Origin of the sequence: Pseudarthrobacter phenanthrenivorans Sphe3 (assembly GCF_000189535.1) — a bacterium.
In the GTDB taxonomy this organism is placed as follows: domain Bacteria; phylum Actinomycetota; class Actinomycetes; order Actinomycetales; family Micrococcaceae; genus Arthrobacter; species Arthrobacter phenanthrenivorans.
Genome location: NC_015146.1, coordinates 113,532 through 169,467 on the forward strand (window position 1 = coordinate 113,532; position 55,936 = coordinate 169,467).

A 55,936-nucleotide genomic window follows, 5' to 3' on the forward strand; every position below is an offset into this window, starting at 1 on the left:
GCCGGCGCCATCACCTGGGGCATCGGCGAGGTTCCCACGCTCCTGATCGCGATTGGAGTCGCGATCATGTGGTCCCGCTCCGATGCACGCGACATGCGCCGCATCGACCGGGCCGCCGACAGGAACCACGACGCCGAGCTGGACGAATACAATGCGATGCTCGCCAAATTGGGCGCCAGAACCAACCGCGCCCCAGGCAAACCCGGCCATGACTGAATCCACCGCAGCCCCGCTGCAATCCATGCGGCCGCACGTTAATACAGAACTAGCTGAATCCATTGATTTCTGTATCATTGGGCGTATGCGTATCCTTTCCCCGATCGAAGTCCTGGCCCGCTTCGGCAGGGCTCTTGGTGATCCGACCCGGGCCGCGATCCTGATGGAGTTGCGGACCGGCCCCGCGTTCCCGTCTGATCTCGCCGAGCAGATCGGGGTGAGCCGGCAGATCCTGTCCAATCACCTGGCCTGCCTTCGGGACTGCGGGCTCGTCGCAGCCGAACCGGACGGGCGGCGCGTCCGCTACGAGCTCTCCGACGGCAGGCTCAGGCACGCCCTCGATGATCTGCTCTCCACCATCCTCACCGTTGACGCCGTCTGCACCTGCCCTGACCCCGAATGCGAACAAGCAGCCGATGCCCCCGCCCCAGATGCACAAGCGGCTCCGGCAGCCCCTGCCGTGCCGGGTCCGATAGGAGTCCAGGCATGAGCGGGCACAGCCACGACCACGCCGGAAGCGGAGCCGGCCAGCGCGGAAAGCTGATTATCGTCTTCGCGATCACCTTCGCGGTGATGGTGGCGGAAATCGTCGGCGCGTTGCTCACCGGGAGCCTGGCGCTGCTGGCGGACGCCGGGCACATGTTCACTGACTCGGCAGGGTTGCTGATCGCGTTGATCGCCGCGTCGCTGGCGCTGAAACCGGCGACGCTGAAACGCACCTGGGGCTACAAACGCGCCGAAATCATCGCCGCGGCGTTCCAGGCTGCCCTGCTGCTGGGCGTCGGCGGCTTTGTCATCGTCGAAGGTATCCGCAGGTTCTTCGAACCCCCGGAAATCGCCGGGTCAACCATGCTCTGGTTCGGTGTCATCGGCCTGGCGGGCAATGCCGTCGGCCTGATCGTCCTCGCCTCCGGCCGGAACCATAATTTCAACATGAAAGCGGCCTTCCTGGAGGTCCTTAACGACGCCCTGGGCTCCGTTGCCGTCATCGTCGCCGCGATCGTCATTGCACTCACGGGCTGGGTCCAGGCTGACGCCGTCGTGTCGCTGCTCATCGGCGTGCTGATCATCCCCCGCACCCTGAAGCTGCTCCGGGACACCGTGAACGTCCTGATGGAAAACGCCCCCGCCGGGCTGGACCTGGGCGACGTACGCGACCACATCCTGGCCCTGCCCCACGTCATCGACGTCCACGACCTGCACGCGTCCCTCGTCGGCTCGGGCACCCCTGTGCTCTCGGCCCACGTCACCGTCGAAGACGGCTGCATGACCGATGGGCACGCGGCGACGATCCTGGCTGACCTGCAGCGCTGCGTCGCCGAACACTTCGACGTCAGCGTCGAACACTCCACCTTCCAGATCGAACCAGCCTCCCACCGCGACCAGGAAAGCATCCACCACTGATGTCACAGACAAAAACCACACCCGCCAAGACCACAACGGGCGCGGCCAGGAAGGCCCGCCTTGTCATCTGGATCCTGCTGGGCGCCATCGTGGCCGCCGGCGCGATCTGGTACGCCGTGTTCACCCTGAACAAGCCGGAGCCCGCGGCGGTGCAGCCCGCGGCCGAGGTGGAGCTGGTCCTCGAGAACAGCCACCGCGTGACCTCCCCGAGCACCGAAAAGGCCCAGTTGGTCGAGTTCCTCGACTTTGAATGCGAGGCCTGCCGGGCGGCGGAACCGGTCGTCGCGGAACTCAAGGCCGAATTCGGTGACGAGGTCACCTTCATCCACCGCTACTTCCCCCTCCCGGGGCACAAAAACTCCGGCCAGGCCGCGCTGGCTGTGGAAGCGGCCGCGCAGCAGGGCAAGTACGAACAGATGTACGCCAAAATGTTTGAAACCCAGCCCCAGTGGGGCGAAAAGCAGGAGTTCCAGAACGCCCTTTTCAGGACATTCGCCGAGGAACTCGGCCTGGACATGGAACAGTACGATGTCACCGTCGCTGCCGAAGAAACCAAGGAACGGATCCGCAAGGACATCGCCGACGGCAAAGCACTCGGCGTGACCGGGACCCCGACGTTCTTCCTCAACGGCGAAAAACTTACCCTGAATTCCGTGGAGGAATTCCGCCAGAAACTCGCTGACGCCACAAAGTAGAACCAAGACCTCGCCCAGGCGGACACCTTGGCGACAGTCTCTGCCGGAAGGAGCGGTGCGCCCGTGACACCTCAGCGTGCACCGTTCCGGTTGCTGCGCACGGCCGGCGTGGCGGCGTCGGTCACTTCCCTGGCCGCTGGAGCGCACCTGTTCGGCGGGGGCCGGCTTCCCCCGGCCCCTGTACTGGCAGCCTGCACCGCCCTGGTCGTCCTGGCCGTCGTGATTTTCACCCGCTGGAAGCTGCGGGCGCCCGTCCTGGGCATGGTCCTTACCGGCGGGCAGGTGCTGCTGCACTCACTGTTCTCTGCGCTCTCCGGTGCAGCAGCGGAAGCGTCATCGGTGCCCACTGCCCTGTCCGCGGGTCATCGGCACTCCGGATCGGGTGCCTTGGCTGCCACACCTGCGGCCTCGGAGATCCACCTGCACCTGCCCTGGGAAATCGGTCCTGCGATGCTCACCGCCCACCTTGCCGCGACACTGGCCACTGCCCTCATGCTGGCCAAGGGCGAAGCGGCCCTGTGGGCGCTGGCAGCCTGGCTCCGGCCGATCCTGTTCCCCGTCCCCGCCACCTTCGTTCACCCCGCGGCCGCGCCGGTCCTGAACCGGCGGCAAGCCCCTATACGGTGTCGACCCGTAGGGCGCGCACATCCGCGCCGCGGGCCGCCGGGCACCGCCTGACCCACGCTTCACCGCCTCGTAACCACCACGGCCTCGCGCACCGGCGCGCGCTTAATGGAACGCCGGCACCACATTCTTACGAAGGAAAACCACCATGAAACTCCGCCCCACTTACCGGTTCCGGCTCAGGTTGGCAGCTGTCGCAGCGCTGCTGGTTCCTGCCGCATTGACCGCTTCCCCCGCCCTGGCCCACGATGCCCTTTCATCAACGGCGCCGGCCCGGGATGCAGTAGTGACAACAGCGCCCGATGCTGTCTCGCTGACTCTGAATCAGCCACCCACTGAATCCGGGTCCTTGAATTTGAGTGTCATCACCGTCACCGACGGTGCCGGGACCACCGTGTCCGACGGCACCGTAACGGTCGACGGGCCAACATTGTCGACCAAGACCGCCCCCGGAGCACCCGGCACCTACACGGTTCTGTGGCGGGCCGTCTCCTCCGACGGGCACCCCATCGAAGGTAAGTACTCCTTCACCGTCCAGGCACCGGCCGCGGCAGCACCAGTAGCGTCAGCGGCCCCCTCAACGGAAGCTGCCCCGTCGGCCGCCCCTACCGCGACCTCAGTTGCGAATGCGATGCCGACCGCCCCGCGGCCCAACGATGACAACGCGCCGCTGGCAGTGGGTATCGCGTTCGGGGCGCTGGCTGCAGCTCTGGGCATCACCATGTGGGTGCGGCGCAGAAAAGCCAACCGCGGAGCCTGACATCTCTTCACCCCTTCCGGCGTTCATTGAACACCGGAAGGGGTGACGTGCTCCGATCGGTCCTCGTTGGTTCAGGGCCGGGGTTCAATTGTCCTGTCGCTGGCAGCACGCCGGCCGGCGAGCATCCTGAGCACGATCGCTGTTACGGCTGCGATTGCCATGGCCGCGAAGCACACCGCTCCGGCGTTGTAGAGGATCTGGGCGAACCCGGGCAGCGGCGCCGACACGTCAGCGGCGATCATGATCGAGGCATAGTAGGCGGCCGTCGCGGCCAGCCATAGCCCACCAGCTACCACGATTGCCACTGACCAGCGTGAGAACCAGCGCTTCCCAGCCTGATAAGAAACAGCAACAGCGAGCAGGACCACCCCGGCAACGGCCAGCAGTTGGGCAGGCAGCAGAAACGGGCCGGCGATAAGGCCGACCGGGAGGCAGAGCCCACCAATCATCAGCAGCCGGCGGGCAGCCAGAGGCATGCCCCCGGACTGCGCCGGGGTGGGGTTTGCCGCGGTCCGCGGGGCCTCGGGCGTGGTGTTTTCCGATGTCATCGCTTTTCCCTTGATCATTCGTCGTGCATCTGGCCCGTTGCGGCCGCAAGAGCAGATCGTCAGGCGCGTGCTTCCCGGGCCCCTGACGACAGTACAGGACCAGGTGGATCGACAAGTCCAGACTATCCTGCCCGGACGGCCGCTCCGGCGCCGGTCGTTAGTATCAGAACCATGCCTTTTTCGGATCTGACTTCCTCTGCCCAGGACTATCTGAAGCTGATCTGGACCGGCACCGAGCGGTCCGACGTTCCGGTGACGATCGGCTGGCTGGCCAAAGGCCTGGGCGTCAGTGCCTCCACCGCTTCTGAAGGAGTCCGCAAACTGGCCGACGCGGGCCTTGTCACCCACGCCCGGTACGGACATGTGGAACTGACAGCTGCCGGCCGGGAGCACGCCGTGGTCATGGTACGAAGGCACCGGCTCCTTGAGACGTTCCTGGTTCAAATATTGGGCTACAGCTGGGATGAGGTCCACGACGAGGCAGACGTCCTGGAACATGCCGTCTCCGAAACCATGATCACCAGGCTCGACCAGCTCCTGGGCCATCCGGCACGCGACCCGCATGGAGACCCGATCCCCCCAACGGAACCTGCGGCAGAGCCGGGTGCTGAAATCCCACTCTCCGCGGCACCAGTTGGGCCGGCGCTGACCCTTGTCCGTGTCTCTGATGCCGACCCTGCCCTGCTCAAATACTGCGCCGGTCTGGGACTACTGCCCGGAACGGACCTAACGGTCCTCGAACCCCGGCCCTTCGCAGCAGGAACGACTATCCGTTTAGCCGGGCACGATGCGGGCATCGAGATCGGCCCGGAGGCAGCGGAGGCGGTCTGGGTAACAACACGCAGCTAACCCAGCCCGGGAACCGGGTTGTTAGGACTGCCCGGTGAAGGTTAGAAAAATGAGGACGCAGTTAAGCCCGACGATCAGCGTCGCACTGGTCCACCCGGCGATCTTCAACGGGGTGGAGTCAGTATGGATACCCATCACCTCGCGCTTGCCCGTCAACCTGATCAGCGGAATCAACGCGAAAGGTATCCCGAAGCTGAGCAGGACCTGGCTCAGCACGAGCGCCAGGGTCGGTTCAATGCCCGCCCCCAGAATCACCAGGGCGGGAATCAACGTAATTACCCGGCGGGTGAGCAGCGGCACCCGCACCTTCAGCAACCCGCCCATGATGGTCGCCCCCGCGTAGCAGCCCACGGAGGTCGAAGCGAGCCCTGAAGCAAGCAGCCCGATCGCGAAGACGACACCGATCACCGGTCCCAAAGCCGCGGTAACAGCCGAGTGGGCCCCGGCAATGGTGTCGGTGCCTTCCACACCCCGCAGGCTCGACGCTGCCAGCAACAGCATCGCGATGTTCACCACGCCCGCCAGCATCAAAGCTCCTGCCACATCGAAACGGGTGGCCCGGATAAGCCTGATGCGCACCATCGGGTCAGGAGAGAATCCGTGCCGATCACGGGCCAGGGCCGAATGCAGGTAAATCGCGTGGGGCATGACCGTGGCGCCGAGCATGCTGGCCGCGAGCAGGACGGTGTCCGTCCCTTCGAACCGCGGCACCAGCCCGCCCAGTGCGCTTCCGGCATCAGGTGGGTTCACAAATAGGCCGGAGACGAATCCCACGGCGATGACCCCGAGCAGGGTCAGGATCGCCAACTCGAAGGATTTTTGGCTGCGGTGTGACTGCAGTGCCAGCAACAGCATGGACGCCACACCGATGATGATCCCGCCGGTCAGCAACGGAATCCCGAACAACAGGTTCAACGCCACGGCGCCGCCAATAACCTCTGCCATGTCCGTCGCCCCCGCGACAATCTCCGCCTGAGCCCAATACGCCCGGCGCCGCTTGGTCCCCAGTCGCTTGCCTAGGATTTCCGGCAGGCTCAGGCCGGTTGCCAGCCCCAGCTTGGCTGACTGGTACTGCACGAGGACCGCCATGGCGTTCGCGGCGACTAACACCCACACCAGCAAATATCCGAAGCTTGCCCCGGCGGTCAGGTTGGCAGCGACGTTGCCCGGATCGACATACGCAATGGCGGCTACAAACGCCGGCCCCAGCAATAGCAACCGCGACCATACCCGAGGGGTTACTGGGCGATCGGTAAGAGTGGGGACTGCCATGATGTAATCCTCGTCATTGGGGGACTGACTGATACGACGAGGATAATCGAATTTAGGGGTACCGAAAAGTAGTTTTTAGGCAGCCCTACGCTGTGTCCTTGTTCAGTTGGCCGGCGGGGTCACGAAGGCGCAGACAAGATGTTGTCCCAGGCCGGCGCCAGGGCTGCGGCGGCCCGGACCAGATGTTCCGGGCAGTTCCAGTCGATGCGGTTTTTGAGGTCAATGCCGTTCCCGGACCGGTGGGCCCCGTTCTTCGAACCCACCATGAGACTCAACGATGTCTACGCCTACCCCACCAAGCACTTCGACTTCCACGCCCGCCAACTCAGACTTTGACGTCAAGCTAGGGCACACCCCAACCTGACGTCAGCCAGAGCCGGAAAGGACGTCAGAGTAGGGTCCAAAGGAGCTTACTGCACGCCCTTGGCGCGTGGTTCTTAGATCTCAGCCTGACGAAGTCCAAGCGCAGTAGGTAGGTCCTGTCATTTGCAGAAGTCGTCTGCATGGGCTGTCAGGAGTCCTCCGCACCCTCTCCAGGGACCACCCCGTCATAATGTCCATGCAGAAGGACCGGGGGTCCTGTCAGTCCAGGGCGTAACCGTTCGGCATTCTTTAAGGCCTCTGCCAGTCCTCGGCGACTTGCTGCCAGGTCGTATTTGGGCCCGTCTGCCTTATCCAAGAGTTCCAGAATTCAGGATCGGACGAACGTGGACGATCGCCTTCGGCCAGTTCCCGCATTTCCACCAGAACCGGCAACTCGGTAGCCCACCCCAGAAGAATCGCCTGCCGCGACGGCAGGCTCGGTAGCTCCTGAAATATGCCACCCAGGCTATCGGGGACCATCCGCTGGACTAGATCTTGATCGCGGTCATTTACCAAGCGATGCAGCAGAAACGTGTTGCATTGCGCCAGCACCGTGGTCGAGAGTTCGGAAGGTCGTTGAGAAGAAACAACAAGGCCAAGCCCGAACTTGCGACCTTCGCGGGCAATCTTCTCAAAAGTTGCCCGGCACAGGGCGGCGGCAGAAAGTTCTCCGGACTCCTCGGATGTGGGTCTACGGATGAAGTTATGGGCCTCTTCGAGGACCATGGCGACTGGTAGCGTGTCCTGATCGAGCCGTCGAAGACGCTGCAAGGCCTCGAATGTGAGGCGGGCGAATGCTGCGATGCTGAGCGTCAATACGTCGGATGGCACCAACGACAAATCGATGATTGTGATTTGTCCTTTGGGCGAGTTCACGAGGCCAATGTGCTCTTCAAGCCACTTGGCCAGATCCCTATCACCCTCTGGAGCGATGATGGGTTTGAGTCGGCGGTCTCCCACGATCTCGTGGATTCGAAGTGTCAGGCCGGACATATACTTCGCGTTGTCCGCCATGTCGGTAGTAGTCAGCAGTGCGTTGAGCTGGCCGGGCATGTCCTCCAGCCGGAACGGGACCGGAGAGTCGATGTTGATGTCGTACTGGATCGGGTCGGATTCCAGGTCTGAGACGATGGCGTCAATTCTCGGCAAGAATTCGGTGAGCGACTGCACGGAGAACGCCGAGTAGTAGGTGCGGCCGCTGCTTACGGATTCGTGTGATTGATGTAGCGTCCTAGCGGCCTGGACTATTGGAAGGATTCTTCCGTCCTCCGCTTGATGAGGCTGCAGGTCCTCCGCCATTGCCTTAAGAAGCTGGCCGCAGTTCTGTTTTCCAGGGAAATCCGCGACCCCGGCCGGACCGTTTTCAATCATTGTCCACAGGAGCTGCCGATAGGCTCGGAGCTTTGAGAATAGGGAGCGGTGGGACGAATTGGCGGCCGCTGCCCCGGACCTCAGATGTCTTAGAACCTGGTGGAGCGCCGGCCGTTGAGTGGCTGATGCGGCACCGGTGAACGTTGCCCATTCTCTGGAGTTCCACATCCAGCTTGGCAGATTGAAATGGCTGGCGGTTGCACCTGCCTGGGCACCGGTGCCGTCGTCAGGTCCAAGATTGTCTGGCGATACTTGAAACAATCGAACATGATCGTTGTCTTTAAAGGCCGGGGCGTATTCGCCGTTCGGGTCTAGGACGATGAAGTGAGTGTTCGGTGATTCACCGTCGTTCATGGATGATCTGGCTGCTTCGTGTGACCATCGGATGAGTCCGGCGACGGAACACGACTTTCCGCTGCCTGTGTTGCCGAGGACAGCCAGGTGTCGACCAAATAGGCGATCAGGATCGACCAACACCTTCGTCGAGTCTGCTAACGGCGCTGTGCCAATGTGAACTCTGCCATGACCGGCCGTTCCAACCACCGCTCGAAGCTCGGCGCTGGTCGGTAGTGCGACCTCGCAGCCAACAGGCGGGAATGCAGAAACCCCGCGGTTGAGCCGCAAAATATCTCGCCCGGAGGTGAACTGGAGCGTCCCGATAGGGCTGGCTGTAAGCCTGCGAACGGGATAGGGGAGATCGATGATGCTTTGATCTGGGTTTCGACGCAGGGGCACGATGGCAGGGTCCATCCAAATAGCCGTGACCGTTGCGACCAGCATTCCCGATCCAATAGGGATGACTACATAGCCGTTAATCCTCGGAAAGCGCTGAATGCTCGGCCCGAATGCCGTCGCCTGCGGCGCCTCGGTCTCGAGGAGTACTTTGATCTCGCTGGCACGAACTGATTCCACTCGGCCGATGACACGGGCCGCAGCTTCAGAGACGGGTGTGTTCATGAGTCTCCGCTGGCATCTCGTGAAGAATCAGCTAAAGAAGGTTTTGCCGCATCTACGGTGGAACGATAGTTCCCTTGCCTGCGTACTAGCGGTTCTGATGAAAGCCTCGGAAGCCAGCTTCCGATGGCATCAATCGTTGCGTATTGCGATCCTACGAACGCTGAAATTTGCGTATTGGTGCTGAACTCCCCGAGACAATTGTCGATGGATTGAGATGCGTCAAAACTGCAGACAACCACGTGTGTCGAGGGAATGGTCAACATGTCCTGGATGATGCGGTTGACATGTGAATCACCGAAGCCATATCCGAACGTAAATAGCACTGAGTGCGGCCGACATACAGCCGAGGCGAAATCTCGAAAGAGTTCGGCGTACGGGTACAGCTGAGTTTCGATGTCCTTGGTGCTTCGCGGATAAATCAGGACGTTCTGCGACCATGGGCTTGGAGAGGTGCCAAGCTTCGCCCCGAATGGAACCATCGTTTTATGGACTCCCTGGGACTCGGACCATTTCCAATCTAATGAGCCGTGGAGTTTGCCCAAATGCAGCACGCCTTCGAGATAACGTGGTTCACCGCGGGCACCTGGCGGGTTGTAGTGCATGTCGACGTCGAGCCGGGAAGCGCGGAACTTGGGCTCAAGTCCACCAACAAACCGGTCAAGCGGCCGCAGGCCTAGTTGATCACATAGATGTTCAAGGAGCCTGTCGTAATTCGTGGTGAACAGGTTAAGACGCTCGCGGCCGCCGGGGCGCGCCGCGAAAGCGAGGAGAAACCGGGCAGCTGAATTGAGCGCCGTTTGATACTTCTCCGTACCGACTGCACCACGGAGGGCACGCTCGAAATCTAGGACTGATCTCAAGAGCAGCTCAAACTCTGCTTCGACACTGGCCTTCAGGACGCTGGTCTCGTTTTGGTTCGGTTGGATGATGGCGAGTCCGTCAAGGACCGTCTGGGCGCTGCGCAGCTTGTCTTCAATGTTTGGCTTGTCGCCGCGACCCATGCGGGCAGACGTCGCAGCCGCGTCCTCAAGTATTTGTTGGGTGAAATTTCCGAACTCAGACTCTCCAACCATGGACGGTGCTTCAAGTCCCGCATTGAATGCCACCCCTGTGGTTAGGCCATTGCCCGTTAATAGCGACAGATGCTCGCCGTCAAGCAACGCTGCCAGCCAAGATTTGATGCGTTCCGAACTTTGATCACTTGAAGGTTCGTCGACGACTTCCCCTCCGAGCCATACCCCCATGCCGTTTCCCATTCGGCCAGACTAACGGATTGGACCGACACGACTTGACCCCGTGCTCAGACGCCTCACGCCGCAGCCACCGGCCGCACGAACGCCTGTCTGATGGTCCCGAACGCCTATAGTCCGTAACGCCGGCCGCGGTTCGTGCAGGCGACATCAGCCAAAATGACGGTTGGTGCAGGCCACTTCGAACAAAACGACCGTTTGTGCAGACGACTTCTGAAAATCACTGGTCCGCCGTTTCCAGCCCTTCGAGCGTGCCTTTTTCGCGTGCCGCGAAAGGCAACTCGTGTACGTGTCTCAAAGGACTAAGACTGTTCATAAACCTGCGTCAGCTCGTACATCCGGCACCATATCGTGCTGGTTTTGTCTAGAGTTTCCTCAAGTACCTGCTGAAGCTCAGGAGCTAGGTATCCGAATGCTTCGTCCATAGCATCAGCGGTCTCAAGGACAGGGACCATGGAGAATTGCGTCTGATATTCGGGGTCCCAGACCACCCCTGCAGCATCACCGCTAAGGAACTGTTCATGGAAGCGTTCGAGCATGCTCTCAATCTCGTCCTCCCACCCCTGGGTAAATCCTCCGGACCACCGAACGCTGGAGTCTTCACGAGACACCCAAGGCACGCCGAGCGAAACCTCTTCAAGAAAGGCTGGCGCCCCATCACTGTCCGCGACGATCATGGCGACATCAGCAAAGTCAAACTCCAGATTGCCAAGAACCCGCCACTCGCGCTCCCAGCGCCAATCGTTTGGATTCCTGCCCTGGAGACTTCCGACACGCTCGACAAAAGGTGTTAGCTTCCAAATCGGCGAATGTTTGTTGTCGCGGGCTTCCGCCATCGCAGTAGCGAGAGCATCCCACTGAGGGGATGGATCGCTGACGTACCAAACAGGTTGTGCATTGAACTTCGCGCGGAGGCGTTCCTTATCGAAGACAATCCCCCAAGGACGTTTAGAGGTCATGCGGGATAGCTCTTGAAGCGGGATCTCCGTTAGACATACGGACCGGTGCCTATTGCGCACCTCGCTAAAATTCCGCCCAGCTCCGTAGGGCACCCGCGCTTCGATTATGCAGGTCTTGAGAATGGAGACTAGGTCTTCTTCAGAACGAGTGAGGTGAACCAGCCAGCGAGATAGATCAGATGCGTTGCCGTGCTGAGTCGTACCCTGCCAGCCAGGCTTCACTTGGCTCATCGTTCCGTCCCGAGAGTGAGGTAGGGCGGGTGGGCAACAAGGTTTCGCATAGCAGAATCTTAGGGTGTAGTCGGACCCTTCCCGTGCCGGTTCTAGTCCTTTCCCACTAGCGCAAGGGCAGGAATGCAGGTCACCTGAGTCGGGCAATTAGTTCGGCTGTCCGCAGCCGGGGACAATCCTGATGGGTTATCCACCGCTACTGCTGCTGAGGGAGCTTTCCCGATGGCTCCCGATGCGCAGCCGTGGATAACCCGGATTGACCCCAACTATGGACAGCCCGCGGGGTCACTTTGAGCGTTGGCTAACGGAATCCGGTTTAGAACAGCCCCGGGGGCGGTTCCTCACAGGGCAGGGGTACGAGCTTGGAGCGGTGGCCGTCGTCCGGGCTGCAGCCCCTGAATGGCCCATCAGTAGAGAGCAGGACCGACATGTGGTGGTCTGCGTGGTCCCGCCACCACACGCTCATTCCTGTGGTGCCATCCAGGCGCAGGAACTCCCATGCCCGCCAGAGCGCTTCGAGGCGGCTGATCGCTTCGGCGTGTTTCCACCACTGGGGGCACCAGGTCACCCCGCCCTGGACGTTGAGCTGTCGGCGGTAGCTGGCGGCCAGCTTGCCGCTGACGAATTCAGCTACATTCGGATAGAACAGTTCAGGGGCGTCCGAGTCCTCCTCGGCCCGTTCCATGGGGGCGGCGGTGTCCTCCAGTTCATCGTCCCACTCCCCCAGGCTCTCACTCATTGGAGGCGCCAGCGGCGATCCACCGGCTCCCGGCCGCGGCCGCTGGCTTGTTCGCGGGGTCATGTGCGGCGATGGAGGCCCGCACCGCATCGGCCTGCGGTCCGCTCATCCACGGCACCGTTTCCAGCAATGCCGCAGGGGCGCCGGAGGCGAACATGATGGCCCGACCGCGAGGGAACGCGGCCAGGTCCGACACATCCAAAGTGCGTTCCTTGCGGTCGTCGTCGTGGCTGTAAGAGGTGCCCTGTTTGGAGCGGCTTCTGGTCATGTTGGAGTACCGGTATTCCCCCACAAGCTGTGCGAGCTCGTTCAGGAATTCGGCTTCGGCAACACCGCCGCCGTAGACCTTGATGTTGGAGGCGGACCAGAGCTTGCGCATCCCGTCACGGCCCCACACTTCAACACCCTGTGACCAGGACTGGAGGATGGTCATCAGCACGACGCCCCGGGAGCCGTAGTGGCTGTAGAGGTTTGGGAGTTCGCGCCAGCGGCAGACGTTGGCTGCTTCGTCCAGGACACCGACCATGGGTGTGGCGAGGCGACCGCCGGGTGAGTGGACGGCGAGTTCTTCGGCGGCCTCGACCGTGGCCACGGTCAGTGCCGTGACGAGCGGGCCGGCGGTGCCCTTGCCTTCCTTGGACAGGCTGTACAGGGTCCCTTTGGAGCGGACGAATGCTGCCGGATCGAACTGCGGCCGCTCGTCCTTCTCACCCTGCGGGGTCACCCAGCGGGCCACTTGTCGGTTCGTGAGGCAGGAGGCCATCTGCAGCGCCGTGCCGTACACGCCGCCGCGCTGTTTCTCGGGTGCGTTGATGACGCCACCCACGGCGTTGGAGGTCTGGGTGAAGCCGTGCGCCTTGAGGATGTCCACCGCTTCATCGTCAGCAGGCCGGGTCAGCCAGGTGTGGACCTGCGTGATCGGCCGGCCGTCGAGGGCTGCGGCGAGCAGGAGACCGGCGAGGAGATCCTGGCCGGCTGGATCGAAGTAGGCGTCCGTTTTGGCGTCCGGGCCGCGGGAGCCTGCGGCGAAGTGGTCTGCCAGGCGTGCCGCTTTCACTTCATCGGTGACGTAGGACAGGGGGTTCCACCACCAGGAAGGTTCCTCGAGGGCGACGGACTGCGGGTCAAAGACCCAGACAGGCCCCTCAGCGGCACGGACGTCGCGTGTTCCGTCAACGATGTCCCGCTTGTTCGAGGTCACCAGCGCAGCTCCCGGGGCGGCGAGGATCGCAGGGATTGCCCGGGATGTGGTCTTGCCTGTGCGGGGTCCCCAGATGTCGATGTGCATGTCTTCCCAGGAGCCGTAGACCATTTGTCCGCCGAGGACGGTCTTGCCGACCGGGACGCCGGGTGAGCCTTTCACGCCAAGGCGTTCGGCCGTGGCTGTGGCACCTCGCAGGCTCAGGGCGCGCAGGTCCCGGCCTTTGGCCATGTGCTGGGCGGCAGCGTCCACACGGGAACGCTTGGACCGTTTCCGCAGCACCGCACGGACCACCAGAACGGCCACGACGATGATGAGGACGCCGAAGCCGATCAGTACCCCTGTCGCGGCCGCGGGCCACATGACCTTCTGCGATAGCAGGCTGAAGACCAGTTCAAACGGGTTCGCCGGCAGCTTCTGGCCATCACCGGACAGGATTGACCCCAGGTGCACGGCGCCGGCCACCGAACCGACACCGAGCACCACGACGGTGATGAACACCCACAGCAGGATAGTTTCGGTATCCATCCGGGAGCGCTTGCCGCTGCTTGGTGCACCCATCAGTTCTCCCCCTCGCCGTTCCCGCTGTTTATCGTCCAACGCTTGTTTGTATCGTGCAGTTTCTCCTCAACGCTCGTTAGCTTGAGCGCGACCGGGATCCCTGGGCGGCCGCCGACTTTGAAGAGGAACTTGCCCAGGCCCGGACGTCCCCGTTTGCGGGATCCCCCGACGTCCGTCCACGACCCAGGGTCAGCCCAAGAGATGAGGCGGGCCTGCTCGGCCCGGGAGAGGGTGACGGCTTTGTTGAGTTTTTCCATTTCGGCTCCGGGGAGCGCGCCGCAGACGACCATGCCGGAGCGTTCAACGAAGCCGCGCGCTTTCATCCGTTCCGATTCCGTGGGCAGGGCTTCGAGGTCACTCATAGTGTGCGTGATCATGGCCTGCCCGACACCCTCGGTCCGGTTCAGCCGGGTCAGCGAGTCAACCCGGTCCACCATGCCTTCACCGGAGCGCAGGGCCCGCCACAGTTCGTCCATGACGACGAAGTAGTTCCGGCGCGGTTCCAGGCCAGCGTCTGCCAGGGTGTGGGCGACCTGGACGGTGGCGAAGCCGGTTGACCAGCAGGCCAGCAGACAGGCCGCCTGGATGTCCCGCTGTGTGTCGGAGATCCCCGAGAGGTCGAAGACCACGGGTTTGGTCAGGTCCATCGGCTGGTCGGTGGGCTGGGAGAACATGTCCGAGAAGCGGCCCGAGCCGTCGAGGGAGTACAGCGACTGGCGCAGCTGGTCGGTCGCGTCGAGGTAGCGGCTCATGTCGCCGCGGTCCAGGGCGATGGCACGCAGCTCGTCGGGGGCGTCTTTGATGACCTCGATCAGATCCCCGATCAGGGGAACGCGGTCCAGGCGCTCGTCCAGGATGTGCAGGGCCCGGTCAATCAGGGATTCCTCGTGCGCGCTGGGCTTGGCGTTTCGCACGATGGTGATCAGCGCTGTGATCATGTTCAGGCGCCGGTTGTGCGAGTCGGCCATCAGCTGTTCGGCCAGCTTCTCCGCCTTCACCGCTGCCGCGAGAAGCGGCGCGGCCGCGGCCTGGTCGGCAGCTGGATTGTTCAGGGTCCGATTCGCTTTGGCCCGGTGTTCCTCGGCAGAGGCGAGCAGCCTGACGGCGGCTCCCGTGGCTTCACCGGGGTCCAGGACGTTCAAGTGGCCGCGTCCAGGACCCAGACTGATGACCTGCCCGCCGAGGGCTTCGATCAGGTCAACGTAGTCCGGCTTCAGGTCACCGAGGATCAAAGGGTTGATGCCCCGGCCTGCCAGGCCCAGGACGATGTGCCGGACCAGGGTGGACTTGCCGTAGTGCGGCAGGCCGAGGACGAACATGGAGGGGTTGTTGATCATGCCGTGCATGAACCAGCTGATCGGATCGGCCCCGAAGGGGGCTCCGGTGTCGGTGTGAACGCCGATCGGCACTCCCAGGATCGGGGTCCCACTGCCGCCCACGAACGGCCAGAGACCGCAGACCTGGACCGAGGTTCCGCGCCATTCGTCGGCTGCGGTGACGTAGACGGCTTCGCCTTGTCCGCTGCCGCGCCAGCCCCGCAGGCCGGGGCGGCGGGCGACCGCGGCGGCGAGCTTCGTGGCTGGGGCCTGTGTGCGCTGGTGCTTGGTCTTGCTGCCGAACATCACATGGCCTCGCGGATCTCTTCGGGAACCTTCAAGTGCTTGGGCAAAACCAGACCGAGCGGCAGGGACGCGGCAAAGGCAGAATCCTGTGAGCCGTAGGCACGGCGCAACAGCAGACGGGCCGACGGGCCGAGGTTGCCCTCGACGACGGCGACGGCGTCCTCAAGGTCCCGGGAGGACAGCACCGTGGCTGTGACCACCATGCCGAAGTTGACGAGGCCGGCCCCCTTGGCTTCCTCCGCTGCGGTGGCCTGCGCCGCACGGGCATCGACCAGGGCGCGGGCTGTGGGTCGGTTGGTCGAGGAGGCCCGGGTCAGGGCGCTGGTTTGGTCTGACTCGACGATGGCGGCCGCGCGGCCGGCTTCGATCGGCCGGTACAGCAAGGTGACGCGCTTGCGGTCGATCTCCCCGTGCGGTGCGACCAGGCGGCCCAGCGCTGATGCCAGGATGTGTCCGCGGGGTGCGCCCGTCATTGTCCAGGACACTGAGTGCCCGGAATCATGGCGGTAGCCGTCCCAGTTGGATTGGTGGGCGGACGGTCCGACGTCGCTCCAGTCCAGGTCAACGGGTGTGCCTTGGTAGTGGGCTTCGTCGATGAGCCGGGCGGCTGCAGGGTCGTACGCGACTCGGACGACCTCACACAGTTCCTGGGCGTTCAACGGGGCGCACGCCCCGGCGCCGGTGGATTCCAGGCGCTCGGTCAGGCTGGGAAGCCGTGACGCGAGATCCCTTGCGATTTCTTCTGGGGTGCGTCGTTTGCCGCCTGCCCGGGCAGCGGCGCTGAACGTGAGCGCGACCCATGCGCGGATCGTGGCCGATCCCTGCGGGTAGGTGTTCAAGGCCTCCCGGAGCATGGCCTTGGCGATGGCAGGGGCGTCGTCGTGGATGTTCGATTCAACTTCCCGGCGCAGCCGTGCCCCGGAATCGGGTGCGGTTTCGACCGTGACGGATGCAGCCACGACAGCTGGCTCATTGGACAATGAGGCCAGCCAGCCGCCCCAGTTAGCCACCCAGGCATCAATCTGTTCAGGATCGACCAAGGACGCACCGTCGGGCTGGGTGCCGAAGACAACGGTGTAGTGCGCGGTGGCGGGAAGGTGGATCAGTGCGAACGGGCGGCCGTAGGAGTCGGTGAACTCGTACAGCTTGGAGCCGGCAGAGATTCCTGGCAGCTGGAACTCGCCCCAAGGGGTCAGTCCCAACGGACCGGAGCGGTAGATGTTGGCCTTCTTGCGCCGTGCTGAGCGGAACGCCAGCCGGGCGAATATCCGCTCCCCTACAGACTTGTTGTGCTTGTCGGTCACCGAGACGACGGCAAGGGCCACCCCGAGGACGAGCAGGGCAATGAGCCCGGCGAACCAGCCGCCGACAAAGAGACAGATCACCGTGATGATGAGGCCAACAAACAAGCCGGCTGTTGCCAGCCCACCAAGGGTGCCGATGCCCGCCTTACGCGGACGCCGCCAGTTGCCGTAGGTCGGTTCCCTATATGTGTTCTCGATCGCTGCCATCTCAGGCACCTTCCGTGGATTCTTCGCTCATGTCTTTGATGGCCCCGGAAGCGGCCTGACCTGCTTCAACGCCCTTCTGTGCGGCCAGTACGGCGACACCGCCCGCGCCCGCGGCCACAGCGCCACCGCTGGCGGCTGCTCCGCTGCCTGCAGCAGCACTGCCGGTACCGGTAGATGCTGCCGCGCCAGTGGCTCCGGCGCTCCGGGTACCTGTCTTCCCCGCTGTGCCGGACGTTCCTGCCGTTCCCTGGCTGCCAGTGCCCGAGGGGCCCTGCGATCCAGCGCTCTGGCTCGAGGTGCTACTGGTTGTCGTCGAGCTGGTGGATGATCCGCCGCCGCGTCCGGCGCTGCCCATGCTGATTGCGCCGGACGCCAGTGCGCCGACCGTCCCTGCGGCCAGACCGCCACCGCCGCCAGCGACAGCACCAACCATCGGCGTGACGAACCGCATGAGGGCTGGCATGGCGAACAAGGCAATGATCATCAGAGCCAGTCCGGTGACCGTTGCCAGGAGCGCGGAGCCGAAGTCCTTGCCATCACCAACGTTTCCGAAGATCTTGCTGCCGCTGAGCTGGAAGGCCGTCGCGTAGACGATGGCGGCCGCGGGCTTATAGAGAATGAAAGCGATCAACCAAGCTGTGCACTTCTGGAACCAACCCCTGCCGGCCTCGGTGTTGCTGAAAGCTGCAGCCGTAGGGAAGATCCCTGTCAGGATGACGAGAAGGCCGCCACGAATGATCATGAGCACTATCTGCATTACGGAGGCCAGAATCGCGATGAGCCCCAGGAGGATGATCATGATCGACCCGATCGGGCTGGTGGCCGAAAGCGCCAACAGTGCCGTGATGTTTTCGTTGAACGAGGTCCCGTTCGTGGAATTAGTGATGATCCAGGCTGAGAACTGATCGGCCGCGACTGTCAGCAGTCCCACTGCTGCCACACCGGCGCCGGAGACGCCGATTAGGGTCGCCAGCGAACGCACCAGATCCCGCAAGGGTGCACCCCTGCGCTCAATCGTCATCTTGGCTGCACCCACGAGGACAGACATCACAGCCAGGGAAGCCGTCCAGAAGTAGAGACTGTTCTGCAGGAACAACACCGGGTCACTCGCGGTGGACCCTCCCGGGGCTGCGGTTAGAGCGGGAGTTCCCACGTTCAGCCAAAATGTCCCGAGTGTTTGGACTGTTTGTCCAACGGCATCGGCAATAGCTTTTGCCATGTTCTTGACGGCATCATTGGCGACGTCCTCTAAGGCCGCGCCTGCATGGCAGCCGATGCTGAAGGCGTCCCATCCTTCGCAGGCCATCAGACACCAGACCAGGGAATGTACCCGGACAAGTCACTTATCTGTCCTCCGCCCGTGCTGCCGGTTGCGGGAACAACAACCTTCCAGTCGCCGCTGTGCCACTGGAGCGGAACAGGAACGGAAACCAGCGCACCGTTGCTGCCCTTTGCAGCAATGACGATCACGGCTCGATCGGGGTCATACGAGCGGATTTGGAAGCCGGCGATCTGCGCTGTCACAGCTGATGTCGCTTGCGGCTCAGGCTGATTCAGCAGTGCATCGCGTTCGGGTCCAGGGACTGCTAGCTCCTCATAAACCAGCCGAGCCTTCCCCGTGGCGGACAGTACGGCGACGTTCGACGCGGCGTACAGGGCTCCCATGGGTGAGTGTGCGAAGCAGGAGCGGAGGCCGTTGGCGTCGGTCTTGCCGGGGCCGAACTGCGTGGGTGATGTTGGTGCGGCGATCTTGCCGACCAACTCCCATTTGGTGTCGGTGGGTGTGGTGGCTGGTTTGGCCTGGTCACCGGATGGCAGGCCGCATACGCTGGCCGCCGACGTCGCGGTAGATCGGCCGCTGCTGGTGCTCGTGCTGGTGGTGCTCGGTTCAGGGGATGCCGTTCCGCCGCCTCTGGGAACCAGGGCCAGGATTATCCCGAGCGCGACAATGATCGCCACGACAACGGCCGAGATGATGAACTTAGGTTTGGTCAGCGGATTCTGGTCTTCGTTCACTGTCGGTTCAGTCATGGCTCGGTCCTTAGACCAGGGCGCCTACGACGCCGCCTGCGGAGGCTGCCAGGATGCAGCCGCCGAGGACCCATGCCAGGCGGCCGGCATGCTCGCCGCCCTCGCCGCGTCGGTTGTTGATCATCATCGTTCCGGCTGTGATCAGGATGCCCGCCACGGCCAGGCCGAAGACGATCCATGCGACCCATTTGAGGATCGTCAGCAGGCCTTCGGAACCGGGAGGGGCTTCACCTGTGCCCGGGTTCGGTATCTCGGTGATGGCAAAGCTTGACCATTCCATGGCCTTGGAGAACAACATGAGTTTCTTCTTTCTACGTGGCCGGGAGTCCGGCGGTGGCCGTTATTGCGATGTGCACCTGTTCAAGGGTGGTGCGGGCTTCTTTGGGAAGTTCCTCGATGGCGATCTCGTGGCCGTAGCGCCATCCGTCTACCCACGGGAAATGCCACATGTGGGGCACTCCCCCGCCGACGACGCGGGCGAAGTTGCGGATCTCTTTGGGGAGCCGTCCGGGAGCGTCAGCCATGACCATGAGGCCTGCGACGTGGATCCCGGGAAGAGATCCCGAGGCCCATTCCGTTGCTGCCAACCGTGCTGCGCGAAGGCCTGGGATATTGGACCGGGCAACCAGGACGATCACGGATCCGGCTGCCGTCAAAGGCCAGTGATGTTCGGCGGCCTTGGAGCTCTTGTCGAGGCGTGCAAGCGAGGTTTCGCCGGCGCCGCCATGGACGCCGAGCCACCAAAAGCTCGGTTCCCTCCCCGCAACGTTCCTTCGGGGAAGCCGGTCCGCCTGGTCCGGCTGCGGCACACTCAGCTGTGGCCTCGTCGCCCCCGTAGGGATGAAAGGCGGCTCTTCCGGGATAGCTGGAACGGGTTCGTCGATAGTTTCTGCGCCGAGCGTCACCCAGCGATTCTTTGAGACCGGCATTTCACATCCCCTACTAATGTCCGCAAAGATCGTATCGGTACCATCCGACACGAAAGGCCAAAAGTGACCCCCAACAACAGCTTTAGTACCTTTCAGTCACTTCCAGTACATCACAGTACCAATTTGTGGTCTACGATGGCTCTATGCGGTGGGACGGACTGAGCGTGGACCCCAAGTACCTGGAAGCACTCTTCGCCAAGTACCCGGAGCGTCTTACGCCTCAGGACCTCGAAGAGATCTTCGGGTTGTCCCGAAACACCGTCTACCGCTGGCTCCAAACCGGAGTGATTCCTGCCTACCAAGTCGAGAAGACATGGTTGATCGCCAGAGATCAAGTCAAGGACTGGGTCTGGGAGAACCGGAACACACTCAGGAAGGGCCAGACACCGGAAGTGAACGACGAGGACCAGCCCTAGGGCGAACCAGCCGAGCAGATGTGAGGGGGACACATGCAGTCACGAACGACTGCGCCTGCGTTGGTCGCCGGTGCCGTCTTCGCACCCGTCGGCTTGGTGTTGTCCATGGTCCTGTTCGGCGGGGGCTCCCAGGCCGCGGCCGACGTCTGCTCACCTGCCGGGTCCAGCGTCAGCGTTGACGCAGACCAGCTGCCGAAGGTCGCTGTCGCCGGCTACGAGGGCGAGCAGCTGAAGAACGCGGCCCTGATCATCAACGCAGGCAAAGCCCTTGGCCTGTCTGCCCGTGGGCAGACGATCGGTGTCATGACTGCCATGGGCGAATCCGGGCTCCGCGTCCTGGACTACGGCGACGGCCCGGGACCTGACTCCCGGGGCCTGTTCCAGCAGCGCGACAACGGCGCCTGGGGAACATACCCGGACCGGATGAACCCGACGACGTCAGCCACGAACTTCTTCACCGCCCTGCAGATGGTCGGCGGGTGGGAACAGCTTGAACCCACCACGGCCGCCCACCGGGTCCAGCGCAACGCCGACCCGTTCCACTACCAGTCCTACTGGGCGGCCGCCGTCGAGGTCGTCGCTGCGCTGGGCGACGTGCCGGTCACCGATGCCGGCGGGGAAAGCTCCTGCGGGATCCCCGGCCAATCCGGCAAGGACGATGACCTGCCGTGGCGCACGGCCAAGATCTACGAGCCGTCCCCGCTGGGCATGTACAACCGCGAATGCGTCGATTTCGCGCTCTGGCGCGTCAACCAGCAGCTCGGCAGCACCAGCGCCCCCTACAAGGTCCACAACGGCACCTTCCGGCCGGACGGTGCAGTGCTCGGCTCGGCCCTTTCCTGGAAAGACGGCTGGGACGCCAAAGGCTGGCCCACCGGTGGAACCCCACGTGTTGGCGCGGTCGTCTGGTACTCCCCCGGCACCGGCGGTGCCGACGGCACCTACGGCCACGTCGCCGTCGTCAAAGCCGTCAACGGTGACGGCAGCTTCCTCGAAGAGGGCTACAACGGCAACCCCGCCCCCAACGACCACACCTACTACACCCGCACCGTAGAGAACGTCGCTCCCAGCGCCTTTCTCTATTTGCCCGGCAGCGACTCACCGGAGGAACCATGAAACGCGCCCTGACAGCCCTTACGGCTCTGCTCGTCTGCACGGCCTGCGCGCCGGTCTCCACCTCGACACCCGCCGAACCGTTGCCGACGACGTCCACCACCAGCACGGCAACCCTCAGCGCGGGCGGCAAGCCCCAGGCTCCCGGCGGCACAGCGCCGGCCACCCTCGGCATCGCTTGGGACGAGGCAAGCAAGACCGCCGCGCTCGAGACCGCGGCCAAGGCCATGACGCTCTACGCCCGTCCCACGGTCACGGACAAGGAATGGATCCAGGAACTCGGGCAGCTCCTGACCGCCCAGGCCACCGCCGATTACCAGTATGTTGACCCGGCCAACATTCCGGTCACCAGGATCACCGGACCGGGCCAACTCAACATCGACGAGAAGAACGGATTCGGCTGCCATGTCGTGTTTCCCACCGACGCCGGCGACTACAACGTGCAACTGCTCCGCACCGGGGCCGGCAAGCCCTGGCAGGTCAACCGCATCACTCCCCCGAACGGCACAAAGTAAGGACAGATGATGGAAACCCAAGCGCTCGACTTCCCCAAGATCAACGCCGTTCTCCGCACCAACGGAACCGGCGAAGTCACCATCAACGGGACCTCCCACGCGATCGAGGCCGCCGACGAAGCCGCCGTCCTCACCGACGCCCTGCGCATCATCACCGAAACCGCTGCCCAGCTCGGCCGACCCGTCCGCGTCAGCACCACCGACCCGGACGGGCAGGGCCTCATTATCGTCTCCCCCGAAGGCGTCGTCAGCGAAGCCGCTCCGGCCAAGCGCACCTCCAAGCGGGAGCAGGACCCTGAGTCTGCTCCGGCCGCCGCTTCGCCCGAACCGGCCAAAACCACGGTCGCGCCTGCTCCGGCTTCCGAGGCCCGGCAGTCCGAGGAATCTCCCGTGGATCCAGCCGGCTCTGCGCCGGTGACCTTCGGTGCAGCTGTTACAGCCGCGCCCGCCCAAGGACCAGCACCGGCTTCTACAGCCTCCGCTGAGGAGCCTGCCACCCGGCGCAGCCTCAAAGACACCTCGTCCCTCATCAGCGCGCCCGTGCTCCAGCCGGCAACCCGGGGCTGGCGCGGCGCTCTCAGCCGCCTCGGCTTCCGCATGGACCCCTCGGCCGAGGAACTGGCCGAACGCGAAGACATCCGCGTCGTAAGCCAGCACTGGCCAGGGCCCCGCACCGTCGCGGTCGTCAACCGCAAGGGCGGAGCGAACAAGACACCCACCGTCGTCATGCTCAGCGCGATCCTGGCCCGCTACAGCGGCGCTGCGACCGTCGCCTGGGACAACAACGAATCCCAGGGCACGCTGGGCTGGCGCACCGAAAAGGGCGGTCATAACAACAGCGTCCTTGATCTCATCGACTCCTCCCAGGCGCTGCTCTCCCCCAGCGCCCAGGCAGCCGAGATCGCCCAATTTGTCCACCATCAGACCTCGGACAAGTTCGACGTCCTGCGCTCGGACGAGAACGAGGAGGGCGACCACGAAGTGACCGCCGAAGAGGTGGACATCGCCCACCAGGTACTCACCCGCTACTACCGGCTCATCGTCATGGACTCCGGTAACACCGCCCGCGCCGCCAACTGGCGACGAATGATCCACCACACCAACCAGCTCGTGGTCCCAGTGACAGCCATCGAAGACCGCGCCGAAGCCGCCCGCCTGACCCTCCAAACCCTCGAATCCCGTGGTGGCCACGATGCCGAGCTGGCACGCAACGCCGTCGTCATCGTGTCCGAATCCACCGATGCCAAGCGAAGCATGAGCGGCGACGCGCTCAAGCGCGCCAAAGACGAGGCCCGCAGGATCGCCGACGGCTTCACCCCGCATGTACGGGCCGTGCTCCGCATCCCCTACGACCCCGCCCTCGTCAACGGACCCATCCGCTACGACGCCCTCCAACCCGCCACCCAACGCGCCTGGCTTGCCGCAGCCGCTGCAGTGGCCAAAGGTTTCTAGGCGACAGAACGCATATGCTCCCCACGCAAAGAAATGCCAAAGCAACACGCCACGAAGGCGAAGCGCGCCCGTTTCCTGACCACATCCTCAAGCGCACGAGGGCCCGCAAAGTGTTATCCACTGCTATTCAGCGCATCTCGGCGAGTGAACCAGAACGCGGCATTACGACACTGGTGACCAGTCGGTTGCAGCGGCCAGTTTCTGTTTCAACACGCCGGGAACTGTTTCTGTTTCAATACCGAGGTGGGGTAGTCCCCGGTGGTAGTTTCAGTTTCAGAGGAGCTGGAAGGTCCAGCATTTCACTCCTTCAGGGCCGCCAGGTCTTCCGGCCCGACCACTCTAATGAAGTAGAAGCAGCCCCGGCTGCTGTAGTTCAAAGGACAGGGATGATGGCTCCAACTACTCGTACGGGCAGACGCTCCAAAGGCGACCGCAAATTCGTCGGATTCCGCATCGCTACTCCGAAAGCCGATGCAATGGAAGAGATTGCCAAAGCGGAGGGGTATCAGTACGTAAGTGACTGGCTGTCCGATGTGGTTGAAGAACGCCTGGCCAAAACTAGACTTCACGCAATCGTTCAGCAGGAGGAGTTGCCACTTGGCCGCTTAGCTTCTTAAAAGTTGACGGCCCCCACGAGGAGGGCCGTCGAAGCTTCTGATTCACGTACTGGGATGCTTGCCGGCGAACAGTACGCGAATCGTTTGGAAGTCCTTCACAGGGCTTCATTTGTGTAGCAAAACCGATCTGCCAGGATCGGTCTCTTTTCATTGCCTGTCACAGCAACTCTCCCCGAAAGGATTGTTCTCATCGTACATGGACTCCCATGTGCGTCGCCAGCCATACCTGTTTCTGGCGTGTCGCGCAACCTCTCATCGTCATGTTCTCCCGCAGAAGCTTGGGCCGCCCTTGCACCTGCTCTCGCAGGTCAGCCACGGGTCCGCCTTTCCAAGGACGCTGGTAAGTCGTATCCGCAAAAACACGAACGGAACCTCACCGAGGCACTTCCGTCTGTTCCCGCGGCAGTCCGGATCTTCGGCAAGGACGGCACCTGCGCTGCTATCTTCCTGGACTTCGACTCCTCGGTAGCCGGGCAGGACTGGGTTCACGCAGATGTTCGTGCCGTTCAGACCTGGTTGCACTCGGTCGAGGCCCGCTGGATCGAGGACTACTCCCCCAACGGTGGCCGCCACATCTACGTCCCGCTGGCGCAGCGGGTCACATTTTCCGAAGCGCGTGATCTTGTTGAGGCGCTAGGCACCCGGTACCGGACCCTAGACAAGACCCCGCACCAGAATCTGCTCCACGGCTGCATGCGAACCCCCGGCTCACCCCACAAACGGGGCGGCCACCAGGAGCTGGCAATGAGCCTGTCCATGGCCTACGACATCGTACGCCGCCCCAACAGTGCCGCGGTCTGGGCCGCGATGACCAAAGACCTGGCCGCAGAGATCAAGGCCGTCCGGGCACTCCGCCAGGAGGCAACCTTTACTCCGGAAACCGCCGCGGCACCAGTTGTGGACCAGCCTGTTGGCCGCATGTCCCGCGCCATGCAGGTGCTTGCCCAGACCGGCATATACGACACAAAGCGCTACGCAACCGATTCAGACGCCCGCCAAGCAGTCATCGTCGGAGCCGCTGCCGCCGGCCTCGATCTGGTGGACGTTGAACGCCGGCTGCTCCAGGGAACCTGGCCCGGACTGGCCTCCTTCTACGCCCGCTACGCCGCCCGGCACAGGCTCCCGTCCCTGCGACGGGACTGGATGAATGCCCTCGCCTACCTCAGCAAAAACCCGGCCAGTAGGAACGGAAAGAACAATGTCCGCAGATCCCCCACAAGCCAGCCAAATACACAGGCGGGGCCACTAAAGGGTTTAGATCCAACTACTAACCCTGATGCAGAGCATCAGTACATCCGGTCCTGGCGCAGTGCTCTCAGGATCAGGGAGGTCAGCTACCAGCAATCCAGGAGTGGGATGGCCAGGAGGATGGTCTTGCGGGCTTTGGGGGAGGCAGCCCACAAGACAGGGTCCCGTTTCATTGAATTCGGTGTCCGATCCATTGCTGTGGCCACTGGCCTCGACCACACCACTGTTAGCCTGCACTTGCGGGAGCTGCGTGTTGAGAAGGACCCACTTGTGACCTTGGTTGAAGAAGCGCGCGGCACCAAGGGAGATTTGTACATGCTTACTGTCCCCGAGGAGCTCAAGACCGCGGCCGAGGAAGCTAGCTGGCAGAAAGGGAAGATTCACGGCCTCCGGCCAGTCTTCCGGGAATTGGGTCTGCCGGCAGCATTCGTTTATGAAGCACTGGAACACTCTCCCGCGCTGTCTACGACCGAGATTGTTGGCGTTACTAGACTGTCCCGCTCTGCCGTTCACGAAGCGCTCGAGATTCTCGCAGCTTGGAACTTGATCAGCCGCGATGCTGGCCGTGCCTGGTCAATCGTAGCGGCCACATCCCTCAAACAGCTGGCTGAGCGGTTTGGCATACTGGAAGCCGTGGTTGTCCAGGTTCAGCGGTACCGGACGGATCGCATTATTTGGCGTGAGTGGCTGGCTAAGAACGTTACTACCGTTGCTGAACTCCTCTCACCTGACGATGACTACCCATGGGAAATGTTCGAAGGGCCGCCCGACGACTGGTCACTCTCGGACATAGCGTTCCGTCGCACCGGCTGAACTGGCAATAAGGCCAGCAGCGATCCGCGGGCATGCGCCTAGGGGCGAGTTTTGATAGTTGGTATGGAGCACCCCCTAACGCTGGGGTGATACGGGGATTGAGCCCGCGGCGCGCCTCCCAAGGTGCGCATAGTTACTGCGGAATTATTGATGTAGAAGAAGGCCCGGTATGACCATCGGCTTTCGAAGCTCAAACCCAGTGGTACCCGTCTGACCCCAGAGTGGTACCACACCGACACCACACTAGGACGGTATCCCAAGTGATAATTTTGGTCGCGCATCAGAAAGGCGGGGTTGGAAAGTCCACCATCGCCGTGAATATAGCCGTAGAGTTCACGTCCAAAGGCAAGAGCGTCATCATCGTCGAGGCTGACCCGACCGTGAAGACGTCCAGCACCTGGGCCAAGGACCGCGAAGACAGCGGGTACTCCCCCATCACCACCGTTCGCCAGACCGGCAACCTTCGCGCGACGCTGCTTGATTTGGCCGACAAATATGACGCTGTAATTGTTGACGCACCCGGTAAGGATTCCTCGGAGATGCGGACAGCGATGACAGCTGCCGATCTCATGCTCGTGCCGATCCCTCCGAGTCAGCCCGACCTCGACACAACCGAGAGTCTGGTTGTCACTATCAATCAGGCCCGGGACTTCAATCCTGAGCTGAAGGCACTTGCCGTCCTCAACCGGGTCCCAACCAACGTGTTCTCTGACTCCGATTCCGAGGCACGCACTTACCTTGCTGATTTCCCCGAGCTGCGCGTAGCCCGCACCAAGCTGCACGAACGGAAGGTCTATCAGACCAGCGTCTCGGAAGGGCTAGGTGTGGTCGAGATGAAGGACTCCAAAGCCAAACGTGAGATTCAGCTTCTAACAGAGGAGGTTCTGGCATGGTGAGGCAGCGGGGGCGCACTGATCCGCAGACCGAGAAGCAGATAGAGGCCTTTGCTGCCCAGGCAGAACAACCTCTTGCTCCTGTAACGGCACTCCCCCAGCCGGCTGAACCGTCGGCATATGAGGTTGAGAAATCCAGCACGTCGAAGACGCCGGTGCCGAAGGCGACTGATTCGCCCTCCCCCAGGGCCCGCATCCTTGCTCCAGCTATGGAAGCCTGGAAACAGCGGAACCGCGAGCCGAAGACCGGCGGTATCAACTTCCGTGCCAGCACCTCCCAGCTGGAGTTGCTGCGCACTGCAGCCCTCGTCGAGGAGATGAGCCAGCAAAAGATTTTGGAGCGCCTCGTTTGGCCCATCCTCGAGGAAAAGTACGGTTCGAGCCTTTCCGAATAGGCCTCTCCCCCACTCCCCTACGTGTCTCTGCGGGCGGTTTCCTCTGGTGAGGTGCCGCCCGCAGTTTTATCTAGGTTCTGCCACTGGCGCTCTAGTGCCAGGCCGCCCCTTTTGGGTACTAGTACGGTACTCGGCGTGGTGCAGGTGATCTTCCGAAAGGTTGTTGTGGCACGTATTAGGGGCCGCATGTAGCGCTTCAGCGGCTCAGGTTGGTGCGGTACTGGTCTGGTACTGGTGTGGTGCCGGTGCGGTTGTGGTGTGGCGTCGGCTCAGGCTGGTGCGGTACCGGTGCAGTACCGGCGTGGTACTGGTCTGGTGCTGTCCTAGCTGTGGTGTGGTGCCGGTGCGGTTGTGGTGTGGTGTCGGCTCAGGCTGGTGTGGTGCTGGCGCTGGTGCGGTACCGGTATGGTACTGGTGTGGTGCCGTGCTCAGTTCGGGTGGTGCTGGGGCGGTTGTGGTGTGGTGTCGGCTCAGGCTGGTGCGGTACCCGTATGGTACTGGTGTGGTGCCATGCTTAGTTCGGGTGGTGCTGGGGCGATTGTGGTGGTGTCGGCTCAGGCTGGTGCGGTACCGGTGTGTTGTGTGTCCTAAGGTGGGGCGGTGCCAGCTCGGTTCTGGTGCGGTGCTTTCGGCTGTGGGTTCCGAGGGGAAGCGATAACCGCCGGTACGAGGTTCATTTGCCTTTACTTGTCGCGGCTTAGTACCGGTGTGGTACTGGTGTGGTGCTGTCGCGTGCTGTGCGGTGTACCGCGAGGTCGCACGCCATTGAAGTTGGTGTGGTTCAGGTTCGATGTTGGCTAGGTCAATGTGGACCCGCTGCGGGGATATACGTAGAGGTGAATTGGGGGAGAGGCAAACTGTGTGATTCTTCATTTGCTCCGCTCGATTCAGCACAGGTCAATAACGACCGTTTCTGACATACGCTCGGCAGGTCTCCGAAAAGAGTTGTGGACTTGTCCGTTAGGTGGCGGCGTTCTGTTTTCGCTCTGTGTCGCTAGTTCCCGATGACGAGGACGCTTGCTGCTGCGTCCACGACGTCATCGGTGATGGTTTCGAGTTGGTTGATCCTGAGTACGCGGGGTTCGCGATGTCCGCAGGGTGCCCTAAACGGACGCGGATGAAGGCTGAGGTCGGATCAGCAGGTCACCGGCCGCTGATGAATTCTCCGACTTTTGTTTCGCCCTCTTTGTCATACACCGGGATGGGCTTCCCCCGGTGCGAGTCGATCCAGGCCATAGCCTCTTCAGGACTGCTGAATGTTTTCCCCTCTACATTGCCGCTGGCTTCCTTGAGATCGTTTTTGTAGACGTAGCCGGACTGTCCTGTGGTGGCTGCGACGGCGATGAGGTCTGGTTCGCCGCGTTCATTGATCACGCCATAGGTTTCGCCTTTTGCGTTACGTGCCCACTCGATGATTTCCTCGTGGACGTACTTCGCGGTGAGTTTCCATCGTGTGTCCGGTTCCGTGACGATGGTGAAGCGTTCCATTCCAGCGGCATATTTCACGGTATATATGGCGTCGCTAGCTTCGCCGCCGATGTCTTTCTGGGTGCAATTGCTGGAGGCGCCGTCCGGGTACGTGAAATTGCCCGTGCTCAGGCATATGAGTTCCACGCGTACTCCGGTTGCTCCTTCCGGCGCTGTTCCGAGGTCGATGGTCGCTTGGCCAGTGTATGTTCCCTCAACGGTTGATCCCAGCGGGGTTACTTTTTCGCCCCCTGGTAGGACGAGGATCCCTGCTGCAGCGGCACCAACGCCGCCAAGGACGGCCACGCCGGCTACTATCCCGGCGCCCCACAGCCGAGCACCACTTCGGGATTTGCCGGGGGCGGCCTGTTGCACGCGAGTGACCAGCTCTGCCTCTAAAGCATCACTGAACCGTTCATCGAAGTGCAGTCCATTCATGACTGATTTCCTTCCATCGCGGGAACGTAAGAGTGCTCGACGGAGAGTTTCATCCGTTGACGGGCCCTGTGCATGCGCGTTTTTGCTGCCGAGGGCGTGATAGCCAACAACTTGGCAGCCGAGGCGAGGGTGTAACCCTCGAACACCACGAGGCTGACGAGTTGCCGGTCCGTGAGGTTGAGTGATCGCAGGGCCTCAGACAGTTCCTTATTCAAGGCATCCTGGGGACTTCCGGCGAAGAATTCCTCCATCACATCCGGCGCGTCCTCCGACCGCGGAAGCGATTGAACGAGTTTTTGGTGTCGCCGGAGGGCTCGGCTGTTGTTCCGGGCCACGTTGACGGTGGTGACCAACAACCAAGGAAGTATCGACCCGTCGACCAGTCGGACTTTGTTTCTTAAACGCCATAGCTCAAGGAATGCCGTAGCCGTAACGTCCTCGGCAGTGTGGTGGCCTACGGAAATGCGGTACGCGTGACGAAAGACTCGGTCTCGGTGCCGACGGTACAGCGCGGAGAACGCGGCGCTATCGCCGGCAAGACTACGCGCCCATAGCTCTTCGTCCGCAGAATTAACTGTCCCCATGCACTGTATTGTCCGGGAACACCCAAAAAGGTTTCACCAAACCGAAAAACATCCCGAAAGTCTTTGTCCGCAAGTCGTCCCGTTAGCCGGTCCTCTCCGGCGGGCCGGAGGGGAAACCGCTGGCTCAGGAGACCCGTGTCATTCCGACTCTGGATGCTTCCCGTATGGCTCCCCCGGGAAACTGCCCGATGAGGTGCGGCAAACGGACGCCGGCCGCAGCTCTTAGCTGCCTAGTGTCTTGAAAATCAAAAGCTTTTCAAGACATTGGTATGGACCTGAGGAGGGTTAGCAGCTGGCTGAGAAGCCGGGCTCGCCTATGTCTCGGAAACGCGTCTCACTATAAATCGTCTCAGCGGTGGCCCGTGACGGACTTTCTGAGCCAGAATGGCCTAATGAGGCAGTTGGGTTATACGCGGGTGAGTACGTCGAGCCAGGATGCCCAGCTGCAGCTCGACGCACTCGTCTCCGCCGGCGTGCAGAAGCGCGACGTTTTCGCCGACGTGACCTCCGGAAGTAGGACGGCGATCGAGCGGCCCGGGATGAAGAGGCTCCTCGAGTACGCAGAGGAGGGCGACACCGTCGTGGTGTGGCGGGTCGATCGGCTGGGCCGGTCATTGATCGACGTGCTAAACACCGTGAACCTGCTGAGAGAACGCGGCGTCCAGGTCCGATCCATCTCAGACGGTATTGACCCAGCGACCTCGACGGGCCGGCTGATGCTTAACATGCTCGCCACGTTGGCCGAGTATGAGCGCGAGCTGATCGTCGAGCGAGTCAATGCCGGCATCGCCGCTGCCAGGCAGAACGGAACACGCTTTGGCCGGCCGCTGACGGATCCGCTTGTCATTGCGGACAAGCTGGCGATCGCGCAGGATGCCCGGGAGAAGGGACGCACCGCCGAGGACGCGGCCCGCCTCGTGGGCTGGAGCCGTGCGACTCTTTACCGCCACCAGCAAGCCTTCGCCGCGCGCGAGGGCATCACGATGTAGGTGTTCCTGACCGGCGAAGAGCGCTGGAGAGTCCTTCGACTTCACGTCGAGGACCAGATTCCCCTTGCCGCCCTCGCCCGTGAAACCGGGATCAGCACCCGTACTCTTCAACGTTGGCTTCGGCTCTACCGGGCTGGTGGTGCGGGTGCTCTCGACCTGGGACCGCGCGCCGATGCCGGCACGCGGCGCTTAGACCCAGGAATGGTTAGGTTTATCGAGGGACTTGCACTGACGAAGCCCCGCCCGAGCATGGCAACGCTGCACAGACTCGCCGTGGCCGAAGCGGGCAGAAGAGGTGCGCTGGCGCCGAGCTACTCCGTTGTCCGCGGGATAGTCCAAGCACTCGACCCTGCCCTGGTGACCCTGGCTCTTGAAGGTCCCGCATCCTATCGGGACCGGCATGAACTTGTCCTTCGCCGCCGCGCCGACCGGCCCAACCAGATATGGCAAGCGGACCACACCCAACTCGACATCCTCATTAGCGGCGCCACCGGTAAACCCGACCGGCCATGGCTGACGACAGTGATCGACGATTACTCCCGGGCGCTCTGTGGCTACACCATCTTCACCGGTGCACCATCAGCACTGAACACGGCCCTGGCACTCCGGCAGGCCATCTGGCGCAAGAGCGACCCCAGCTGGGCAATGTGCGGGCTGCCCGACATCCTGCACGTGGACCACGGCTCCGACTTCACCAGCCACCACCTCGAACGCACCGCCATCGAGCTGCACGTCCGCATCATCCACTCGACCATCGGCCGTCCCCAGGGCAGAGGAAAGATCGAACGGTTCTTCGGAACCATAAACACCGAGGTTCTTCCTACCCTCCCCGGGCATCTGGGAGCGGGCAACAGGAAACCACAACCCACACTCGATCTCCCGGGACTGGATCGCGCCATCGGAAGCTTCGTCGCCGCCTACAACGACCGGCCCCACAGCGAACTTGGTGTCTCACCACGCGATGCTTGGGTCGCGGACGGTTGGCTTCCCCGGATGCCCGAATCCCTGGAGGACCTCGACGGACTCCTCCTGACAGTTCCAAAGAACCGAACCGTGCAACGCGACGGCATCCACTTTCAAGGCCAGCGCTACCTCTCGCCCACTCTGGCGCCCTTCGTGGGGCAAACCGTCACCATCCGATACGACCCGCGGGACGTATCCGAGATCCGCGTCTATGACCACGACACCTTCGTCTGCGTCGCCATTGACGAAGATCACCCCAACCTTCGTTTGAGCCTGCGTGACATCGAGGCCGCACGCAGAGCGCGCCGGAGAGAACTGCGCCGCACCATCAACGACCGCATTCCATCAGTCACCAGCCGTGACGAACCGCGCATCACTGAACCAGTACGGCGAAGGCGCCGACTGCGCACCTACGAAGAGGACTAATGATGAACCCCACATTCATCGTCACCAAGGAACACCGACGCTTCAACGAGTTCGCCAACGCAGTCCGAAAAGAACGAACAATAGGAATCTGCCACGGGGACGCCGGGGTGGGTAAAACACTCTCCGCGCGCCGCTACGCAAACTGGGATGACCTTGAGCCGTACATCACCGAGTGGGGACCACGCGGCGATCAGGACGAAAAGCACTACAGCCTGGCCAACCGCTCCCGCACCGTCTTCTACACCCCGGACGTACTCTGCCGTCCCAAAACACTCATGGAAGACATACACCGATACCAGGTGAGAATCGGCTCGTGCATCGACGAACACCTACACAAACTCGATGCCGCACCACGCTCAATGAACAGAGTCACCACGCTCGTGGAGCTGCTCATCATCGACGAAGCCGAACGCCTCAACGCGACAGCCCTTGAACTCCTCTGTGACAACCACGACCGAACCCACCTGCCGATGATCCTCATCGGCATGCCCGGCATAGACCAACGATTCCGGCACTACCCCCAGCTATACAGCCGCCTCGGCTTCTCCCACCGATACCGCGCCCTCGGCAGAGACGAGCTCCTCTTCGTTCTGGACCGACACTGGAAACGCCTCGGCCGCACCCTCGACCCGGACGACTTCACCGACGCCCAGGCAATCGCCGCAGTAGAACGCATCACCCGCGGCAACTTCCGGCTCCTCGAACGGCTATTCCCACAGATCACACGCGTCCTAAAAATCAACCAACTCGAAACCATCACCGACGACGTCGTAGAAGCAGCAGCAAGCATCCTCGTCATCGGCAACTAGCGACAAAGAGCGAACACAAAAAGCCGCCACCTAACGCCAACATCCACAAAAGAAGTCGGGACTGTCTGAATAACGGTGTGTGGAGTCCGGCCTGATCCGAAAGGAGACGGCCGTGTCAGAGTCCACGTCCGAGATGGCAGGGGTGATGATCGATCCTGTGACGGGAGAGATCATCGATCAGAAGGAGCTTGCGGAGCGGTTGCTCGCGCAGGCCAAGGAACAGGGCGTGAGCCTGGTAGGCCCGGGCGGGCTGCTGAACCAACTCACGAGAAATGTGCTGGAGACCGCTCTGGAAGCCGAGCTGACAGAGCACCTCGGCCACGAGCACGGCCAGACACCGATCGCAGCCAACATGCGCAACGGCACCAGGTCAAAGACCGTGTTGACCGAGATCGGTCCGGTCGAGATTGAGGTGCCCCGGGATCGGGACGGGTCGTTCGAACCGGTGATCGTGCCCAAGCGGAAACGGCGTCTGGACGGGATCGACCAGATCGTGCTCTCCCTCTCTGCCCGGGGGCTGACGACCGGGGAAATCGCCGCCCACTTCGAGGAGGTCTACGGGGCCAGAGTCTCTAAAGACACCATCAGCCGCATCACGGAGAAAGTCGCCGGAGAACTGGCCGAATGGTCGGCCCGGCCTTTGGATCCGATCTATCCGGTGCTGTTCGTTGATGCGGTCGTGGTCAAGGTCCGTGACGGGCAGGTGCGCAACACCCCGTTCTACGTCGTTATGGGCGTCACCACCAATGGGGAGCGGGAGATCCTGGGCATCTGGGCCGGCGACGGTGGCGAGGGTGCCCGGTTCTGGCTGCAGGTCTTCTCGGAGCTGAAGAACCGGGGCGTGGAAGATGTGCTGATCGCCGTCTGCGACGGGCTCAAAGGCCTGCCGGAGGCGATCACGACCACGTGGGAGCGGACGGTGGTGCAGCAGTGCATCGTGCACCTGATCCGCAACAGCTTCCGCTACGCCGGACGCCAGCACCGCGACGGCATCGTCAAGGCGCTCAAGCCGGTCTACACGGCCCCGTCCGAGCAGGCGGCGAAGGACCGGTTCGCCGAATTCACTGCCGAGTGGGGCCAGCGGTATCCGGCCATCGTACGGCTCTGGGAATCCTCCTGGGCCGAATTCGTGCCCTTCCTGGAGTACGACGTGGAGATCCGACGGGTCATCTGCACGACGAACGCGATCGAGTCGATCAACGCACGCTACCGAAGGGCGGTGAGGGCCCGCGGGCACTTTCCGAACGAGACCGCTGCCCTGAAATGCCTATACCTGGTCACCAGATCTCTTGATCCAACCGGCGGTGGCCGTGCACGCTGGGTGATGAGGTGGAAGCCTGCGCTAAACGCGTTCGCTATTACCTTCGCTGGCCGGTTCGAAAGAACCACTCAACAATGAAAACCGGCCGGACTCCACACACCGTTTATCGGACAGTCCCAAGAAGTCGAAAAATTCCTCTTACTGTGGTCAAAACTGGTTGCCGAAAAGAAAGCCGGTCAAAAGGGTTGTTGGAGGGTTTTTGACGTGTCTAGGAACATGGTCGGCTATGCGAGGGTCAGTACTCGTGGTCAATCGCTCGATTCGCAGGTGGACGCGCTGGTAGCGGCCGGAGCGGTCCGGGTCTTTCAGGAGTATGCGTCCGGTGCTACCCAGGCAAGGGCGCGCTGGAAGGACTGCCTGGATTATCTGCAGCCGGGCAACGTGCTGTTGGTAGCGGACCTGACCAGGCTAGGCCGTAGTACCTCCGACCTCGCGGACATCGTCACAGTGTTGGGTAAGCGGGGGATAGGCTTCCGTTCCCTGGCTGAACCTTGGTTGGATACGACCAGTGCCCACGGCAAGCTCATCTTTGACATGTTCGCTTCTCTCGCGGAATATGAGCGCTCACGGCTGTCGGAAAGAACGAAGGCTGGGCTGGCCGCAGCTAAAGCGCGAGGCCGGCTCGGTGGCCGCCCGCGGGCGATGACACCGGGGAAATTAGAAACGGCCCGGCAGCTGCGCAATGAAGGAAAGACTTTGAAGGAAACGGCTGAGCGGCTTAGCGTCAGCGTTTCATCACTGACTCGGGCCCTCAGCAGGAACGACGTCCCAGAAGTCGCATCCGCAGCTGCATAACGCGTTCCTAATTTTGGGACAGCTTATGGCGCACCAAGGTTAGGCAACTGCTGACATCGTGCGGCGACAAGATGGCCGGCGGGCCGGGAACTTCGGAACCTACAACGGAGGCCCCTAGGTACCAAGTGACAAATAGCGCCGTGAAAAAGCCGCCATTTACCGCCGATAGCCACGGAGCGAACCTGCCTCGCCGAGTTGTGTCCCAATTCCAAGGAAGTGCACGTCGCAAAGCCAGCACCCTTTCCCGACTAGGGTTTGCCGGTTTGGACTACTGATTGGGGCAGTGGCGGTGCTTGGAGTGTTGGTCGCTCTGGCTGGCAATTGATCTCAGGAGACCCCCTTACTAAAAGGCGATCCGACCTGGGGCCTACGAACTAACCTCCTTGCCCGGAGACGCAGAGGATTGCGTTCAGCGCCAGTTCGGGGACAGCCCTGATTGCTTCATTGAGTATGTATTCGATTGGGACTGCGCTTGGATCTTCTGCGACTGATGTCAGTTTCAACCAGACGCTGGGCTCATATCTGGCTAGGCGGGAGAGGGTAAATAGTACGGCCCACCACAGCATGAAGGGGTGGGCGGGTAGGTTCGAGTCGTCCAGACTCGGATACACAGAGAGGACGCCGTGGTATTCGGTGGCGCGGCCTTCTAATGCTGACTTCTCTGATTCCGAGCTAGATTTCGGGAAAGCGACTGGGGCATGCAGCCATGTCTCAGAGTCGTAGTAGCCGCGTTGATAAGGGATACGGCCGGTTGGATCTGGAAGGCGCCATCCAGCCAGAGAGGGATAGGGCTCAAGGTGCTTCCGGAGTAAGTGGTGCTCTTCTGTGATCTCCGCTTCGGGGATGACATCGCGTCCGATGGAGGGATCCTTAACGCTAACTTGGAGGTCGATAGGCAGCGGGTAGAGCTGTCCCCTTGCGAGGTCCGAAACCCGAATAATGTGCGGTGACTCCTGGTCGAGTATCAGCCGTTGGAGCCGGGAGTTTCCGGGCAACGGGAATCGTTCGGCATCGGGTAGCAGGCCCCAGAGGTCACCTAAGGCGACCTCTTGGCTCATGGGCGATGCTTTCAGCGCCTTTGCTACTACCGGGAATGCACCCTTGCCTTCGCCGCGGACGGGTACTCGGGCGAGGCCTTGGGTGGCTGCTCCGTTGAGCTGATCGCTAATGCCGTGCCCGCTAAGTCGATACTCATTGTTGTCGAGTTCCGTTGAGGTGGCAGCGATGGCCCGACCAAGCTGTGACAACCCGTAAAAAAGCAATATGGGCTGGGTTGCGGTGCCGACTGTCGAACCGGCGGAGAACAGCTGTTCCGCCTGCTCCAGGGCGGCGTTGAAGGTTTTCTGACGATCGCCTCGGGCAGCTCGACCGACCCGCTGGGAACGGAGCGCTCGTAATTGCTGCCAGATCTGTTTGATAGGAACAGCCTGAAGATCCGCGTGTGTCGTCATTCAGAAAGACTATGTGCCGGACGAAAGCAAGCGTTGGCAAAGGCCAGGCAAGGCTAACGGAGTCGAGTATTCCTGCTGGCCAGGGTCCTCTCCAGCGACGTGTTCCAATTCCAAGGAACTGGAACGGACTACTCGCCCGGAGGGCCCTCCGTGGAACTGTCATCATTACTTGGTGACTAACTCCGTCCCCACTCTCCAGCAAGTCCTTGAGCGAGCACGAAATGCCGCGTATCAATACATGGCTATGGGGGAGACTTCCGGTTTGGACTGGGATGAAGAAACCACTACCAACATCATGCTCGTCGAAGTGCCCCCGCTGGTTCATGTCGTCCCTTTCACTAGGAATCAAGAGGGGGGTGATAAGCGACTGAAAGACGGCGGAGCGGGTGTGGGGGCTGACTGGTTATGGTGGTGGGTTGGCCACGACGGCACATCCTTCGGCATGCTTGTGCAAGCCAAGCGACTCAAGAAGGACAAGGAGCGATGGACCATCGACTTCGGATACAAGTCGGGAAAGCAGTGGGAAGATCTACACGCAACGGCGGATGTCCTCAACGTAGCGCCGAGCTATGCGCTTTATCTTGGCTCCCCCGACTATCGGAAGCCTGTTGAGTGCGGTAGGAAGGACCATCCTTCTGACTTTGGGCAGTGTGACCGTTGCATCCGTAAGTCGGTTTCGTTTTACCCGTCGGTGTTGGCGGCCGACGGCGTAGGAGCAGAGCCCGGAGTTGCCTACAGGGAGTCCATTCCACTGGAGAGCATCGCGGATCCACAAGCGGACACTGAGACCCCTCGTACGCAGGAATGGACTTACGGACTTACACCGGAATTGAAGGAATTCCTGACCACCGAAGCAGCCGGTGTTCCCCAAGCGGTGGCAAAACAGCTCGTGTCCAAGGCGCGGGAAAGGCGATCTTGGCAATTCGATCTTATGGAAAAGAACCTGACTGATCAGATCAGCGAGGATTATGTGTTCGAGTCGCTACCAGCAGACCAGGGACACCTTTCCGCTCCGTACTTTATTCAAATACTGCGGGGGTTGCGTCGAACTCCGCCGGGATATGTCCTCAACGTTCTCAATGGGGACGCACCTACTGGACTCGACACAACCGCGTTGGCCGGATTAGTAGTCGTCCGTGCTGAGTCCTTCAACTGAGTCGTCTCACAAATGGTAGATCGGTTGATTGGCCATCAGGAGAGCTTGCCGGACGGGCAGGGGGGACTGACGCTTGCCGATTTATGGCCTACTGAGCACGTTATTGCTGCCGTTGTCGGTCTAAACCCCGCGCCGAAGAGTGTCGAGGCGGGCCACTATTATCAAGGTCCGGCAGGGCGGCGTCAGCTGTTGCGGTTGGCTGAAGTCGGCCTGTTCGATCCGGCGGACGCGCCGTTCCTGGATGACGCTGCAGTGCAGTGTGGAATAGCCTTTACGGACATTGTGAAGGTTCCGTCCCTGGGGGAGAAGCAGGTGAAAGCCGAGCGAATTCGTGAGGGGTTGCCTTTGCTTGAGGCCTCCTTGGCGGCTCGCAAGGTTCCCTTGGTTATTGGGGTGTTCCGGCATCCGGTTCAGGCGCTGCTCGGCTTGAGGAAATCAAAGCCGGGCTTGCAGGAGAAGACGACGAGTTGGGGTGCACGTGTGTTTCGGATGCCTGGGCCGTACGCAAAGGCTGATGAAGCAAAAAGGGTCTTGAGTGAATTGGACAAGGTGTTGCGTGAGGTCACGATCTAGCCGACCGCTCCTTCGCTTTCCGCTTATGGCCGCCCGTCCAGGGCCATTTCACATCCCCTTGCTGGTGCCGTCCTCGCCCCACCGGGACACGTCCTAGTATCTGAATCATGACCTTTACGTACACCTCCACGGAGTTGGCAGAAATCGCCGAGAGCATTCCGGCCCGCGCCCACGAGGCCGGCATTTTGTTCGTGCCTGGCGCAAAGGTTGAGGGTGAAAGCCACATAGCCCTCAGTGGCAGCGACCTCAATGTCGACGAAGCCGTCCGGGTGGCAGCCAAGGTCGGGGCGGTATTCATCAGCTCTAGTGCTTCCACCTTCGAAGTGCAGAACTACCTAGACGAGCTTGTCGATGACCAGGAAAATTTGTCCGCTCGGGCCAAGAATCTGATTGAAGCTGCTCGGCAGTACAACGGACAGCACCAAAGTGTGACGGTAATCTGGGCCGCCCAGGGGCTGCTTTATGAGTGGCACGCTGGCACTGATTGGCTGGTTCCCTTCCTCAATGAGCTACACGAAGCGGTTGAAGAGTCAGAGGAAGAATCCAATGAAGCCCAGCGGGAACGCCTGACCGAGTACTACACGAATATCCAAACGGCGGCGACAGTTCTGGCTGAATCCCGCAAATACCGCGGCGAACAAGTGGGCAAGCGTCGGCACCTGATGGCAACTATCATCGCTGAAGCCGGAATGGACGAGATCGACGACATCACCTTGTCCCATCGGGTCATGCCCGAAGCTAACAGGATCATAAGTGCCAAGGTTTACGAGTTCGAGCAAGACTTCCGAGCTCGCAAAGCGGAGATAGCCGAGGAACTTAGGAACTTCCCTGCCTGGCAAGCGGTTTACTCCAAAGCGGAGCGTACGGCTGTGGCCATGAAATTCCTGATCAAGAAAGCCGACGGCCATCGGCTGAGCACGGACTTGGCCGTCGAGATCAGCGACGCTGCAGCGAACCCTGTCTACGTATCGCGCTACTGATTGCCCGCGCGGCCGCACAGTCTGCGGCCCACATTCCCGTGGTCTGAGAAGAGGGGCAAACCAAAATCTCAGAGGTCGTGACCTGAAAGGAACACTGCCAGTTCCTCGTCCGTGGGTGGTCTGACTTCGACCGGCACTATGGCTGCTGTGGGGAAGAGGTAGTCGTTTATGGACGTCTGACCATCAAGTTCATGGACTGACTCGGTCCCGTAGTTGTTCCACGTCATGCTCGATCCTAAACGGCCGACTCAGTGAAACCTGACGGTTCCTTCCGAACGCCCCCCATTCGCTACTCTTGGGTGTTCGGAATTAGATCGTGACGACCATTTTCTGCTACCCAGCAGCACACCGTCGCGGGTGCACAGAGAGACGAATGAATGGGCCGCAGCACGGCACCCACAGGGTTCACGGCAATCTTGTTCAATCCTCCGTTGTCGACCGGCGCCAGAACCATCGCCCGGGTCACTCTCGCCGCTAAGCTGCTGGGGCACGAAGAGGCAACGATTGCGAATCTCTTTCCACTTGCAACCAAGAGCGTTCTTGAGGTCAACGCGATTGGGAAGGACTACGACCTGTGGCTTTCCGCCCGGGCTGAAATCGGTGAGCGCCTGGCGGTTAGCGGGGACATTCTGCTGGCTTATGGCTGCCAGGAGCCCGTTGGGGAAGTACGTGCTCATTTCAGGGCACAGATCGCATGGCTGCGTCAGGAGATCTGTATTTCCGACAGCAAGGTATGGTCAGTCAGCGACGAGCCCCGCCATCCGTCCAGATGGCAACGTCACACCGCCCGGGAATATCCCGGACTGCCGTTTAACGCGGCCCTGGAGTTGTCACTTCGGCAGCTTCCATCGGCGTGATGAGTCGAAGGTCTCAAAGGGCGGGTGGCGTGTCGATTCGATGCCCTTCGCATCAGCTCATAGCATAGGAGCTGTGCCACTCCTTCAAGACCAAGCCCCGGAATCGCCCCAAGAATGCGGTTCCACTCCCTCTGAAATCGCCACTATGGTGCGCCTGAATCGCGAGAGTCAAGGGCTTACCCAGCATCAGCTTGCGACCCGGATGGGGTCCACCCAGTCAGTGGTTGCCCGCTGGGAAAGAGGGGACCATGAAATTACCATGGCCAATCTGGCACGGATTGCCGATGCTCTAGGCGTTGTGTTCACTGTCCGCTTCGGCACGAAGGATTCCCAGAAATGAGCCGAACGGTAACGGAGCCGTACAGGCAGGAAATCACTGGGGCGAAGGGTTCCATCTTCTACCGGGCACATAGCTACCACACCAAGGTCCCCCCTGAGGGGATCGCGCCTGTTATCGAGCACTACACGAACCCCGGCGACACAGTTTTGGACCCCTTCTGCGGGTCGGGGATGACCGGTGTTGCGGCCCTGCTGACTGGCCGCAAAGGGCTCCTTTCGGATTTGGCTCCCGCAGCTGTCCATATTGCTTCCGGGTACACAACGCCGAGTGATCCTGTAGCGCTGGCTGAGGCAGCACGCGATTTATTGGCTAGCCTCGCTGATCTGGAGCAGGAGCTCTACGGAACAAAGTGTTCACGTTGCGAGGGCGATGCTCGCATTGAATACACGGTCTGGTCTGACACTGTTGTCTGCCCAGGCTGCAGTCATGAGGTACTTTTCTGGGATGCCGCGCGGCAACCGGACGGGACCATTTCAAAGAACCTCGTTTGTCCCTTGTGTTCTTCCGGTTTCCGCAAGGGAGACGCGGAAATACTGCCGGGCGCTCCAGTCCTAGTCTCGGTGGCCTGTTTAGGGTGCAAGAGTCGGGAACAGCGGCCACTCACAGCGATAGAACGGGCCATTGCTCACTCCCCTCATCGAGGGGAGATCACCGACTGGTATCCCACGGCACCGTTGGAGAGTTGGCGCGAGATGTGGCGCGGGCAGCACGGCAAGATGGGTATCGCCACAGCTGCTGACTTTTTTACTGATCGCAATCTGCGGGCCCTGGCTGCGGTGTGGAGGCTGGCCAGTGCTTCATCGGAGCGGACCGGTTTGCGGTTCGCCACGACCGCGATCGTGAACCGGGCATCCCGCAGGTATCAGTGGAATCCCAAGCGACCCACGAACGTGCTCTCGGGCACGCTGTACATCGCATCCATGACATACGAATTCAACGTCTTTTCGCTGCTTCGCAGAAAGCTCAGCGCCGTCGTCCAGCTGGCAAAAAAGGTGAGCGAGGCTCCAGGGCAATGCAGCGTCACCCAATCCTCTGCCACTGAGCTCAGGCATCTCCAAGACCAGAGCGTGGACTATGTTTTCACCGATCCTCCCTTTGGCGCCAACATCTATTACTCCGATGCCTCCTTCCTGTGGGAGTCCTGGCTGGACGACTTCACTGACACGACGAATGAGGCAATCGTGTCGACTTCCTTGACCGCTGAGCACGGCGGAAAGAGTCTCAACGATTACGAGAAGCTGATGTCAGCCAGTTTCGGAGAAATCGCTAGGGTGCTTAAGCCTGGCGCTTGGGCGAGCGTCATGTTCCACAGCAGTGATGATGCCGTCTGGAGCAGTCTTGAACGCGCCATTGAGAGCGCCGACCTGACCCTTGAATCTGCTGTCGCCTTCGACAAGTCCCAGCCCAGTTTCAAGGGGGTGAAGCAAATGACGAATCAGGAACGGGTATCAAGCTTCGACCTTGTGTTGCACCTTCACTCCACAGTGGGTGGGGTTGCCAGACGACGGCAGTCGACCACCAAGGCAGTGGACGAGACAGAAGTGATAGATGCAATCAAAACCCATCTTCAGACCGCTTCTCAACGACAGCGAACCACACCCTACCTCCATTCTTTCGTCATGAGGTTCCTGCTGGAGCGCGGTGCCTCCTTCGCCGGCTATTCCTACGGACAAGTTGAGGTTCTCCTAACCAAGACCTTCCTGTTCGAAAAGGGCGCTTGGAGTCCCTTGCCGGCCGCCGACGCTTCACCCGATATCAAGCCTGAAGGAATCTAATGACCCTCACTGCCAACATCACTGAGCTGGACATGGATCCACGGCTTAAGGAAATACTCCGCGAAACAGGGGGCCCTGCCCGGCGACCCATCCCAACGGATACCTCCTCTTCGAAGGGCAGCAGCGCCTACCAAGTGCACACCTACCCGACGAAAGTACCGCCGGGGGCCATTGAACCTTTCATTCTGGCCAGCAGTGAGCCCGACAGTGTCGTGCTCGATCCCTTCTGTGGATCCGGCATGACCGGACTAGCCGCACTCAACACAGGACGGCGAGCTCTGCTGTCGGACCTTGCTCCGGGTGCAGTTCACCTGGCCCACAATCACAGCCACCCGGTACCCCCGACAGTCATCGCCGCAGCCATGACCTCACTAACCACGGCCATGACACCCACAGAAGTGGCGCTCTACGCATCGAACTGCCCCACCTGCGGCCGCTTGGAGCGTCTGCGGCACCAGGTATGGACGGACGTGCATACCTGCACACAATGCTCAGAACCCATCCGCGTCTGGGACCAAAAAACTGAAAGCGGCAGCAGCTCCCGCACCCTCACCTGCGGAAAATGCGGCAATGAACAGACCCGGTCAGGTCTTAGTGGTGTGCCCACACAACCTGCAGAAAAAGCCGTTGCCTGCGGTTCTTGCCGCAAGCTCCAAAGAGGGCCGGCGGATGAGCATGACCTCACCTTGCTTGCCACCATTGCCCAGCGGCCTGTGACCCATTGGGTTCCCAAAGTTCCGCTGGGCCCGGACCGGGAGATGTACCGACGCTCAGCCCTTCATCTGCGCAATGTCACTCAGGTGGCTGATTTCTGGAATCACCGGAGCCAACTCGCGCTCAGCGAGTTGTGGCACTACATCACCACCAAAGCGGACCAGAAAGTCCAGTCCGCCCTGAAGTTCGCCTTCACCAACACGGCGTGGCATGCAACGCGTATGCGGCGCTACAACGCCTTTGGCGGCCAACGTCCACTCACCGGCACCCTGTACATCCCACAGCTGATCGCAGAGGGCAACGTCTTCGAAATCTTCCGCCACCAAGTTGCGCAGGTAAGTCGCTTTTATTCGACCCATCCCGCTTTGCAGGACTTGGAAGGCGGAGTCGACCGCTCTTTCGCTCGCCAATCGTCGGCGACAGATCTGTCGTGGCTCCCAAGTTCAAGCATCGACTATGTCTTTACCGACCCGCCCTTTGGAGCGAACCTGTTCTATGGCGATTGCAATGTCGTCTGGGAATCCTGGCTTGGTGACGTCACAGATCTCACCGAGGAGATTGTCGTTAACAAGTCGCTTCCCTCGACTGCGGGCGGGAAGTCCCTCGATGACTACGAGAAGCTGCTTTCCGGCGCATTCTCAGAAGTTCGCCGCGTGCTTGCGCCAGGGGCTCGGGCAAGCGTTGTTTTCCATAACGCCGATGACAAAGTGTGGTCGGCCCTGCTCGCAGCCACCGACCATGCCGGACTCGTTCAAACCGACGTGAGCGTCCTGGACAAGATGCAACGCTCGATGAAGGGCTATAAGGGCCGCAGCGGAGCAGAGCTTGTACCGTTCTTTGACCTTGTCATCACTTTTACGGCCGGCGCTAAAGGAGACGTGCAGAATCTCAACGGAGCCGGCGAAATCGCACTGGAGGCCATCCGCCGCCACCTAGCCACTCTGCCCCAGGGCGACAAGAACGAAGTGACCCATCAGCGCAGCCTCGAATACCTTTACTCACTGTCAATCGGGGCCGTCATTGCCAATGGTGCAAAGCCCACGGGGTTGTCTTTTAAGGCTCTCGAAGAACTGCTGAATTCAAACTTGGCGAACAAAGACAGGCACTATTACCTGAGCTAAAGGCTCTCGCCCAGTCGACGCAGTTTCTCCGTCGACTGGGCATATCTGTACTGTATGCAACGTGAGCGCGCTTGATGTAGTTCTGGAGAAATTCAGCGAGACAGGGTGGGGTGTTGCCGCGCGCGAAAGCGTCAGCGGTGGCCGCAGCGTCAACCCTTCACGTGTCGATCTTGTCCGAGGTAAGCAGCGCTTTCTGCTGCTCGCCTATGCCTGGAAGATCACCCACGAAGGCAAAGGCCGGACGGGCATGAATTACCGGATCCAGACAACCCGCTCTCACGAAGGCGATCTGCTCCATGAGGAAGGCCGGCAAACCGTTGGGTTTGGTGTAGACGCCGACCGCGAAGTCATTGCGGCCTTTGACGGCTGGACGAAGCGCGCCACCGGCAGCTCATCGAGTGTCCACATCGACAGGGCGACCCTAGACAAAGCTGCAGCTGACGGATTCGCCGTTGAAGAACCTCACTGGGACAGCCGGGCAGCGGCACGATATTCCGACGCTCACCTGTTGCTGCCGTGGATCTCCGACCAACAAGCGGCTCGTACTGCCGCCGTTCAACCCCTCGAGTACGTAATTTCGGACGACGAGGCAACTGTTGTGGCCGACCTGTGGAATTCCGCACCCGCCGCGTGGCTTCGACAGAACGACCGTCTTGTCCTGGCCAACCGGGAGGGCAATGACCTGCTGGATACGGCGATCTGGCGGATTACCGATCTCAAGGTGAAGACGGTTACCAAGGAAGGGCGCAACCCCCGTCGAAACGTGACCTTCACCTGTCGGCGCTATGGCCGCGTCACCACCGTCCATAAGGCCACTTTTCTAGCTGGCCTGACTAAGAGGGAGCCCACGCCATGAGTCTCGCCGACAACGCGAATCTCTTCTACTTCGATGAAGACCATCGCGCCGCCGAAGAAGTTTCGAAATTGCACCTGGAGTCTGCTGACGTTCCAGTGTTGACCGCCCGTGCCAAGAAGCTCGCGGCGGAAAAGAAGCTGTTGCTGCCGGATGCGGATGCCCTCCTGGAGCGCTGCATCGTAGCCCTGCTTGGAGGACACATAGTGCTTCAAGGTCCGCCAGGCACCGGCAAGACGACCTTGGCCTACGTGCTGGCAGAGACGTTCAACGCATCAGCCCACTTGGAGACTGCTACCGCCGACTGGAGCACTTACGACGTTATCGGTGGGCTGCATCCGACGTCGAAAGGCGGGATTGAGACACTGGTGCCTTGGCTCGGGCATGTGCCACGGGCTGCCCTGGAATGCGCAAGCGTAATCAGTCGGCACGCGGATGAGGAGGAGGGCAAAACCGAGCCCCACCAAGCTCATTGGCTCATCATCGATGAATTTAGCCGCGCTGAAATAGATAAGGCCATCGGCCCCCTTTACACGGTCCTCGGAGGTGGGGGTGAGGATGTGCCCCTGCCGCTGTGGTTCGGGGATTCTGAACAGCGAAACGCTGTTTGGTTGCCCAAGCGGTTCCGGATTATCGCAACGATGAATACTGTGGACACCAATTACGTGTACACGTTCTCGCAGGGGCTGAGCCGGCGGTTCCAATTCATTTACGTCGGAGTTCCACAAAAGGAACAGGTGCCGGATGAACTGCGGCAGGCGCGCGTCAGCGCGGCCAGCTGGTATGCCGAGACTTATGGGGACCAACGGTTCAACCAAGATGATTTCGTAGCCGACCCGCGATTGGTCCAGGCTTCCGCTGTTTTAGCCGACCTGCTGTTAACGCTTCGCTACGGAGACGAGGCAACCAACCGTCCCGGCTGGCCTCTTGGTACGGCACAGGTTGTGGACGTTTATCGCCAACTCGCGCTGAGGTTGCCCGCGACCGGCAACACACCCGAGGCTATGCTGCCCGCTCTTGATCTTGCCCTGGCAGATCGAATCATCCCGCAGGCCGGAAATCTTACGAAGGTACAGCTCGACGCTGCTGAAGCCTGGCTGCAGACGCAAAAACTACCGCGGACACGTGACGCCCTGCAGCACCTCCGCATGGCCTCCAGCACGGGCTACTGAGCAAAGTGGCGCAGGCAACCGACGAAGAACTGGTTGATGATGCCGTAGAAGCGGAAGGAGGCCGCTTTACAGCTGCTGGACGACGCGCGGCTATCAATGCATCGTTACCCTTGCTGGCCACGTACTTCGCGGATGCCCCCACCTGGGAGTTGGAAGTCAGCCAGCAACTCGCCACCACGCCTGATGAAAAGGCCGTTGACGATCTGGCGAAGGCCGTCAGACTGCGGGCTTCACTGGCAGCGGCGGAAAGGCTGCTCCGCATCCTAGGCGACATAGCCGCCCGCCCCACCTTCCGCTACTCGCAGGTGAGCGCTGAATCGGTCGGACAAATCCGTGGCCGCTTGGATCTGTCTCGCTACAGTCGGGAGCATGGGAGGATAGCGGTTCCCAGACGTTATCCAATTCGTTTAGTGGAACGGGAGAATGCCACCCCGGAAAACATCCTGGCATCCTACGCCGCGCATTGGATCAGAAGAGATCTGACGACCATGCCCCGAGACTTCCTTCCCGCCAGATCACCGGAACTGCGGGATCTTCAACGTCTCCAGGACGGACTGGGCCGAAGCCTCGGCCTTCCACTGCTTGCAGGAACCAGCACACTCGCTCTGGATGTATGGCGGCGCTCGGCCCTTCCAGACCTAATCGAAAGAGTCAATGCCCGGTTAGAGGCCGGGCACATCGCTTCCCCGGAACCCTACAAGGAACTGGCTGACTGGGTGGCAGCAACGCGTTACGGCACCGCAGTTGCCGATGTAGGAGACCGAGAATGGAGCTTCTACGATTCGCGCTTTGACACCAAACTTTTCGAGATCTGGTGCTTACTGAAGTTAGCAAACGCCATCACCGCGCTCATTGGGCCTCCCGCGACAGCCGCTAAGAGTCTTGCCCAGCGTAACCGCGGGCCCATGTACACATGGAACATTGGAGCCGGCAGTCTGCAACTACACTTTCAAGCTTCACTCACGGCGCTGGCCGAAGGTGGTGTGGTGTGGTCATTCGAGCCCGGCCCGGGACAGCTACTGGGCTTTCCAGATCTGGCAGTTACCGCTGATACGGTCGCCGGACGTGGCTTAGCGATCTTCGACCCAAAACTGCGGCGCAGACCTGGGAAAGTACCAACGGAGGAGCTGTACAAACTGCTGGGCTATTTCGGTAACTTAAAGCACTCCAAGCCTCCGATGGGAGCAATTTTCTACTACAGCCCGGGAGAGCTGACCGATCACACTCTCATCAGCGATCAAGGCGGCGAGCTCCATGCGCTCGGGCTAGATCCCGAAGTTGACTCTATGACACCCTTCGAGGCAGCGGCACGGTTGGCGGTTAAAGCAGCTGGATTGGGGGAGCGATCTCTGTCTCTTCTTGGAGCTCCGAGACCGGAAGATTCCTCCGATGCAGGCGAATTTACAGCCGCAATTCACCAGGAGGTAGCAGTTGATGCGATGCGGCGAGAAGCCGACAGATTACCGCCCTCAACGCTCGGACCCACCCTGAAAGCAACCGAAACGTCGCTACGTGCCATCTGGCCGCAGCTTGATGAGCAAGCTCAGACCATGATCGTCACAGCCGAGTATTTCGGACTCAACGCCCCCAGAAATGCAGACCATTCAGGTCCGTTGCTTGGGCTGGCAGCAGCATTCGAAAGGGTATTGAACGAACGAATTTTCCACCCCGCTGCGGAGAAGTATGGTGCGCTCATAAACCTCACTCAGACTTTAGGAGGTCGTCTCCACACTCTCGATGCAGCCCTACGGGGGCGTAGCGAACCCGAGGCGAAGGCCATCGCAGCTTTCCTAAAAAGCCAGCAGAATATCGATAGCCCCAACCTGCAGGCGATTCTCCGCGATTCGAAAAATATGAACCGTTTGTACCGCATACCCGCTGCTCATTCAGACATCGTGGCATTTAAAACCTGGGCGGATGGCCGCGACATCATCTTGGACCCACGTGAAGGGCTATTGGTCAGGTTGATGAAGTCGTTTGCAGCTGACGTCACAACGGCGACTGCCGACTGAGAACCAACTGAACATGGAGAGTGGCTGCTTAGAGCTTATCTATCCACGTTTCTTCTTCCCGGTTGTCCCAGGCAGAACCTCCGACCTTTTTCGGCTGGACGGTTTTGCGCTGCCGGAGGAGATTTAGTAGCCGATGTGCGTCAGTCGCGTAAAGGTCCCGTAGGGAGCTCACCGGGCGAACCATGAATGACTCTATTAGAGCCTTCCGCTCATGCTGCTCGTGGATGCCGGCTTCTGCAAATGCTGCGCGTAGCTGGCCTACCTGTTCATCAGTGATAGGCAGGTGCTGTAGCGGTACCGTGTTCTGCGGCGCATCAATTTCAAACAGTGAATCAGCCATCCGCCCAGCCTATCCCTCGAAGGACACGTCCATTGGTTCGTGCACCAGGCCATCCCGGCCAGGTTAGTGCAGCCGGAATTCGTCACCGCGATGCACCGCCTCAGCCCAAGCCTGCACGGTCACATCCGGTACAACGAACTTGATTGCTTCCGCCTTACGCCTTATGGCAGCTGTGATTTGAGGGACTGGCTGACCCTCAAGTGCAGCGATCTTTGCGGTCATCCTGGACAGGTCCAGCACTGATTGTGTCAACGTGATCGGAGCCCACTAGGACGGCCCGAACGGTACCCACCCGTCGGACGTCCGGGGATGATGTTGTGAGGGTGTCTAGGGGTTCTTGGCGTGGTTTCTGGGTCTGTGAAAACACTGCCGCGGGTTGGGACGATACCCGGGGTCCCGGTTGTTGGAAGCTGGCGTCTGGCGGAGTAGTGCGTCAGAGGTAGCTGCAGATTTGTTCGGGATCGCAGCTTGCGTCGGTCCCGGACGCGGCAGTGGCGTGAAGGCCGGCGACGATGGATCGCAGCGCCATTAGTTCAGAAATCTGGTGGTCCAGTTCGGCCAGCTGGTTGGAGAGAAGGTCTTGGACGTGGGCGCAGGGGGCTTCTCCGGCGTCACGGAGGCTAAGAATTTCGCGTATTTGGGTCAGGGCGAGGCCTGCGGCCCGTCCGCGGCGGATGAATTCGAGCCTGGCCACGGAGTCGTCATGGTAGTCCCGGTAGCCGTTAGAGGATCTTTTCGCTGCCGGGAGAAGCCCGCTGTCCTCGTAGAAACGCAGCGTCTTGGTTGTCATCCCTGCCGCTGCCGCGGCCTCACCGATACGCATCATGAACTCATTTCTTAGCAGGCGGCCAGGACGGCGATTCCTTGACATTCCAGTGTAGGGGAAGGTTGAGAATGGGATGCAGAGCTGGTCTTCGGTTGAAGGCTGCACATGGCGGTCGGTTGAGCAACAGGTGTGCTGGCGGCTGCTTCCCTTCCATCTTCAGGAGTCCCTCGTGTCGGCAGCATCTTTCGATTATGACCTGGCCATTATCGGTTCCGGCGGGGCTGCTTTCGCTGCGGCCATCCGGGCAACCAGCCGTGGCAAGCGGGTGTTGATGGTGGAGCGCAGCACTGTGGGAGGCACGTGCGTGAACACGGGCTGCATCCCGTCCAAGGCCCTGCTGGCCGCCGCGGAAGCCCGCCATGTCGCCCTCGATGCTTCCGGACGGTTCCCCGGTATCAGCACCTCCGCAGAGCCGGTGGATATGCCCGAACTGGTCGCCGGGAAGCGCTCACTGGTCGAATCCATGCGGTCAGAGAAGTATGTGGATCTCGCCGCGGGCTATGGATGGAACCTGCAGCGGGGGACGGCGGTGTTCGCCGGAACCGCAGCCGCACCGGTTTTGAACATCACCGCCCCGGGCGGAACCACCGAGACAGTCAGCGCGGAACACTACCTGGTCGCGACCGGCTCCACCCCCTGGATCCCTGAAGTGCCGGGAATGGACGAGGTGGATTATCTGACGTCCACGAGTGCGATGGAGCTGCAGGACGTTCCCGCTTCGATGCTGGTGGTGGGCGGCGGGTATGTGGCGCTGGAGCAGGCGCAGCTTTTCGCCCGGCTCGGCACGGAGGTGACCATCCTGGTCCGGTCCAAGCTCGCCTCGGCCGAAGAGCCTGAAGCCGGGCATGCCCTCGCCGGTGTCTTCGCCGATGAGGGCATCCGGGTCGTCCGTCGAGCGACAGCGTCCTCGGTCCGGACCGATGAGGTGTCGGGGGACGTGGTCGTGGATGCTTCCGTCTCAGGAGGAAACGAGGAATTCAGGGCCGCGCGCCTGCTCATGGCAACAGGCCGGCGCCCGGTCACGGAGGATTTGAACCTTTGCATGGTCGGCGTTGAAACCGGGGACCGCGGGGAAGTCCTGGTCGACGGGAGCCTTCGCAGTACTAATCCGAGGATCTGGGCCGCGGGTGATGTGACGGGTCACCCGGAGTTCGTTTACGTCGCCGCCGCGCACGGGGCCCTGATGGTGGAGAACGCCTTTGAGGGTGCCGGGCGTGAGGTCGATTACCGGCACCTGCCCCGGGTCACGTTTACCAGCCCTGCCCTGGCCGCTGTCGGGATGACGGACAAGGAAGCGAACCAGGCAGGGATCCGGTGCATGTGCCGGGTTCTGCCGCTCAAATTTATCCCTCGCGCGCTGGTGAACCGTGATACCCGCGGCTTCATCAAGATCGTTGCCGACGCGGACACGGGTCGGATTGTAGGGATCACTGTCGTGGGTAAGGACGCCGGGGACATCGCCGCCGCAGGGATTTACATTCTGGAGGCCGGGATGACCGTTGATCAGGTCGCGAATCTCTGGAGCCCCTATCTGACCATGGCCGAAGGCATCAAGATAGCAGCCCAGTCCTTCACTACTGACGTCTCCAAACTGTCCTGTTGCGCGGCATGAAGTGGTCAACGACAACCTATGTGTTCGTGGGGCGGGCGGCCGCGGCTACCTTTTAGTGCGCGTTCCTTGTCAGGCTGTGGGCGAGGCGGTAGGAATCGGTGCCGGTTTCGATGATGGTGCCGTTGAACGTCAGCCGGTCAACGATCGCGGCGCAGAGGCGCGGGTCGGTGAATGTCTTGGTCCAGCCGGAGAACGACTCGTTGGAAGCGATGGCGATGGAGTTCTTCTCTTCGCGTTCGGTGAGGACCTGGAAGAGGAGTTCGGCGCCGCGCCGGTCCAGTTCCATATAGCCGAGCTCGTCAATGCAGAGCAGGTCCACTCGGCCGTATCTGGCGATGGTCTTGGCGAGGACTTTGTCGTCGGCGGCTTCGACGAGTTCGTTCACGAGCCGGGTGGCCAAAGTGTATTTGACCCGGTATCCCTTCTCCGCCGCGGCGGTGCCCAGCCCGATAAGCAGGTGGGATTTGCCGGTTCCGGAGTCCCCGATCAGGCATAGCGGTGCACCTTTTCGAATCCATTCGCCGGTAGCGAGGGTATGGATGGTAGCGGGGTTGATGTTCGTGTTCGCGTCGAAATCGAAATCACCGAGCCATTTATCCCGGGGAAAGTTCGCGGCTTTGACGCGTCGGATTGAGGAGCGACGGTCCCGGTCATCGCATTCGGCCAGCAGCAGCTCGGCCAGGAAGCCTTGGTAAGAGAGTTGTTCCTTCCCCGCGACGGTCAGAGCTTCGTCCAGAACCGCCCGGATGGTGGGCAGGCGCAATCGGCGGCATGCTTGGTCCACGGCCGCGACCGCGGCCTGCTCAGTCAGACCGCGGCGCCGTCGCAGGGTTGGGGTGATGGTGGTGGCCGGTGCGGTGGGGCTCATGAGATGTTTTCCTTCGACGCGGTTCCTGCGGAGTGTTCGGTGCGTTTGGCCAGCAGCTCGTCATAGGCGCTGATCGCCGGGAGCGGCCGCTTGTCTGGAGGGAGCCCGGCGATGACCGCCGCCGGGTCCATCAGCCGGCGCTGGGTCAGGCTGACAACTCGTTGCACTTTCGCTTCAGCATGAGCACCGCGATGACGGTCAGGACGGGACCCACCAGCAGGGATGCTGGAGGCATGTCGGCGGCCTTCAACCGCCACGACGTCGGCACTGACGGCACCTACTCCAAGGGCTGCGGTGATCCCTGCCTCGATGTCTTCGGCTTCCATCGATCGGTGCAGCAGCAGGACGTCAATCAGTTCACGGGTCCCCGCGGCATCACCGTTGACCCTGCGCGAGGCAGACCAGAAGGCGTCATGGGCGCTGGTGAAAGCACCCGACTCCCGCGCCCTGGCCAAAGCAGTGGAACCAGGCAAAGCGCCGGGCTTGGTCTTGAGGACCTCCAGATAATGGTCCAACTGGACCGACTGCCCGCCCTTGGCAATAATCCGCTGGTGCCGGGCCGCCACCGCGCGGCCGTCGAACACCACAACTTCGGATGCCCGCAATGAAACCCGGACCCGCCGACCGATGAACCGTGCTGGCACCGAGTACTTCACCATCCGCACGGTGATCATTGAGGACCGGTCCACTCTCGGGTTCAACACCAGACCGGGATCGAACTCGTCGGCCGGCAACGGTGCCAGGAACGGGCGCTCGGCGGCGAAGTCTTGGCCGATAGTGCGGATCCTGCCATCAATCCGCCGCTGATCGTCTTGAACCTCCCGGCTCCGGATCCAGTCGTTGAGCTCATCAAGGGACCTCGCCACGGGCATCGGGGTCAGCCGGTTGCGGCGGAACCAGCCCACCTCGCCCTCGACCCCGCCTTTCTCGTGAGCGCCGGCAAGACCTGGCTGGCAATAAAAGGCATCAAATCCATAGAACGAGCGAAACAACACCCACCGGTCATTCTCCAGGCGGTTCCGCCCCTGACCGAACACCACGGCCCTGACGGCACTGGTGAGGTTGTCATAGCGGATATGTTTGACCGGCACGCCGCCGATCTCGTTGAACGCCTCGACGTGGCCTTCCAGAAACGCTTCCTGGGCCTGGGTGGGGTAAATCCGGTGGATGGCTTTGCCGGAGTGAGAAAGCCGGAAGATGAACATGTGGCATTTCGTCTTTACCCCGTCCAGCACGATCCAGACTTCACCGAAGTCCACTTCCGCTTCCGCGCCCGGGGCGTGCTCCTGAGGAACAAATACCTCAACCCGGCGGTCGGCCTCCACATCGATCTGCGCCCGGCGGACCCGAACGTAGTCACGCACCGTCGAATACGACAACTCGTCCGCTCCATGCTCCTCGATGAGCCGGGCAAGAATCCTCCGGGCAGTGTGACGCTGCTTCCTCGGCGCCGTCGTGTCCTCGACGAGCATGGCGTCGATCGTCGGTTTATAAGGATCAAGCCGCGGCGAGGACCGTACAGGAGTTTTACGCTCTGGCGGGACCGGGGAACTTAACGCCTTACGCACGGTTTTCCGCGCCACCTGGTGCCTGCGGGCAAGCTCCCGGATTGACGCGCCCTCCACCCGGGCATCCCTCCGAATCTGCGCGAACAACTCCACTCTTGACCCCATCCCGGCCCTCCCGTCGTCGATCCAACACTGGATGGATCAACGTTCACAGGTGGGTACCATTCAAGCCGTCATTAGGTTCGGCATGTCCGGCTGGTGGGTACCGTTCGGGCCGTCCTAGTGGGCTCCGATCAGACTGTCATACTCAAGCACGGTGCTATTTCGTTTCATGCCAATCTCCTTCGCTTGTTTTGATGTCAACCCGAACCTAGGTCTGGATTTCAAAGGAGTGGGGGACCGGGGCTGTGTCGCTTCGCTAGGGCACGTCCTGATTCATCGCGCCGACGCTACAGCCCGCAAACCACGACCGGTTTAGGCGGCCGCCGTACTGGCGTCCGTGATGCCAGCCAACAGCCAATGATCAGAGAGCGGATCGCGGCGCAGCTCAAATGTGCGCAGTGCCGAGGTCGAGGTCAGGCGGACCTGGACCTGCCAGTGCTCAATGCTCACCAGGTCACCGCAGCCAACCGGTGCCCGTTTAGCGGTATTCCACCAGTCAGCGCGCGTGAACCAGCGCACTGGTTCCGCGGCTACGGCCCAGATCCGGTCGTCGTATCTGACGGCCAGGGGAATGCCCTTCGCCGTAAATCGGACCTGCACCGGCACGTCCAGGGGCTTGTCAGTTGCTGTTGTTGTTCTTGCCACGGGTCCGCTCTCCCAAGTTCCTGTTCATCATTTCCTCCCGGCGGGTGACCGCCGAACTCCACACCCAGGTCCGGTACGTGACCGGCCCGTCCTTCCACGTCACTTCGGCTGCCTTCGCTGTCCACGCGAAGACTTCGCCGTCCACCAGTTCGGCGCAGTTCGGGAACCGGATCCACGCCTTCACCGGGATGCCCGGATATCCGTTCTTGACCGGGAAGTGCTCGAAATCGAGCTCTTCCACGGTCAGTCCGATTGGGCCGGCCCGCCGCGCGTACTGCGCCTGCAGCGCAGCCGCAAACTCTTCGGAGGACATACCACAACCTTAGAACATATATTCGAATAGACACGCCAAAGGATGGCGGCCAGGGTATGGCCGCCGCTTCTGATGATGGGGGAGGGGTACGACAAAGCCCGGGTTTATACCCACTGGAGGTTGCGCCCACACTGGTGCAACCCGCCGCAGCTACGTCGTCAGCGGCGCCTGTTGTTCAATTCAGGGGGAACCATGACGTCTGCAGGGTCCAACTCCGGTCTTGAGCGTCGGTAACCGACAGGATGCCGGAAGGACGTGCCGGACCAGGCGACGTCGGCCGAAATTTCGACTACGAACGGTTCAACCAAGGTCAGCCGCACGGGGCCTTTGCCCTTACTGAATCTGTTCGGGGAGGACTCGCTGATCTCTTCCGGCCAGGGATGCCCATGCCCGGCTGGATGGAGGTATCAGCCCAGTTCGCGGCCGACCTTAGTGGACAGGGCGGTCGAGCGACCGACAATCTTCAGTTCGCCGCCTATGGGCAGGCCGGCGATGATGGCCTGCGGCTGGGAGACTGGCCCGATCACCGCGGCACACACCACGTCCCAAACATCTTTGTGCTTGAGCTTCGACCAGATCCTGGCGGCTTCGTAGGGCTGGGCGCCACCCTTGAACACGAGACCTTCGATTCCTGTCGCGGGAAGATCCCGCAGCCAGGTCTTGGCCAGGTCCACGTCAGTGGTGATAGGGGAGAGGTGCAACGGGGCCGTCCAGTCCCGGGCGAGCTCCTCGAGCAGCTGCCGTCGCCCGCTAAACGGAACAGCCCGGGTGTCCTGCCCGGCGACGGCCAGGACATCGAAGGCCACGAACGAAGCGGGCAGCTCAATGGCCATCGCCGGAAGTGCGGCCCTGGAGGTGACCATGCGCCGCTGCAACGCATCGAAATCCAGCCGGCCCCGGTTCCAAATGACGGCTTCACCATCCAGGACCACACCGGGAGGCAACTGCTCTGCGAGAGCAGCCGCTGCGTCCGGCAGAATTCGGGTAAGCTCCTTGCCCTGTCTGGACCAGAGCGTCACCGTGCCGCCGTCATTAAAGGCAGTAGTGCGGAAACCGTCCCATTTGGGTTCTACGTTTATGCCCCCGGGCAGTGCGTTGGGGCCGGGGAAGGTCTTGACGAGTTTCGCCAGGGCAACCGCGGCTGGTGGTTGCAGTGCCCGCGGAAGGGACTCGGCCATGCGCCAAGCCTAAAGGAGAAACCAGCACAAATGTCTGTGCCGGCTTTTACTTGGCCGTAGGACCTTCCGTAGCGGCGTCCTCCGCGTTGACGCGGCGGAGTAATGCCGCCAGGCTCCGCACAGCTGCCGGATC

57 protein-coding genes and 1 pseudogene (2 of these 58 only partly in view) are annotated in these 55,936 nt (G+C 61.6%); 32 read left to right on the forward strand and 26 right to left on the reverse strand.

Going from position 1 to position 55,936, the window contains the following annotated elements:
- The 6 genes from ASPHE3_RS20310 to ASPHE3_RS20335 all read left to right on the forward strand — a co-directional run.
- Positions 1-216, forward strand: the final stretch of a protein-coding gene (locus tag ASPHE3_RS20310; RefSeq protein WP_013603038.1) for a cytochrome c oxidase assembly protein. The gene continues 1,860 nt to the left of window position 1, outside the view; 216 of the gene's 2,076 nt are visible here — the last part of the coding sequence; its start codon lies beyond the left edge, outside the window; it ends in the stop codon at positions 214-216.
- Between the two features lie 85 nt (positions 217-301).
- Positions 302-706 (forward strand): ArsR/SmtB family transcription factor, encoded by a 405-nt coding sequence (locus ASPHE3_RS20315; protein ID WP_049786164.1) that lies wholly within the window; start codon positions 302-304, stop codon positions 704-706.
- A complete protein-coding gene (locus tag ASPHE3_RS20320) occupies positions 703-1,620 on the forward strand; it encodes a cation diffusion facilitator family transporter (protein WP_013603040.1) in 918 nt (305 codons plus the stop codon). Before ASPHE3_RS20315 ends, ASPHE3_RS20320 begins: the two co-directional genes overlap by 4 nt.
- A complete protein-coding gene (locus ASPHE3_RS20325) occupies positions 1,620-2,315 on the forward strand; it encodes a DsbA family protein (protein WP_013603041.1) in 696 nt (231 codons plus the stop codon). The genes ASPHE3_RS20320 and ASPHE3_RS20325 overlap by 1 nt, the downstream gene beginning before the upstream one ends.
- 63 nt (positions 2,316-2,378) lie before the next feature.
- Positions 2,379-2,993, forward strand: a complete 615-nt coding sequence (locus tag ASPHE3_RS20330) for a hypothetical protein (protein ID WP_013603042.1) — start codon at positions 2,379-2,381, stop codon at positions 2,991-2,993.
- A gap of 94 nt (positions 2,994-3,087) precedes the next feature.
- Complete coding sequence (locus ASPHE3_RS20335; protein WP_013603043.1) at positions 3,088-3,699, forward strand: copper resistance CopC family protein; 612 nt, start codon at positions 3,088-3,090, stop codon at positions 3,697-3,699.
- 71 nt (positions 3,700-3,770) lie between these two features.
- On the opposite strand, the gene ASPHE3_RS20340 is transcribed toward ASPHE3_RS20335, so the two are convergent.
- The gene (locus ASPHE3_RS20340; protein WP_148258201.1) at positions 3,771-4,247 is read right to left on the reverse strand and encodes a hypothetical protein; all 477 of its coding nucleotides are present in this window, start codon (positions 4,245-4,247) and stop codon (positions 3,771-3,773) included.
- 171 nt (positions 4,248-4,418) lie between these two features.
- Here ASPHE3_RS20340 and ASPHE3_RS20345 point away from each other — a divergent pair, with 171 nt between their 5' ends.
- Positions 4,419-5,096: a metal-dependent transcriptional regulator gene (locus tag ASPHE3_RS20345; protein ID WP_013603045.1), complete on the forward strand. Its 678-nt coding sequence runs from the start codon at positions 4,419-4,421 to the stop codon at positions 5,094-5,096.
- A gap of 21 nt (positions 5,097-5,117) precedes the next feature.
- Here the strand turns inward: ASPHE3_RS20345 and ASPHE3_RS20350 are convergent, their stop codons facing one another.
- A complete protein-coding gene (locus tag ASPHE3_RS20350) occupies positions 5,118-6,368 on the reverse strand; it encodes an Nramp family divalent metal transporter (RefSeq protein WP_013603046.1) in 1,251 nt (416 codons plus the stop codon).
- A gap of 138 nt (positions 6,369-6,506) precedes the next feature.
- Here ASPHE3_RS20350 and ASPHE3_RS21780 point away from each other — a divergent pair, with 138 nt between their 5' ends.
- The gene (locus tag ASPHE3_RS21780) at positions 6,507-6,704 is read left to right on the forward strand and encodes a hypothetical protein (protein ID WP_013603047.1); all 198 of its coding nucleotides are present in this window, start codon (positions 6,507-6,509) and stop codon (positions 6,702-6,704) included.
- A gap of 276 nt (positions 6,705-6,980) precedes the next feature.
- Here ASPHE3_RS21780 and ASPHE3_RS21785 read toward each other — a convergent pair whose 3' ends face one another.
- The 11 genes from ASPHE3_RS21785 to ASPHE3_RS20400 form a co-directional block, all read right to left on the reverse strand.
- Positions 6,981-9,059 (reverse strand): ATP-binding protein, encoded by a 2,079-nt coding sequence (locus ASPHE3_RS21785; protein ID WP_013603048.1) that lies wholly within the window; start codon positions 9,057-9,059, stop codon positions 6,981-6,983.
- Positions 9,056-10,315, reverse strand: coding sequence for an SIR2 family protein (locus tag ASPHE3_RS21790; RefSeq protein WP_148258202.1), 1,260 nt, complete (start codon positions 10,313-10,315; stop codon positions 9,056-9,058). Before ASPHE3_RS21790 ends, ASPHE3_RS21785 begins: the two co-directional genes overlap by 4 nt.
- 296 nt (positions 10,316-10,611) lie before the next feature.
- Positions 10,612-11,268, reverse strand: coding sequence for a hypothetical protein (locus tag ASPHE3_RS20360; protein WP_041653605.1), 657 nt, complete (start codon positions 11,266-11,268; stop codon positions 10,612-10,614).
- Positions 11,269-11,815: 547 nt separating this feature from the next.
- On the reverse strand, positions 11,816-12,238 hold the full coding sequence (locus tag ASPHE3_RS20365; protein ID WP_013603051.1) for a DUF4913 domain-containing protein: 423 nt from the start codon (positions 12,236-12,238) through the stop codon (positions 11,816-11,818).
- Complete coding sequence (locus tag ASPHE3_RS20370) at positions 12,231-14,000, reverse strand: type IV secretory system conjugative DNA transfer family protein (protein ID WP_013603052.1); 1,770 nt, start codon at positions 13,998-14,000, stop codon at positions 12,231-12,233. The genes ASPHE3_RS20365 and ASPHE3_RS20370 overlap by 8 nt, the downstream gene beginning before the upstream one ends.
- Complete coding sequence (locus ASPHE3_RS20375) at positions 14,000-15,622, reverse strand: hypothetical protein (RefSeq protein ID WP_013603053.1); 1,623 nt, start codon at positions 15,620-15,622, stop codon at positions 14,000-14,002. Before ASPHE3_RS20375 ends, ASPHE3_RS20370 begins: the two co-directional genes overlap by 1 nt.
- Entirely contained in the window at positions 15,622-17,133 is a 1,512-nt protein-coding gene (locus tag ASPHE3_RS20380; protein ID WP_041653608.1) for an SCO6880 family protein, read from the reverse strand. The genes ASPHE3_RS20375 and ASPHE3_RS20380 overlap by 1 nt, the downstream gene beginning before the upstream one ends.
- A gap of 1 nt (position 17,134) precedes the next feature.
- Positions 17,135-18,439 carry a hypothetical protein gene (locus ASPHE3_RS20385; protein WP_013603055.1) on the reverse strand — a complete coding sequence of 435 codons (1,305 nt, stop codon included), beginning with the start codon at positions 18,437-18,439 and terminating at the stop codon, positions 17,135-17,137.
- Positions 18,439-19,164: a hypothetical protein gene (locus ASPHE3_RS20390; protein WP_013603056.1), complete on the reverse strand. Its 726-nt coding sequence runs from the start codon at positions 19,162-19,164 to the stop codon at positions 18,439-18,441. The genes ASPHE3_RS20385 and ASPHE3_RS20390 overlap by 1 nt, the downstream gene beginning before the upstream one ends.
- A gap of 10 nt (positions 19,165-19,174) precedes the next feature.
- Positions 19,175-19,462, reverse strand: coding sequence for a hypothetical protein (locus tag ASPHE3_RS20395; protein ID WP_009358107.1), 288 nt, complete (start codon positions 19,460-19,462; stop codon positions 19,175-19,177).
- Between the two features lie 13 nt (positions 19,463-19,475).
- Entirely contained in the window at positions 19,476-20,069 is a 594-nt protein-coding gene (locus tag ASPHE3_RS20400; protein ID WP_013603057.1) for a DUF6668 family protein, read from the reverse strand.
- Between the two features lie 167 nt (positions 20,070-20,236).
- On the opposite strand from ASPHE3_RS20400, the gene ASPHE3_RS20405 reads away from it, so the two are divergent.
- The 8 genes from ASPHE3_RS20405 to ASPHE3_RS20435 all read left to right on the forward strand — a co-directional run bounded on the left by ASPHE3_RS20405 (position 20,237) and on the right by ASPHE3_RS20435 (position 27,555).
- Positions 20,237-20,509, forward strand: a complete 273-nt coding sequence (locus ASPHE3_RS20405; RefSeq protein WP_011689726.1) for a helix-turn-helix domain-containing protein — start codon at positions 20,237-20,239, stop codon at positions 20,507-20,509.
- Positions 20,510-20,542: 33 nt separating this feature from the next.
- Complete coding sequence (locus tag ASPHE3_RS20410) at positions 20,543-21,625, forward strand: CHAP domain-containing protein (protein WP_041653611.1); 1,083 nt, start codon at positions 20,543-20,545, stop codon at positions 21,623-21,625.
- Positions 21,622-22,137, forward strand: coding sequence for a hypothetical protein (locus tag ASPHE3_RS20415; protein WP_013603059.1), 516 nt, complete (start codon positions 21,622-21,624; stop codon positions 22,135-22,137). The genes ASPHE3_RS20410 and ASPHE3_RS20415 overlap by 4 nt, the downstream gene beginning before the upstream one ends.
- Before the next feature lie 6 nt (positions 22,138-22,143).
- On the forward strand, positions 22,144-23,589 hold the full coding sequence (locus ASPHE3_RS20420; RefSeq protein ID WP_013603060.1) for a MinD/ParA family ATP-binding protein: 1,446 nt from the start codon (positions 22,144-22,146) through the stop codon (positions 23,587-23,589).
- Positions 23,590-23,975: 386 nt separating this feature from the next.
- Entirely contained in the window at positions 23,976-24,206 is a 231-nt protein-coding gene (locus tag ASPHE3_RS21795) for a hypothetical protein (protein ID WP_148258204.1), read from the forward strand.
- 222 nt (positions 24,207-24,428) lie between these two features.
- Positions 24,429-26,267 carry a MarR family transcriptional regulator gene (locus ASPHE3_RS20425; protein WP_409372058.1) on the forward strand — a complete coding sequence of 613 codons (1,839 nt, stop codon included), beginning with the start codon at positions 24,429-24,431 and terminating at the stop codon, positions 26,265-26,267.
- A 260-nt stretch (positions 26,268-26,527) separates the two neighbouring features.
- A complete protein-coding gene (locus tag ASPHE3_RS20430; RefSeq protein WP_013603063.1) occupies positions 26,528-27,163 on the forward strand; it encodes an AAA family ATPase in 636 nt (211 codons plus the stop codon).
- Positions 27,157-27,555 carry a hypothetical protein gene (locus ASPHE3_RS20435; protein WP_013603064.1) on the forward strand — a complete coding sequence of 133 codons (399 nt, stop codon included), beginning with the start codon at positions 27,157-27,159 and terminating at the stop codon, positions 27,553-27,555. The genes ASPHE3_RS20430 and ASPHE3_RS20435 overlap by 7 nt, the downstream gene beginning before the upstream one ends.
- A gap of 994 nt (positions 27,556-28,549) precedes the next feature.
- On the opposite strand, the pseudogene ASPHE3_RS22980 reads toward ASPHE3_RS20435, so the two are convergent.
- The 3 genes and pseudogenes from ASPHE3_RS22980 to ASPHE3_RS20445 form a co-directional block, all read right to left on the reverse strand.
- Positions 28,550-28,633, reverse strand: a pseudogene (locus ASPHE3_RS22980) (AAA family ATPase); the annotation flags it as partial.
- Positions 28,634-28,698: 65 nt separating this feature from the next.
- On the reverse strand, positions 28,699-29,460 hold the full coding sequence (locus ASPHE3_RS20440; RefSeq protein WP_013603065.1) for a hypothetical protein: 762 nt from the start codon (positions 29,458-29,460) through the stop codon (positions 28,699-28,701).
- Positions 29,457-30,044: an RNA polymerase sigma factor gene (locus ASPHE3_RS20445; RefSeq protein ID WP_013603066.1), complete on the reverse strand. Its 588-nt coding sequence runs from the start codon at positions 30,042-30,044 to the stop codon at positions 29,457-29,459. The genes ASPHE3_RS20440 and ASPHE3_RS20445 overlap by 4 nt, the downstream gene beginning before the upstream one ends.
- A gap of 392 nt (positions 30,045-30,436) precedes the next feature.
- Between ASPHE3_RS20445 and ASPHE3_RS20450 the strand changes: the two genes are divergently transcribed.
- From ASPHE3_RS20450 to ASPHE3_RS20470, 5 genes are all read left to right on the forward strand, one after another.
- Positions 30,437-31,033, forward strand: coding sequence for a recombinase family protein (locus ASPHE3_RS20450; RefSeq protein ID WP_013603067.1), 597 nt, complete (start codon positions 30,437-30,439; stop codon positions 31,031-31,033).
- A gap of 6 nt (positions 31,034-31,039) precedes the next feature.
- Complete coding sequence (locus tag ASPHE3_RS20455; protein WP_081459914.1) at positions 31,040-32,422, forward strand: Mu transposase C-terminal domain-containing protein; 1,383 nt, start codon at positions 31,040-31,042, stop codon at positions 32,420-32,422.
- A 2-nt stretch (positions 32,423-32,424) separates the two neighbouring features.
- A complete protein-coding gene (locus ASPHE3_RS20460; RefSeq protein ID WP_041653718.1) occupies positions 32,425-33,231 on the forward strand; it encodes an AAA family ATPase in 807 nt (268 codons plus the stop codon).
- Positions 33,232-33,376: 145 nt separating this feature from the next.
- Complete coding sequence (locus tag ASPHE3_RS20465) at positions 33,377-34,630, forward strand: IS256 family transposase (protein ID WP_041653295.1); 1,254 nt, start codon at positions 33,377-33,379, stop codon at positions 34,628-34,630.
- Between the two features lie 138 nt (positions 34,631-34,768).
- A complete protein-coding gene (locus tag ASPHE3_RS20470; RefSeq protein WP_013603071.1) occupies positions 34,769-35,347 on the forward strand; it encodes a recombinase family protein in 579 nt (192 codons plus the stop codon).
- Between the two features lie 374 nt (positions 35,348-35,721).
- Here ASPHE3_RS20470 and ASPHE3_RS20475 read toward each other — a convergent pair whose 3' ends face one another.
- Positions 35,722-36,798, reverse strand: coding sequence for a YaaC family protein (locus ASPHE3_RS20475; protein WP_013603072.1), 1,077 nt, complete (start codon positions 36,796-36,798; stop codon positions 35,722-35,724).
- A 262-nt stretch (positions 36,799-37,060) separates the two neighbouring features.
- On the opposite strand from ASPHE3_RS20475, the gene ASPHE3_RS20480 reads away from it, so the two are divergent.
- The 3 genes from ASPHE3_RS20480 to ASPHE3_RS20490 all read left to right on the forward strand — a co-directional run bounded on the left by ASPHE3_RS20480 (position 37,061) and on the right by ASPHE3_RS20490 (position 39,507).
- Positions 37,061-37,954 (forward strand): hypothetical protein, encoded by an 894-nt coding sequence (locus tag ASPHE3_RS20480; RefSeq protein WP_148258206.1) that lies wholly within the window; start codon positions 37,061-37,063, stop codon positions 37,952-37,954.
- A 24-nt stretch (positions 37,955-37,978) separates the two neighbouring features.
- Positions 37,979-38,527, forward strand: coding sequence for a uracil-DNA glycosylase family protein (locus tag ASPHE3_RS20485; protein ID WP_254363157.1), 549 nt, complete (start codon positions 37,979-37,981; stop codon positions 38,525-38,527).
- A 107-nt stretch (positions 38,528-38,634) separates the two neighbouring features.
- On the forward strand, positions 38,635-39,507 hold the full coding sequence (locus tag ASPHE3_RS20490) for a hypothetical protein (RefSeq protein ID WP_013603075.1): 873 nt from the start codon (positions 38,635-38,637) through the stop codon (positions 39,505-39,507).
- A 68-nt stretch (positions 39,508-39,575) separates the two neighbouring features.
- Here the strand turns inward: ASPHE3_RS20490 and ASPHE3_RS22390 are convergent, their stop codons facing one another.
- Positions 39,576-39,734, reverse strand: coding sequence for a hypothetical protein (locus tag ASPHE3_RS22390; protein ID WP_013603076.1), 159 nt, complete (start codon positions 39,732-39,734; stop codon positions 39,576-39,578).
- A gap of 150 nt (positions 39,735-39,884) precedes the next feature.
- On the opposite strand from ASPHE3_RS22390, the gene ASPHE3_RS20495 reads away from it, so the two are divergent.
- The 7 genes from ASPHE3_RS20495 (at position 39,885) to ASPHE3_RS20525 (ending at position 48,351) form a co-directional block, all read left to right on the forward strand.
- A complete protein-coding gene (locus ASPHE3_RS20495) occupies positions 39,885-40,364 on the forward strand; it encodes a DUF1643 domain-containing protein (protein WP_013603077.1) in 480 nt (159 codons plus the stop codon).
- A 145-nt stretch (positions 40,365-40,509) separates the two neighbouring features.
- Positions 40,510-40,704, forward strand: coding sequence for a helix-turn-helix domain-containing protein (locus ASPHE3_RS21340; RefSeq protein ID WP_013603078.1), 195 nt, complete (start codon positions 40,510-40,512; stop codon positions 40,702-40,704).
- Positions 40,701-42,479 (forward strand): DNA methyltransferase, encoded by a 1,779-nt coding sequence (locus ASPHE3_RS20505; protein ID WP_013603079.1) that lies wholly within the window; start codon positions 40,701-40,703, stop codon positions 42,477-42,479. The genes ASPHE3_RS21340 and ASPHE3_RS20505 overlap by 4 nt, the downstream gene beginning before the upstream one ends.
- The gene (locus tag ASPHE3_RS20510) at positions 42,479-44,314 is read left to right on the forward strand and encodes a DNA methyltransferase (RefSeq protein WP_013603080.1); all 1,836 of its coding nucleotides are present in this window, start codon (positions 42,479-42,481) and stop codon (positions 44,312-44,314) included. Before ASPHE3_RS20505 ends, ASPHE3_RS20510 begins: the two co-directional genes overlap by 1 nt.
- Before the next feature lie 61 nt (positions 44,315-44,375).
- Positions 44,376-45,170: a hypothetical protein gene (locus tag ASPHE3_RS20515; RefSeq protein WP_013603081.1), complete on the forward strand. Its 795-nt coding sequence runs from the start codon at positions 44,376-44,378 to the stop codon at positions 45,168-45,170.
- Positions 45,167-46,339 (forward strand): AAA family ATPase, encoded by a 1,173-nt coding sequence (locus ASPHE3_RS20520; RefSeq protein WP_013603082.1) that lies wholly within the window; start codon positions 45,167-45,169, stop codon positions 46,337-46,339. The genes ASPHE3_RS20515 and ASPHE3_RS20520 overlap by 4 nt, the downstream gene beginning before the upstream one ends.
- A 5-nt stretch (positions 46,340-46,344) precedes the next feature.
- Positions 46,345-48,351, forward strand: a complete 2,007-nt coding sequence (locus ASPHE3_RS20525) for a hypothetical protein (RefSeq protein ID WP_013603083.1) — start codon at positions 46,345-46,347, stop codon at positions 48,349-48,351.
- Positions 48,352-48,379: 28 nt separating this feature from the next.
- Here ASPHE3_RS20525 and ASPHE3_RS20530 read toward each other — a convergent pair whose 3' ends face one another.
- Positions 48,380-48,691, reverse strand: a complete 312-nt coding sequence (locus ASPHE3_RS20530; RefSeq protein ID WP_013603084.1) for a hypothetical protein — start codon at positions 48,689-48,691, stop codon at positions 48,380-48,382.
- A gap of 433 nt (positions 48,692-49,124) precedes the next feature.
- The gene (locus ASPHE3_RS20535) at positions 49,125-49,514 is read right to left on the reverse strand and encodes a heavy metal-responsive transcriptional regulator (protein ID WP_031216440.1); all 390 of its coding nucleotides are present in this window, start codon (positions 49,512-49,514) and stop codon (positions 49,125-49,127) included.
- Positions 49,515-49,686: 172 nt separating this feature from the next.
- On the opposite strand from ASPHE3_RS20535, the gene merA reads away from it, so the two are divergent.
- Entirely contained in the window at positions 49,687-51,129 is a 1,443-nt protein-coding gene (gene merA, locus ASPHE3_RS20540) for a mercury(II) reductase (protein WP_011691634.1), read from the forward strand.
- Positions 51,130-51,181: 52 nt separating this feature from the next.
- Here the strand turns inward: merA and istB are convergent, their stop codons facing one another.
- The 6 genes from istB to ASPHE3_RS20570 form a co-directional block, all read right to left on the reverse strand.
- Complete coding sequence (gene istB, locus ASPHE3_RS20545) at positions 51,182-51,997, reverse strand: IS21-like element helper ATPase IstB (protein WP_011691635.1); 816 nt, start codon at positions 51,995-51,997, stop codon at positions 51,182-51,184.
- Positions 51,994-53,670, reverse strand: coding sequence for an IS21 family transposase (gene istA / locus ASPHE3_RS20550; RefSeq protein WP_013603020.1), 1,677 nt, complete (start codon positions 53,668-53,670; stop codon positions 51,994-51,996). The genes istB and istA overlap by 4 nt, the downstream gene beginning before the upstream one ends.
- Before the next feature lie 309 nt (positions 53,671-53,979).
- Complete coding sequence (locus tag ASPHE3_RS20555) at positions 53,980-54,312, reverse strand: hypothetical protein (protein WP_254363159.1); 333 nt, start codon at positions 54,310-54,312, stop codon at positions 53,980-53,982.
- Entirely contained in the window at positions 54,287-54,625 is a 339-nt protein-coding gene (locus ASPHE3_RS20560; RefSeq protein WP_013603087.1) for a hypothetical protein, read from the reverse strand. The genes ASPHE3_RS20555 and ASPHE3_RS20560 overlap by 26 nt, the downstream gene beginning before the upstream one ends.
- A 407-nt stretch (positions 54,626-55,032) precedes the next feature.
- Complete coding sequence (locus tag ASPHE3_RS20565; protein ID WP_013603089.1) at positions 55,033-55,803, reverse strand: ATP-dependent DNA ligase; 771 nt, start codon at positions 55,801-55,803, stop codon at positions 55,033-55,035.
- A 46-nt stretch (positions 55,804-55,849) separates the two neighbouring features.
- Positions 55,850-55,936 carry the 3' end of a hypothetical protein gene (locus ASPHE3_RS20570; protein ID WP_013603090.1) on the reverse strand. It continues 219 nt past the right edge of the window, so the window shows 87 of its 306 coding nt (coding positions 220-306); its start codon lies off the right edge, out of view; its stop codon occupies positions 55,850-55,852.

Excerpts from the sequence above, each read along its gene's own strand:
- ASPHE3_RS20335 (WP_013603043.1), top strand. The coding sequence starts at position 3,088 with ATGAAACTCCGCCCCACTTACCGGTTCCGGCTCAGGTTGGCAGCTGTC.
- ASPHE3_RS20345 (WP_013603045.1), top strand. The coding sequence starts at position 4,419 with ATGCCTTTTTCGGATCTGACTTCCTCTGCCCAGGACTATCTGAAGCTG.
- ASPHE3_RS20325 (WP_013603041.1), top strand. The coding sequence starts at position 1,620 with ATGTCACAGACAAAAACCACACCCGCCAAGACCACAACGGGCGCGGCC.
- ASPHE3_RS20385 (WP_013603055.1), bottom strand. The coding sequence starts at position 18,439 with ATGGCCTGCGAAGGATGGGACGCCTTCAGCATCGGCTGCCATGCAGGC.
- istA (WP_013603020.1), bottom strand. The coding sequence starts at position 53,670 with ATGGGGTCAAGAGTGGAGTTGTTCGCGCAGATTCGGAGGGATGCCCGG.
- ASPHE3_RS21340 (WP_013603078.1), top strand. The coding sequence starts at position 40,510 with ATGGTGCGCCTGAATCGCGAGAGTCAAGGGCTTACCCAGCATCAGCTT.
- ASPHE3_RS20465 (WP_041653295.1), top strand. The coding sequence starts at position 33,377 with ATGATCGATCCTGTGACGGGAGAGATCATCGATCAGAAGGAGCTTGCG.
- ASPHE3_RS20380 (WP_041653608.1), bottom strand. The coding sequence starts at position 17,133 with ATGGCAGCGATCGAGAACACATATAGGGAACCGACCTACGGCAACTGG.
- ASPHE3_RS20405 (WP_011689726.1), top strand. The coding sequence starts at position 20,237 with ATGCGGTGGGACGGACTGAGCGTGGACCCCAAGTACCTGGAAGCACTC.
- ASPHE3_RS20375 (WP_013603053.1), bottom strand. The coding sequence starts at position 15,622 with ATGTTCGGCAGCAAGACCAAGCACCAGCGCACACAGGCCCCAGCCACG.
- ASPHE3_RS20530 (WP_013603084.1), bottom strand. The coding sequence starts at position 48,691 with ATGGCTGATTCACTGTTTGAAATTGATGCGCCGCAGAACACGGTACCG.
- ASPHE3_RS20420 (WP_013603060.1), top strand. The coding sequence starts at position 22,144 with ATGATGGAAACCCAAGCGCTCGACTTCCCCAAGATCAACGCCGTTCTC.
- ASPHE3_RS20495 (WP_013603077.1), top strand. The coding sequence starts at position 39,885 with ATGGGCCGCAGCACGGCACCCACAGGGTTCACGGCAATCTTGTTCAAT.
- ASPHE3_RS20460 (WP_041653718.1), top strand. The coding sequence starts at position 32,425 with ATGAACCCCACATTCATCGTCACCAAGGAACACCGACGCTTCAACGAG.
- ASPHE3_RS20365 (WP_013603051.1), bottom strand. The coding sequence starts at position 12,238 with ATGAGTGAGAGCCTGGGGGAGTGGGACGATGAACTGGAGGACACCGCC.
- ASPHE3_RS21780 (WP_013603047.1), top strand. The coding sequence starts at position 6,507 with ATGTTGTCCCAGGCCGGCGCCAGGGCTGCGGCGGCCCGGACCAGATGT.
- ASPHE3_RS20415 (WP_013603059.1), top strand. The coding sequence starts at position 21,622 with ATGAAACGCGCCCTGACAGCCCTTACGGCTCTGCTCGTCTGCACGGCC.
- ASPHE3_RS21790 (WP_148258202.1), bottom strand. The coding sequence starts at position 10,315 with ATGGGAAACGGCATGGGGGTATGGCTCGGAGGGGAAGTCGTCGACGAA.
- ASPHE3_RS21785 (WP_013603048.1), bottom strand. The coding sequence starts at position 9,059 with ATGAACACACCCGTCTCTGAAGCTGCGGCCCGTGTCATCGGCCGAGTG.
- ASPHE3_RS20560 (WP_013603087.1), bottom strand. The coding sequence starts at position 54,625 with ATGTCCTCCGAAGAGTTTGCGGCTGCGCTGCAGGCGCAGTACGCGCGG.
- ASPHE3_RS20470 (WP_013603071.1), top strand. The coding sequence starts at position 34,769 with ATGGTCGGCTATGCGAGGGTCAGTACTCGTGGTCAATCGCTCGATTCG.
- ASPHE3_RS20340 (WP_148258201.1), bottom strand. The coding sequence starts at position 4,247 with ATGACATCGGAAAACACCACGCCCGAGGCCCCGCGGACCGCGGCAAAC.
- ASPHE3_RS20490 (WP_013603075.1), top strand. The coding sequence starts at position 38,635 with ATGACCTTTACGTACACCTCCACGGAGTTGGCAGAAATCGCCGAGAGC.
- ASPHE3_RS20360 (WP_041653605.1), bottom strand. The coding sequence starts at position 11,268 with ATGACCTCTAAACGTCCTTGGGGGATTGTCTTCGATAAGGAACGCCTC.
- ASPHE3_RS20390 (WP_013603056.1), bottom strand. The coding sequence starts at position 19,164 with ATGACTGAACCGACAGTGAACGAAGACCAGAATCCGCTGACCAAACCT.
- ASPHE3_RS20320 (WP_013603040.1), top strand. The coding sequence starts at position 703 with ATGAGCGGGCACAGCCACGACCACGCCGGAAGCGGAGCCGGCCAGCGC.
- ASPHE3_RS20535 (WP_031216440.1), bottom strand. The coding sequence starts at position 49,514 with ATGCGTATCGGTGAGGCCGCGGCAGCGGCAGGGATGACAACCAAGACG.
- ASPHE3_RS20505 (WP_013603079.1), top strand. The coding sequence starts at position 40,701 with ATGAGCCGAACGGTAACGGAGCCGTACAGGCAGGAAATCACTGGGGCG.
- ASPHE3_RS20350 (WP_013603046.1), bottom strand. The coding sequence starts at position 6,368 with ATGGCAGTCCCCACTCTTACCGATCGCCCAGTAACCCCTCGGGTATGG.
- ASPHE3_RS20475 (WP_013603072.1), bottom strand. The coding sequence starts at position 36,798 with ATGACGACACACGCGGATCTTCAGGCTGTTCCTATCAAACAGATCTGG.
- ASPHE3_RS20410 (WP_041653611.1), top strand. The coding sequence starts at position 20,543 with ATGCAGTCACGAACGACTGCGCCTGCGTTGGTCGCCGGTGCCGTCTTC.
- ASPHE3_RS21795 (WP_148258204.1), top strand. The coding sequence starts at position 23,976 with ATGATGGCTCCAACTACTCGTACGGGCAGACGCTCCAAAGGCGACCGC.
- istB (WP_011691635.1), bottom strand. The coding sequence starts at position 51,997 with ATGAGCCCCACCGCACCGGCCACCACCATCACCCCAACCCTGCGACGG.
- ASPHE3_RS20370 (WP_013603052.1), bottom strand. The coding sequence starts at position 14,000 with ATGGGTGCACCAAGCAGCGGCAAGCGCTCCCGGATGGATACCGAAACT.
- ASPHE3_RS20445 (WP_013603066.1), bottom strand. The coding sequence starts at position 30,044 with ATGGGGACAGTTAATTCTGCGGACGAAGAGCTATGGGCGCGTAGTCTT.
- ASPHE3_RS20450 (WP_013603067.1), top strand. The coding sequence starts at position 30,437 with ATGAGGCAGTTGGGTTATACGCGGGTGAGTACGTCGAGCCAGGATGCC.
- ASPHE3_RS22390 (WP_013603076.1), bottom strand. The coding sequence starts at position 39,734 with ATGACGTGGAACAACTACGGGACCGAGTCAGTCCATGAACTTGATGGT.
- ASPHE3_RS20435 (WP_013603064.1), top strand. The coding sequence starts at position 27,157 with ATGGTGAGGCAGCGGGGGCGCACTGATCCGCAGACCGAGAAGCAGATA.
- ASPHE3_RS20510 (WP_013603080.1), top strand. The coding sequence starts at position 42,479 with ATGACCCTCACTGCCAACATCACTGAGCTGGACATGGATCCACGGCTT.
- ASPHE3_RS20565 (WP_013603089.1), bottom strand. The coding sequence starts at position 55,803 with ATGGCCGAGTCCCTTCCGCGGGCACTGCAACCACCAGCCGCGGTTGCC.
- ASPHE3_RS20315 (WP_049786164.1), top strand. The coding sequence starts at position 302 with ATGCGTATCCTTTCCCCGATCGAAGTCCTGGCCCGCTTCGGCAGGGCT.
- ASPHE3_RS20520 (WP_013603082.1), top strand. The coding sequence starts at position 45,167 with ATGAGTCTCGCCGACAACGCGAATCTCTTCTACTTCGATGAAGACCAT.
- ASPHE3_RS20440 (WP_013603065.1), bottom strand. The coding sequence starts at position 29,460 with ATGAATGGACTGCACTTCGATGAACGGTTCAGTGATGCTTTAGAGGCA.
- ASPHE3_RS20395 (WP_009358107.1), bottom strand. The coding sequence starts at position 19,462 with ATGTTGTTCTCCAAGGCCATGGAATGGTCAAGCTTTGCCATCACCGAG.